This window comes from Ligilactobacillus sp. LYQ139 (genome assembly GCF_045033025.1).
Classification (GTDB): Bacteria; Bacillota; Bacilli; order Lactobacillales; family Lactobacillaceae; genus Ligilactobacillus.
This window is the reverse complement of sequence record NZ_JBJFZW010000004.1, coordinates 115,344-173,014: the sequence shown is the minus strand read 5'-3', so window position 1 is coordinate 173,014 and position 57,671 is coordinate 115,344. Positions and strand designations below refer to the sequence as shown.

At 46.8% G+C, this 57,671-nt stretch carries 54 protein-coding genes, 1 tRNA gene and 1 riboswitch (2 of these 56 cut by a window edge); of the genes, 24 read left to right on the top strand and 31 right to left on the bottom strand.

All coding sequences use genetic code 11. From position 1 onward, the window contains the following. The 5 genes from ACI3E1_RS05245 to ACI3E1_RS05225 form a co-directional block, all read right to left on the bottom strand. Positions 1-136, bottom strand: partial view of a PTS system mannose/fructose/sorbose family transporter subunit IID gene (locus tag ACI3E1_RS05245; protein ID WP_405024604.1) — the 5' end (the start) only. Its footprint begins 803 nt before the window's first position; 136 of the gene's 939 nt are visible here — the first part of the coding sequence; it begins with the start codon at positions 134-136; its stop codon lies off the left edge, out of view. A 19-nt stretch (positions 137-155) separates the two neighbouring features. Next, entirely contained in the window at positions 156-962 is an 807-nt protein-coding gene (locus ACI3E1_RS05240) for a PTS mannose/fructose/sorbose transporter subunit IIC (RefSeq protein WP_405024603.1), read from the bottom strand. 72 nt (positions 963-1,034) lie between these two features. After that, complete coding sequence (locus tag ACI3E1_RS05235) at positions 1,035-2,036, bottom strand: PTS sugar transporter subunit IIB (RefSeq protein WP_405024602.1); 1,002 nt, start codon at positions 2,034-2,036, stop codon at positions 1,035-1,037. A 68-nt stretch (positions 2,037-2,104) separates the two neighbouring features. Further along, the gene (locus ACI3E1_RS05230) at positions 2,105-2,596 is read right to left on the bottom strand and encodes a PTS system mannose/fructose/N-acetylgalactosamine-transporter subunit IIB (RefSeq protein WP_405024601.1); all 492 of its coding nucleotides are present in this window, start codon (positions 2,594-2,596) and stop codon (positions 2,105-2,107) included. 201 nt (positions 2,597-2,797) lie between these two features. Further along, positions 2,798-5,611 carry a sigma-54-dependent transcriptional regulator gene (locus tag ACI3E1_RS05225; RefSeq protein WP_405024600.1) on the bottom strand — a complete coding sequence of 938 codons (2,814 nt, stop codon included), beginning with the start codon at positions 5,609-5,611 and terminating at the stop codon, positions 2,798-2,800. Between the two features lie 119 nt (positions 5,612-5,730). Here ACI3E1_RS05225 and ACI3E1_RS05220 point away from each other — a divergent pair, with 119 nt between their 5' ends. Further along, complete coding sequence (locus ACI3E1_RS05220) at positions 5,731-7,479, top strand: ABC1 kinase family protein (RefSeq protein ID WP_405024599.1); 1,749 nt, start codon at positions 5,731-5,733, stop codon at positions 7,477-7,479. A 97-nt stretch (positions 7,480-7,576) separates the two neighbouring features. Beyond that, positions 7,577-8,008, top strand: coding sequence for an Hsp20/alpha crystallin family protein (locus tag ACI3E1_RS05215; RefSeq protein WP_283582378.1), 432 nt, complete (start codon positions 7,577-7,579; stop codon positions 8,006-8,008). A gap of 597 nt (positions 8,009-8,605) precedes the next feature. Here ACI3E1_RS05215 and ACI3E1_RS05210 read toward each other — a convergent pair. Together ACI3E1_RS05210 and ribB are read right to left on the bottom strand one after the other, a co-directional pair. Next, positions 8,606-9,937: an MATE family efflux transporter gene (locus ACI3E1_RS05210; protein ID WP_405024598.1), complete on the bottom strand. Its 1,332-nt coding sequence runs from the start codon at positions 9,935-9,937 to the stop codon at positions 8,606-8,608. A gap of 175 nt (positions 9,938-10,112) precedes the next feature. Further along, positions 10,113-10,766 carry a 3,4-dihydroxy-2-butanone-4-phosphate synthase gene (gene ribB, locus ACI3E1_RS05205; RefSeq protein WP_405024597.1) on the bottom strand — a complete coding sequence of 218 codons (654 nt, stop codon included), beginning with the start codon at positions 10,764-10,766 and terminating at the stop codon, positions 10,113-10,115. 267 nt (positions 10,767-11,033) lie between these two features. Between ribB and ACI3E1_RS05200 the strand changes: the two genes are divergently transcribed. Next, on the top strand, positions 11,034-11,225 hold the full coding sequence (locus ACI3E1_RS05200) for a DUF3955 domain-containing protein (protein WP_405024596.1): 192 nt from the start codon (positions 11,034-11,036) through the stop codon (positions 11,223-11,225). 50 nt (positions 11,226-11,275) lie between these two features. Here ACI3E1_RS05200 and ACI3E1_RS05195 read toward each other — a convergent pair whose 3' ends face one another. Genes ACI3E1_RS05195 through yycF form a run of 5 tightly spaced genes read right to left on the bottom strand, consistent with a single transcriptional unit; the run spans position 11,276 to position 16,551 of the window. Then, positions 11,276-11,839: a DJ-1 family glyoxalase III gene (locus ACI3E1_RS05195; protein WP_405024595.1), complete on the bottom strand. Its 564-nt coding sequence runs from the start codon at positions 11,837-11,839 to the stop codon at positions 11,276-11,278. Positions 11,840-11,853: 14 nt separating this feature from the next. Beyond that, positions 11,854-12,642, bottom strand: coding sequence for a two-component system regulatory protein YycI (locus tag ACI3E1_RS05190; protein ID WP_405024594.1), 789 nt, complete (start codon positions 12,640-12,642; stop codon positions 11,854-11,856). An 11-nt stretch (positions 12,643-12,653) separates the two neighbouring features. Next, positions 12,654-13,970: a two-component system activity regulator YycH gene (yycH, locus tag ACI3E1_RS05185; protein ID WP_405024593.1), complete on the bottom strand. Its 1,317-nt coding sequence runs from the start codon at positions 13,968-13,970 to the stop codon at positions 12,654-12,656. After that, complete coding sequence (gene walK, locus ACI3E1_RS05180; RefSeq protein ID WP_405024592.1) at positions 13,957-15,831, bottom strand: cell wall metabolism sensor histidine kinase WalK; 1,875 nt, start codon at positions 15,829-15,831, stop codon at positions 13,957-13,959. The genes yycH and walK overlap by 14 nt, the downstream gene beginning before the upstream one ends. Positions 15,832-15,840: 9 nt before the next feature. Further along, positions 15,841-16,551, bottom strand: coding sequence for a response regulator YycF (gene yycF / locus ACI3E1_RS05175; protein WP_405024591.1), 711 nt, complete (start codon positions 16,549-16,551; stop codon positions 15,841-15,843). A gap of 206 nt (positions 16,552-16,757) precedes the next feature. Between yycF and ACI3E1_RS05170 the strand changes: the two genes are divergently transcribed. Further along, a tRNA-Lys gene (locus ACI3E1_RS05170) sits at positions 16,758-16,830 on the top strand. 238 nt (positions 16,831-17,068) lie between these two features. Further along, on the top strand, positions 17,069-17,527 hold the full coding sequence (locus ACI3E1_RS05165; protein ID WP_405024590.1) for a MarR family winged helix-turn-helix transcriptional regulator: 459 nt from the start codon (positions 17,069-17,071) through the stop codon (positions 17,525-17,527). An 80-nt stretch (positions 17,528-17,607) separates the two neighbouring features. Here ACI3E1_RS05165 and ACI3E1_RS05160 read toward each other — a convergent pair whose 3' ends face one another. The 3 genes from ACI3E1_RS05160 to ACI3E1_RS05150 form a co-directional block, all read right to left on the bottom strand. Next, a complete protein-coding gene (locus ACI3E1_RS05160) occupies positions 17,608-18,834 on the bottom strand; it encodes a NupC/NupG family nucleoside CNT transporter (protein ID WP_405024589.1) in 1,227 nt (408 codons plus the stop codon). Positions 18,835-18,946: 112 nt separating this feature from the next. After that, the gene (thiT, locus tag ACI3E1_RS05155; protein ID WP_405024588.1) at positions 18,947-19,522 is read right to left on the bottom strand and encodes an energy-coupled thiamine transporter ThiT; all 576 of its coding nucleotides are present in this window, start codon (positions 19,520-19,522) and stop codon (positions 18,947-18,949) included. A gap of 38 nt (positions 19,523-19,560) precedes the next feature. Further along, positions 19,561-19,660, bottom strand: a riboswitch (TPP riboswitch). 316 nt (positions 19,661-19,976) lie between these two features. Further along, positions 19,977-21,560 carry an Nramp family divalent metal transporter gene (locus tag ACI3E1_RS05150; protein WP_405024587.1) on the bottom strand — a complete coding sequence of 528 codons (1,584 nt, stop codon included), beginning with the start codon at positions 21,558-21,560 and terminating at the stop codon, positions 19,977-19,979. Positions 21,561-21,721: 161 nt separating this feature from the next. Between ACI3E1_RS05150 and ACI3E1_RS05145 the strand changes: the two genes are divergently transcribed. From ACI3E1_RS05145 to ACI3E1_RS05135, 3 genes are all read left to right on the top strand, one after another. Next, a complete protein-coding gene (locus ACI3E1_RS05145) occupies positions 21,722-22,165 on the top strand; it encodes a universal stress protein (RefSeq protein ID WP_405024586.1) in 444 nt (147 codons plus the stop codon). A gap of 301 nt (positions 22,166-22,466) precedes the next feature. Next, entirely contained in the window at positions 22,467-23,159 is a 693-nt protein-coding gene (locus ACI3E1_RS05140) for a VIT family protein (protein WP_405024585.1), read from the top strand. 12 nt (positions 23,160-23,171) lie between these two features. Further along, on the top strand, positions 23,172-23,864 hold the full coding sequence (locus ACI3E1_RS05135) for a VIT family protein (RefSeq protein ID WP_405024584.1): 693 nt from the start codon (positions 23,172-23,174) through the stop codon (positions 23,862-23,864). Between the two features lie 53 nt (positions 23,865-23,917). Here ACI3E1_RS05135 and ACI3E1_RS05130 read toward each other — a convergent pair whose 3' ends face one another. From ACI3E1_RS05130 to dnaA, 13 genes are all read right to left on the bottom strand, one after another. Next, entirely contained in the window at positions 23,918-24,463 is a 546-nt protein-coding gene (locus ACI3E1_RS05130) for a biotin transporter BioY (protein ID WP_405024583.1), read from the bottom strand. Between the two features lie 92 nt (positions 24,464-24,555). Then, the gene (locus ACI3E1_RS05125; RefSeq protein WP_405024582.1) at positions 24,556-25,674 is read right to left on the bottom strand and encodes a glycosyltransferase; all 1,119 of its coding nucleotides are present in this window, start codon (positions 25,672-25,674) and stop codon (positions 24,556-24,558) included. After that, complete coding sequence (locus tag ACI3E1_RS05120) at positions 25,671-26,591, bottom strand: RluA family pseudouridine synthase (protein WP_405024581.1); 921 nt, start codon at positions 26,589-26,591, stop codon at positions 25,671-25,673. The genes ACI3E1_RS05125 and ACI3E1_RS05120 overlap by 4 nt, the downstream gene beginning before the upstream one ends. Further along, on the bottom strand, positions 26,591-26,821 hold the full coding sequence (locus ACI3E1_RS05115) for a hypothetical protein (protein WP_405024580.1): 231 nt from the start codon (positions 26,819-26,821) through the stop codon (positions 26,591-26,593). Before ACI3E1_RS05115 ends, ACI3E1_RS05120 begins: the two co-directional genes overlap by 1 nt. An 80-nt stretch (positions 26,822-26,901) precedes the next feature. Continuing rightward, positions 26,902-27,138, bottom strand: coding sequence for a 30S ribosomal protein S18 (gene rpsR / locus ACI3E1_RS05110; protein WP_405024579.1), 237 nt, complete (start codon positions 27,136-27,138; stop codon positions 26,902-26,904). 20 nt (positions 27,139-27,158) lie between these two features. After that, positions 27,159-27,719: a single-stranded DNA-binding protein gene (ssb, locus tag ACI3E1_RS05105; protein WP_405024578.1), complete on the bottom strand. Its 561-nt coding sequence runs from the start codon at positions 27,717-27,719 to the stop codon at positions 27,159-27,161. 34 nt (positions 27,720-27,753) lie between these two features. Next, entirely contained in the window at positions 27,754-28,044 is a 291-nt protein-coding gene (rpsF, locus tag ACI3E1_RS05100; RefSeq protein ID WP_405024577.1) for a 30S ribosomal protein S6, read from the bottom strand. 192 nt (positions 28,045-28,236) lie between these two features. Beyond that, the gene (gene gyrA, locus ACI3E1_RS05095) at positions 28,237-30,705 is read right to left on the bottom strand and encodes a DNA gyrase subunit A (RefSeq protein WP_405024576.1); all 2,469 of its coding nucleotides are present in this window, start codon (positions 30,703-30,705) and stop codon (positions 28,237-28,239) included. A 73-nt stretch (positions 30,706-30,778) separates the two neighbouring features. Next, complete coding sequence (gene gyrB / locus ACI3E1_RS05090; RefSeq protein ID WP_405024575.1) at positions 30,779-32,737, bottom strand: DNA topoisomerase (ATP-hydrolyzing) subunit B; 1,959 nt, start codon at positions 32,735-32,737, stop codon at positions 30,779-30,781. 26 nt (positions 32,738-32,763) lie between these two features. Further along, entirely contained in the window at positions 32,764-33,924 is a 1,161-nt protein-coding gene (gene recF, locus ACI3E1_RS05085) for a DNA replication/repair protein RecF (protein WP_405024574.1), read from the bottom strand. After that, positions 33,911-34,147, bottom strand: coding sequence for a S4 domain-containing protein YaaA (gene yaaA, locus ACI3E1_RS05080; RefSeq protein ID WP_405024573.1), 237 nt, complete (start codon positions 34,145-34,147; stop codon positions 33,911-33,913). The genes recF and yaaA overlap by 14 nt, the downstream gene beginning before the upstream one ends. Positions 34,148-34,396: 249 nt before the next feature. Further along, entirely contained in the window at positions 34,397-35,536 is a 1,140-nt protein-coding gene (gene dnaN / locus ACI3E1_RS05075; RefSeq protein WP_405024572.1) for a DNA polymerase III subunit beta, read from the bottom strand. Between the two features lie 164 nt (positions 35,537-35,700). Next, the gene (dnaA, locus tag ACI3E1_RS05070; protein WP_405024571.1) at positions 35,701-37,098 is read right to left on the bottom strand and encodes a chromosomal replication initiator protein DnaA; all 1,398 of its coding nucleotides are present in this window, start codon (positions 37,096-37,098) and stop codon (positions 35,701-35,703) included. A gap of 543 nt (positions 37,099-37,641) precedes the next feature. On the opposite strand from dnaA, the gene rpmH reads away from it, so the two are divergent. The 3 genes from rpmH to ACI3E1_RS05055 all read left to right on the top strand — a co-directional run bounded on the left by rpmH (position 37,642) and on the right by ACI3E1_RS05055 (position 39,052). Next, on the top strand, positions 37,642-37,776 hold the full coding sequence (gene rpmH / locus ACI3E1_RS05065; RefSeq protein WP_010581276.1) for a 50S ribosomal protein L34: 135 nt from the start codon (positions 37,642-37,644) through the stop codon (positions 37,774-37,776). 73 nt (positions 37,777-37,849) lie between these two features. After that, the gene (rnpA, locus tag ACI3E1_RS05060) at positions 37,850-38,194 is read left to right on the top strand and encodes a ribonuclease P protein component (RefSeq protein ID WP_405024570.1); all 345 of its coding nucleotides are present in this window, start codon (positions 37,850-37,852) and stop codon (positions 38,192-38,194) included. A 12-nt stretch (positions 38,195-38,206) separates the two neighbouring features. After that, complete coding sequence (locus ACI3E1_RS05055) at positions 38,207-39,052, top strand: membrane protein insertase YidC (protein WP_405024569.1); 846 nt, start codon at positions 38,207-38,209, stop codon at positions 39,050-39,052. A 225-nt stretch (positions 39,053-39,277) separates the two neighbouring features. On the opposite strand, the gene ACI3E1_RS05050 is transcribed toward ACI3E1_RS05055, so the two are convergent. Genes ACI3E1_RS05050 through nrdI form a run of 3 tightly spaced genes read right to left on the bottom strand, consistent with a single transcriptional unit; the run spans position 39,278 to position 41,140 of the window. Continuing rightward, a complete protein-coding gene (locus ACI3E1_RS05050; protein WP_405024568.1) occupies positions 39,278-39,658 on the bottom strand; it encodes a hypothetical protein in 381 nt (126 codons plus the stop codon). Positions 39,659-39,683: 25 nt separating this feature from the next. Then, entirely contained in the window at positions 39,684-40,664 is a 981-nt protein-coding gene (gene nrdF, locus ACI3E1_RS05045) for a class 1b ribonucleoside-diphosphate reductase subunit beta (RefSeq protein ID WP_405024567.1), read from the bottom strand. A 23-nt stretch (positions 40,665-40,687) separates the two neighbouring features. Further along, a complete protein-coding gene (gene nrdI / locus ACI3E1_RS05040; RefSeq protein WP_405024566.1) occupies positions 40,688-41,140 on the bottom strand; it encodes a class Ib ribonucleoside-diphosphate reductase assembly flavoprotein NrdI in 453 nt (150 codons plus the stop codon). 1,147 nt (positions 41,141-42,287) lie between these two features. Here nrdI and ACI3E1_RS05035 point away from each other — a divergent pair. The 13 genes from ACI3E1_RS05035 to ACI3E1_RS04975 form a co-directional block, all read left to right on the top strand. Beyond that, positions 42,288-44,330 (top strand): DHH family phosphoesterase, encoded by a 2,043-nt coding sequence (locus ACI3E1_RS05035; protein WP_405024565.1) that lies wholly within the window; start codon positions 42,288-42,290, stop codon positions 44,328-44,330. A gap of 11 nt (positions 44,331-44,341) precedes the next feature. Then, positions 44,342-44,791: a 50S ribosomal protein L9 gene (gene rplI, locus ACI3E1_RS05030; RefSeq protein ID WP_405024564.1), complete on the top strand. Its 450-nt coding sequence runs from the start codon at positions 44,342-44,344 to the stop codon at positions 44,789-44,791. Positions 44,792-44,946: 155 nt separating this feature from the next. Then, positions 44,947-46,347 carry a replicative DNA helicase gene (dnaB, locus tag ACI3E1_RS05025; RefSeq protein ID WP_405024563.1) on the top strand — a complete coding sequence of 467 codons (1,401 nt, stop codon included), beginning with the start codon at positions 44,947-44,949 and terminating at the stop codon, positions 46,345-46,347. Positions 46,348-46,544: 197 nt separating this feature from the next. Continuing rightward, positions 46,545-47,999, top strand: coding sequence for an amino acid permease (locus ACI3E1_RS05020; RefSeq protein ID WP_405024562.1), 1,455 nt, complete (start codon positions 46,545-46,547; stop codon positions 47,997-47,999). Between the two features lie 258 nt (positions 48,000-48,257). Continuing rightward, complete coding sequence (locus tag ACI3E1_RS05015) at positions 48,258-49,679, top strand: DASS family sodium-coupled anion symporter (RefSeq protein WP_405024561.1); 1,422 nt, start codon at positions 48,258-48,260, stop codon at positions 49,677-49,679. 150 nt (positions 49,680-49,829) lie between these two features. Then, positions 49,830-50,771 (top strand): DMT family transporter, encoded by a 942-nt coding sequence (locus ACI3E1_RS05010; protein WP_405024560.1) that lies wholly within the window; start codon positions 49,830-49,832, stop codon positions 50,769-50,771. A 386-nt stretch (positions 50,772-51,157) separates the two neighbouring features. Beyond that, complete coding sequence (gene citC, locus ACI3E1_RS05005) at positions 51,158-52,210, top strand: [citrate (pro-3S)-lyase] ligase (protein WP_405024559.1); 1,053 nt, start codon at positions 51,158-51,160, stop codon at positions 52,208-52,210. Beyond that, positions 52,200-52,490 (top strand): citrate lyase acyl carrier protein, encoded by a 291-nt coding sequence (gene citD / locus ACI3E1_RS05000; RefSeq protein ID WP_405024558.1) that lies wholly within the window; start codon positions 52,200-52,202, stop codon positions 52,488-52,490. The genes citC and citD overlap by 11 nt, the downstream gene beginning before the upstream one ends. A 2-nt stretch (positions 52,491-52,492) precedes the next feature. After that, positions 52,493-53,398, top strand: coding sequence for a citrate (pro-3S)-lyase subunit beta (gene citE / locus ACI3E1_RS04995; protein WP_405024557.1), 906 nt, complete (start codon positions 52,493-52,495; stop codon positions 53,396-53,398). Beyond that, positions 53,388-54,923, top strand: coding sequence for a citrate lyase subunit alpha (gene citF, locus ACI3E1_RS04990; RefSeq protein ID WP_405024556.1), 1,536 nt, complete (start codon positions 53,388-53,390; stop codon positions 54,921-54,923). Before citE ends, citF begins: the two co-directional genes overlap by 11 nt. A 93-nt stretch (positions 54,924-55,016) precedes the next feature. Beyond that, positions 55,017-56,447: a citrate lyase holo-[acyl-carrier protein] synthase gene (citX, locus tag ACI3E1_RS04985; protein ID WP_405024555.1), complete on the top strand. Its 1,431-nt coding sequence runs from the start codon at positions 55,017-55,019 to the stop codon at positions 56,445-56,447. Continuing rightward, positions 56,428-57,207 (top strand): alpha/beta fold hydrolase, encoded by a 780-nt coding sequence (locus ACI3E1_RS04980; RefSeq protein ID WP_405024612.1) that lies wholly within the window; start codon positions 56,428-56,430, stop codon positions 57,205-57,207. Before citX ends, ACI3E1_RS04980 begins: the two co-directional genes overlap by 20 nt. Positions 57,208-57,355: 148 nt before the next feature. After that, positions 57,356-57,671, top strand: the 5' end (the start) of a protein-coding gene (locus ACI3E1_RS04975) for an adenylosuccinate synthase (RefSeq protein WP_405024554.1). The gene runs 980 nt beyond the window's last position; 316 of the gene's 1,296 nt are visible here — the first part of the coding sequence; its start codon is at positions 57,356-57,358; the stop codon falls past the right edge of the window.

Genomic DNA, 57,671 nt, shown 5'->3' with positions numbered 1-57,671 from the left:
TGGCGTAGCAGTAACCACCATTTTGCATCCGTTCGTAGTTCCACGAACCCTGCAGGAACGTTGACCGCCACCAAACCCTTAACCGGTCTGCTTTTGATAACTTTTTACTTTCTGCTGCAAATGTATTTTCCGCCATCGTTGCTCAATCCTCCATTCTAGTAATCATCCAGGATATCGCCGAGCGGGTCACCAGTATTACTGTTCCCGCCATTGCTACCATTGCTGCTTCCACTGTTAGCTAGATTCAGGTAGATTAGTGTCAGTGCTAACCCAATTAACCCAATGGCAAGTAACGTTAACTTACTGAAGACGGCAATCACAAACCCAAGGATAAAGAACGGCCATACTTCCTTATTAGCCATCATGTTAATAACCATGGCGTACCCAACGGCTACCACCATGCCACCACCGATAGTCATTCCAGCTGATAACCAGCCCGGAATCACGTGAAGGGCAGCCCGCACACCACTGACCGGAATAACCAGTAACAGAGCAGCTGGAACCAAAATCCGGATCCCCTGCAGACAGGTTGCAACCCACTGCCAGAAGCCAATCATCCGGAAGTTGCCAGCGTTAGCCGCAGCATCCATCAAATGAGAAATAGCCACACAAATGGTCCGCACAATCATGTTCAGGAATAAACCAGCAACGGCCAACGGAACGGCAATCGCAACGGCCGTGCCCACACCGTGAATTCCTTGACCACCCTGAACCAGGATAATCGTAGAAGCAACGGATGCTAACGCAATATCAGGCGCAACGGCCGCCCCGATATTTGCCCAACCAAGAACCATCATCTGGAGCGTTCCGCCAAGAACCAGACCAGCAGTTAAGTTCCCGGTAACCAGTCCGATCAACGTACATACAACGATTGGTTGGTAAAATTCAAACTCGTCCAAAATCCCATCCATTCCGGCCAGGAACGCGATGATCAGGACCAGGATCTTTGCAATCAATGTCATGATCTGTTTTCCTCCTTAAAATATAAAATCAAATAAGTGCTTCTCTAGCATACTCCCCCTAATTGAGTATGATTATTTCTTTTCCAGTTCTTCGCGCGCCTTGTTGACCAAGCTCATCATGTTTTCCGGATTATCTCCCGGAACTTTCCGAACATCAAACTGGATCCCCATTTCCTTCAACTTGTCGTACGTCTTAACGTCTTCCATGTTAAGGGATAAAACCTTGTTGACGGCGACTTTCCCTTCGGAGTGTGCCATGGACCCAATGTTTAATGTCTTGATGTCGACACCACCTTCGATTGCCTTGAGCGCATCTTCCGGCGTTTCAAATAGTAACAAAGCCTTAGTATTCCCAAACCGCGGATCCTTGGCAACCTCAATCATCTTCTTGATCGGAATAACGTGAGCTTTAATTCCAGCTGGGGCAGCTTGCTGAATCATAGTCTTCCGCAGTTCGTCGTGAGAAACATTATCCGATACAACGATAATCCGGTCCGGGTTAATCGCCTTGGACCAAGCCGTTGCCACCTGTCCGTGAAGGAGCCGGGAGTCAATCCGGGCTAACCCAATCTTAATGTGGCCATCACCGAGAACGGTGCCTTCAGGAATTGCGCCAGTTGGCTGCTTGTGCTGCCGCTCATCCTGAGCAACAGCGCTGGCTGGCATCAAGTTTTCTGGCATGGTCTTTACGCCGTCCTTAGCAACCCCCACGATATGGGTGGCGATTTCCTTAGCGGTCGCGTCCTGCATGGTCATCCGGGCGGTGTACGCTTCGATAACCATCGGCAGGTTCATACCAGTAACGATCGCCCAATCCTTATCCTCATTTTCACCCAGGAGAATGTTTGCCTGGTTAAACGGCGTCCCACTCCAGAGGTCGATCAGGAATAAGACGTGGTCGGGATCGTCAAACGAGTTAATGGCGGCTTCCATCTTAGTGCGCACATTATCAGGGCCTTCGTTTGGCATGAGAGTGCAGGCCTTGACGTTTTGCTGATCACCAAAAATCATTGCGCCTGATTGGAAGATTCCATCAGCAAAGCCGCCATGACTGGCAAGGATAATTCCTACCATGTGTACTACCTCCTAAAAATATTATGTACCTAGCGGTACGTGAGCCACTCAAAGGAAACAATCAGACGTTAAACGAGGTGCTTTTCACTTAAGATCCGCCACAAATCCCGGGACGAATCCCGCACAACCTGTCGCAAATCCAGTTGAATTCCCCGGGCATGCATCCACCGAAAGGCCACAATGTCATTTGCATCTACGGCAACGGCGTTTGTTACCATCCGACGTCCCGCGCTGAAACTTAGTGAGCCGACATTAACGCTCCTAACGGTTATTCCTGCCTCGATCAAAAACCGGGCACTTTCAGGCGTTGCGGTGATGATCATCACCCTTACTGAAGCTAGTCGGGGATCACCGATTAGCCGTTGTGCTTGATTAACCGTTAGAACATTCACGGAAATCCCAACTGGCGCCGCCTGCTGCAGCAAAACCTGTCGAAGCGAATCATGGGCAGCCGCATCATCAACTACAAGAATTCGATCGAGCCGAAATGCTTTTGCCCAACTGGTTGTCACCTGTCCGTGAAGTAACCGACTATCAATTCGTAATAATTGAACCTGCATTGCTTTGCGGACTGGTAATCGCTTCCCGTCCCGTTAAATCTCCTTTGTAATGGCTTCCAAGGATTATCATACACCCGTTTTGGGTAAAATAGTGTATCACGCTAAGTGTATCGCTGAAAACCCTGCATTTTCCGGTAAAATAAAATAAAAAAAGCCTTGACACATATTTTATTTGTGTATCAAGGTTGTGTATTGTTTCGCCTAAGACTGTTTAATTAACAACTGAACAATATAGTACTCCTCTGCCGATGCCAAACGGACATTAATTTTATCCGCTAACCAGGCTGTTGCCCGATGAACCTGCTTCCAAGTAGCAGCTTGAACCTTCTGAGATGCTGCTAATGTCGCCGGGTCAACCGCCAACGGACTCGTCGTCAATGTTCGTTCGAGCGCTCCCGCAAGATGCATAATAATGCTCATTCGTTGAGTATTATCCAACACAATTGGCTCTGTGTACTGCTGACAATACTCCCACAAAACCGGCGTTAATTTATCAGCATTAATAAACGTAAAGTACTTCGTTAAGTACTCCTGCAATACCTCCATCGTCAACTTGGGTGATTGGTTAATAGCCGTATGCTGAGCGGAAAGCTGGCAATCGTCCTGCGTTACTTGCGCAATAAACTGCGCAGCATCCCCCTGGAGAAGGTTTTCTAAACTGATGAACGGTCGGTCCAGCGGCGGTTTCACTACCCCAGTTGCCCCAATCACGTTATACTTCGCTGTAATCGTTGCCAGCTTAGCTTGTAATCCAACTACCGATACAGGAAGAACATCAACGTCTTGTACTCCTTGGTTGGCGAGCTGTTCTTCCAATAGACGCCTGATTTTCTGGGCAGTGCCTTCTCCACTTGAGCAAATCGATAAAAGTGCCCGCGGCCGGGTATCCGTCGCATCTACAACGGCCTGCATTTTCTTAATTAACGGGCGGCCGGCCTCGTCGTTTCCCCGAAAATACCCGCGGAACTCCCGCAGCTCGCCATAGATCGTGTTCAGATCAGTGCCTACAAGAGCCGTTTTCCGTGCTGCTTCCAGCACCATTGCCGTTGTTACCATGTTAATGGTGCGCACTTCGATGCCCGTTTCGGTTGTTAATTTTCTGCTAAACGTTGCAAGGGAACCCATGTCGACTAAAAGAAGTACTCCATTCCCCTGATCCACCCGTTGCACTGCGCGGGTAATTCCCGTAAATGCGGCTGCCGGACTCATATCAAGTCCCATATCAAAAGCGACCACGTTATTCACGTCTAATAATTGCTGAACCACCTGAACCATCGAACTAGCCGTACTGCTTCCATGTGCAGCAACCACCACCCCAACGGTTCCCGTGCGTGAATCCTCTTTCAGGGAAATCAACAATGCCGCTAAGTAATACACTTCAGACCGCGGAACAGGAAAATGGAAATGTTTTTCAAGAAGTTGTTTTATCTGCCGAGCAAGTTGAAGTTCCCGCCGATTTTCCTTCACCATTGTAATTAGGTTAGAAGAAACCGTCCGCAACGATTTTCCCGTCTGTACCCGCTTAGCAAACAAACTAAGGTGCAGGCTCATCGCGTATACAAAATTATTTCCCAGGGAATAATCAACCTGCGGCTCAAGATGCTGCTTAATTTCCCTGGTAAGATCAATAAATTCTTGGTCAACCAAATCCTGCAAGGAACGGTCACTTCGTTGTTCCAAATCAGCTTCCCGGTAATACGTTTTCATGTGAACATTAATGTCCGTTTTAATAAAGTTATTAATCGCCTCCTGGTCAAGCCCCTCCTCCTTCAAAACGGCCGCCTTATGCCCGATAATCTCGTAAAGGTTATACGGTAACTCGTAGGAATCTTGACTTTCAGCTCCTGTTGTTCCATCAGGGTGAACTACCATGGTCGCATCAACAAGTCTGGTTAATTCGGTTAACGCATTCCGGTTATTTGCGATCCGCGACACTCCTGCTTGAATCTCCTGGGGAAGCTTATCAAAGGTAATAGCAATCTCATCCCCTTGCTTATCCATCCCGTCCAAGAAAGCCCGGGCACACACTAATTGAACCGCTGACTTTAACTGGGCTATATTTCCGAATGAAATTCCGCCAATTAGCGCCTTTACTACATCCTCATCCACCTGAATGTTGCGGTCAATCCGATTGGCTTCAATCGTAAGAAGGGTTTGAAGAAGTTGGAGACGTTCCCGCATTGTTCGCTGACTAAATCCCGGAATCTGGATGGTAATCGGAATGCGCCGAACAAACTCCTGCAACTGGGTACTTTCGGGTGATTCGGTCGTTGCACAAACAATCCGGACGGTCGCTTGTCGCTTCCGCTGTTGTTCACCAATCCGGCTATAAGTCCCGTGCTCCATGAAATAAAACAGCATTTCCTGCGCCGCTGGAGGAAGCCGGTGAACCTCATTCAGCAAAAGCATCCCCCCATCAGCGGTCTGTAAAAGCCCCGCTTCTTGCCCGTCAGCACTCCCAAACAACCGACGCATTACGCCTTCTGGGGTGTGTGCATAATCAGCACAATTAAGGATGGTAAGTTGAGAAGTTGTAATTAACTGATTGGCAACCGCAAACTGGTTCATTGCCGTTGCAAAGAATGTTTTCCCTGCCCCCGTTGGCCCGGTTAGCAAAACATTCAGCCCGTGGGGGGGGTAAAGCAAGGCTGCCTTCGCTTGTTCAATTTGGTTCTTTAAACTTGTATCCCGGCCAATCATCCGATTAAACCCACCAAGTGGATCCCGCTGATCCTTTTGGTGCTTGGTCAGGATTGTCCCCGCATTATTATCCTGAACCTGCACAACGTCCTGATGATCTGCTCGGTGGGCCACCTGAGCAGCAGTCATATAACGTACGGGACGGGTCCGGGTTTTAGCGAGTTTCCCGGTTCGAACCAAGTCGTTCAATTCTTTACTAACGTTAGGCCGCGCAATTCCAAGGGCATCCGCGATTGTAATGGTAGTAATTCCATCCGGATATTTCCCCAGGTGTTCCGTAACATATTGCCACACCCGTTCCCTTCTAGTTGGCATTGGCCGTTCCCTCCATCATAGTGTATTCATTGTGTATCATACCATGCCAGTCCCCCGAACGAAACATTCATCAATCTATGCTAGAATAGGCGTAAACTATCCGGAACGGAGGGGTTTTTATGCCTAATTCACCCATTACCAGGCGCGAAAAACGTGCCCGGCTCTTTACCATCATTCGGGTTCTTAAAAAGTACGATGCCGCCCGCAACTTCATTCACCAACAAAATCCCGCAGCTGTCCGGCGAGCCCTTGAAGAACTTGGCCCCACCTTCATCAAAGCAGGGCAAATTCTTTCGACCCGTCCGGACCTCGTTTCCCCCGCCTACATTGCCGAATTCCGGAAACTCCAAGATAATGTTCCGGCCGACGCTTTCTCAACGGTACAGCAAACGTTTACCACCCAGACAGGAAAAACCATTGATGCTGTTTTTGCTTCCTTTGAGCATCACCCATTTGCCTCGGCTTCAATCGGACAAACCCACCACGCCACCCTCAAGGACGGTACCCCCGTTGTTGTTAAGGTACAACACCCCAATGTCCGACGCCTGGTTCGTACGGACCTAGCCCTCTTCCAAATTGCTGTCCGGATGCTCCGGTTAACTCCTGAAATTGGCGCGATTAATCCCGCTGAAGTTCTCAGCCAAATTCGATCGTCGCTGATCACCGAAATCAACACCGCCATTGAAATCAAAAACGGTGTTCGGTTCTATCAGCTTAACAATAACGATGGCGTTATCCGGGTTCCGCGGGTTTACACGGAGTATTCGACCCAAAAAATCCTCGTAACAACGGCTATGCCCGGAAAAAGCATTAAGGACTACGTTGCCCAATCGCTGAGTACCACTCCCCACCTTGCCGCCCAACAACAGGCTGAGCGTCGGGCTGTAGCCCAGGTTCTTGTTCAAAACTTTATTAAACAAGTATTTCACGATAATTTCTTTCACGCCGATCCCCATCCGGGAAACATCCTCTTTTACCGCGTTACTACTAAGGATAAAACACAACATACCGTTACCCCGAAAACACTCACCCAGCGCCTAGCGGGGGATTCTACGATTACGGTTCAAAAGAGCACTCCTCTTCCCGATTACCGGCTTGTTTACCTGGATTTTGGGATGATGGGAACGCTCACCCCCGATTTGGTGGACGGAATGGCCAACGTAATTATTGCCCTCACAACCGGCGACACCCACGAAATTGGGAAGGCCATCCTCGCCGTCTGCAACCGCACCGGCGCCGTGGACGAAGAGGAGTTTTACGGCGAATTAGGATCCTTCTTGGCCCCGTACCTTAAGCTCGGCTTAGGCCAAATCGATTTTCCGGTAATGCTGTATAACATCATCGCCCTATGCCGCAAAAATAACCTCCAAGTTCGGGCCGAGATTACCCTCCTAGTAAAGGCGTTTGGCTCCCTTGAAGGAATTGTTGCCCAGTTGGATCCCCACCTTTCCCTCATGGACGTGGCCCGGCCATTTGCCCGTGAATACCTTAGGAATCACTTTAGTCTCCGCCGGGAAACGGAGGCGGGAATGCTCACCCTTCTCCAAACCCTGCACACGCTCCCTCAACTTCCCACCCAGTTAACGCGTGCCCTTACCACGTTCAACCAGGGACAAGCGCGCCTAATTATTAAATATAAAGGTCAAGAACGCCTCGTCGATCGTTTGGAACGGATCGCGTCTCGTTTAAGTGTCACCATTATCCTTGCCGCCATCATCCTCGGCTCCTCCCTTCTTGTGGCGGGCAGTCCACACTCCGGCGTTGCCCGCCTTGGGGTATGCGGGTACGTCGTTGCCCTCCTCGTCATTGGAGGAATGGCTGGTGCCCACCTTCGTCGGTGGTACCACCGGTGGCGGCACCGGAAGTGACTAGTGGTCTAAATAGTTGTAATTACTATTTAAAGCGATATACTGAAGATGTAAGGAAGTTCATTTCCGATAAATCATTTGAAAGGAAGTTTTGACTATGGCAAATGAATTAAACAACCGGTTAAATGATCTAATGCAGCGGCGGGATGACCTCTTCAACAATTTTGGCCAGTCATTGTTTAATTTTGGTTCTACCAATGAAGAAATGAAGACCGATATCTCCGAAACTGACAAAGATTACAAGGTCGTCGTCGATCTTCCTGGCGTTGATAAGAAAGACATCAGCGTTGATTTTAAGAATAACCAGTTAACAATTTCAGCTAAACGGGATTCGTTCTCTGATGAAAGCGATGCAAACGGCAACGTCATCTCAAGCGAACGGAGTTATGGTCGGTTTACCCGGTCATACAGGTTCCCGAATGTTGATCAGGACAAGATTAGTGCCAAATACGAAGCAGGAGTCCTCAAAGTTGTTCTCCCAAAGACGGCGGAGGAAATTTCAAACACTAAGCGGATTCAGATCGATTAGTTGTAATTTATACTATTAACCACTAAGGGCTGGGAAATGATTCCCAGTCCTTTTTGCATTCAAAAACAAAATTTCTTTAATGATAGCGCTTGCAAAAATAAATACATAGTGGTATAAAGGAGATGTAAGGAGTCAGTGGATTCCCACCAAGGACGGGAAATCATCCGATCGCACTTGAACCAACAATGTTACTTATTCAGGGGGAGCGACGGGGTTTCAACCGTCCACTTACGGAATTACCGGATATACATTCCGGAGCGAATCAATTAAGAAAAGGACGTGGGGATAATTAAGATTCCTTTCATCAACTTAACCAGCTGCGTTTCCTAGTAGGCGATTTGAATGCGGGGGAGAACCATTTGCACCTCCACGCGGTTATAATCAGTATGCCACTAGCAAACGGAGCTTTTATTTTGCGCCCATTTATTGGAAATTTTTAATTATAAGTAGTAAAACGAAAAACGGAGGTTGTGACTAACAGCGCAACCTCCTTATTACTTCCGCATAATCCGGTGTCAAGGTAACCAGGCTACGTATTACTTTACTGCGCCTTCTTTGTTTTGACACTTTCCCATTATTGTTTCACGTGAAACTAATTCATTCAGTCCGATGAAACACCCGAATGACCCGCCAATATAACAATCCGCCGACAATTCCGGTCAGCACATCCGCCACTGGTTGAGCCCATAAAACTCCCAGATAGCCGATAAGCGGAATCAACGTGGCCAAAGCCGCGACATAGAAAAGTCCCTGCCGAGCAATTGCCATAATAAACGCACTTCCCGCCTTCCCCGCTGACTGAAAGACGGTCGTAAAGACCATTACCGCGCCGATAAATGGCGTCGTTGAGAGGAAAATTCGCATCATCACTGTCCCGGTGCGAATAATCACCGGATCATTCATAAAGAGGCGGATTAAAAACGGAGCCGCCACCATTAAGGCCACCGTCCCAATCGTGGCGTAACCCACTTCAACTAACAAATCAAAGCCAACTACGGCAGTAAACCGCTTTTTATTCCGGGCCCCATAATTATATCCCACTAATGGCTGAGCCCCAAAAGCAAATCCCACCAGAATTAAAATAACAACCATATCAATCTTCATTACGATTCCCGCCGCGGCAATTTTGGTTGTCCCGTAAGGAACCAGGCATTCGTTTAGTATCATCAACCCCAAACTTTGCATGAGGTTCGTCAGAGATGCCGGAATTCCAATCACAATGACTTCTTTTACCCACTGCCAGGTTATCCGCAACTGCCGCGGATCAACGGTGATTACCTGACACCGGCGAATTACGTAGTACAGGTACAGAAGGTCGGTCACAACATATCCTAAAACAGTTGCAGCGGCGGCCCCGGCAGCACCCATGTGAAACCCAAAGATAAATAGTGGGTCACAACAAATTGTCACGATTGTTCCGCCTACTGATCCAATCATTGCTTCGGTAGCTAACCCCTCCGTGCGGAGTAAGTTTGTCGGTACCAGTGAAAAAATAATAATAACTGCCCCGACCGCCATGATCTGGTAAAACCGGCGGGCTTCATCCCACGTTGCGCTCGTTGCCCCTAATAACCGAAGCAAAGGATGTTCTAAGCCAAACATTCCTACCGTAACAAGCGCTCCCAAAACAACCGCCCCGAACGTACAGAAACTACTAATACGGGTACACGTCGTCCGTTTTCCCTCGCCAAGATAACGGGAGATGAGCGCTGCCCCACCCAGGCCAAACATATCCCCCATTGCCAGCATAAACGAAAAAAGCGGGGTACAAATCGTCACCGCTGCTACCATTGCCGGCTGGTGAGTCTGAGCAATAAAAAAAGTATCAATTAAGTTATAGGCCATATTAACGACCATACTCAACACCACCGGTAAAGCGAGCTTAAAATACGCTTTAGGAACTGGCATCTGCGCAAATAACTCATCCATAACCGTAAAATCACTCCGTTATCATTAATCTACAAACCACCGTAGCATAAATTACCAACACGCGTAAGCATCATTTCCTAGGAAATATAAACGCCAAAAGGACAACAAAAAAGACTAGGAATATGTCCTAGCCTCCTTGTTTTTAACAATCAGGTTCTAAACCAGCTTCCATTCCCTACTTTGCAAGTTGCGCAGCGTACTTAATTCCGTGATCATCCAGATAATCCTTAATCTGCGGAATCGTAATAAACGGGACGTGCTGTTCTGCCGCCAACTGCGTTAATTCCGGCCGCCGAGCCATATGTCCGTCCGGTTTCAACACTTCAATAATCACTGCTACCGGAGCTTTTCCTGCTAGGTAAGCCAAGTCAACTGCCGCTTCAGTATGACCCGTCCGTACCCGGACTCCCTGTTCTTCAGCAATCAATGGTTGAATGTGGCCAGGATGATTAAACTGGCTAGGTGTTGCCTGCGCATCCGCAATCAAGTTAATAGTGGCTGCCCGGTCAAAGGCTGACACTCCGGTTGTAACCCCCGCTGCATCAAAACTTGCATCGGTTGTCACCATAAACGGCGTTCCGTTCGGATCAGTACTGTGTTTAACCATCATCCTAAACCCAAGCTTATCTGCAATCCCCGCACTAACCGGAACACACATTAATCCGTTCGCCAACTTCAACATCTGATAAACGGTTTGGGGAGTAATGTTTTGTCCCAACGCAACGAGGTCACCCTCGTTTTCCCGGGATTCATCATCCGCTAAAATGATGAATTTCCCCGCCTGCAGTGCAGTAATTGCTTCGTCAACAGTATTAAAATGCTCTGTCATTTGATCGGCTCCTTTATTTTCCTTGACCACGATTCCATGCGACACCCTTATACTATCACGAACAAAATACAATTCAAGACTTTTAATGTACGCTATTATCTGTATAATTAATGCATATTAGGATCATCAAAACCAATAATGTTAATTATGCCGAACTATATCCTTTAAAAAAATATTTATTATCCACTCGCCTTCTGCATTACGCTCCTTTATTCGGAATTTCCCCGTTCGCTGACTGTTCTGCCAGAGAAATGCTATAATGAAGGCATGCGAAAATATACACTACCAATGGTCCTACTTATCCTTAGCATCATCATTCCATGGACCGTTAACATGTTTACAACGATCGGTGTGAACGGCACAATTAACAAGCCCCACTGGATTTCTTGGACAGCCAGCGCGCTTTTAATTCTAGCGGCAATTATCACCGCGGTGATGATCCATAAACATAACAAGTAGAACTCCTAACCAAAAAGAGGTCCGCTGTAAAACGGACCTCTTTTATATTACTAAATATTATCCTTAAGATAATCGTACAGCATTGCATGCCGAACGTCCTGCGTATCAATACCTAATACACCAAGAATCCGATAAGCAAACGCCAACGCTGTCGCCGGCCCCCGGCTCGTAATGATCTTACCGTCTTGGTCGACAACCGTAATTTCTTCCGTAAAGTGCCCATCCTGCGCGTGGGTTTCAATTCCCGGATAAGAAGTATACGTTCGTCCATCAAGCAACCCGTAGCGGCCAAATGCCATCGGTGCCGCACACATTGCCGCGTTCCATTTCCCGTTAGCATGCCGTTGCTTTATTAGGGCCATTAACTGGTCACTGTCACGAAGGGCCGTCGCTCCCCCCATTCCCCCGGGGAAGATTACAATATCGTAATCCAGTAGATGTTCCCCCAAAGCCGCGTCACACGTTACCGTAATTCCGTGGCCGCCTGTAACCACCCGGTCCTCTAGACCTACCATGGTGACCTGAACGCCAGCTCGGCGCAGCACGTCAACCTGCGTTAAGCCTTCAATTTCCTCAAATCCCGGGGCAAACATTACTGCTGCTGTCTTTGTCATTCCAAATTCCTCCTTTAATCCTTGTTCATTACCGCTCCGGTAAACGCGTTAATTTGCCGGTACGTTACGTTTCCTGTTGCCTTACTCCGAATGCTGAAGACCCACGTTGGAACGTAAATTACGTGCTGGTTAGCCGCCAACAATTTCGTATAGCCCAGCCGAACCCATTGAACCGTCGAGCTACCGTTAATCTTATTGTATTGATACAACGCAATTAACGCCCGCTTAGCACTAATCATTCGTTGTTTTCTAGGTAACCGGTGGGGTTCTTTCAAGTAACCTTGCGTGTACCCCGTTACGATTCCATTACGTACGTTAAACCGCACCTGTCCGGCCTGAGTTAATGCAGGAATTCCCTTAAGGGTCTGCGTATAAACAACTTGAGTTGCCGTTGATAAGTGCCGGTCATACCGATACTGCTTTCCGTTTATCACCCGGGTACGAATTACAGAATTCAGTACCCGGGTTGGGTGCTTCACATTAACATGAATCGCCGTAGCAAACGTTGCCGTTAATTCCTGATTATTATCCGTCCAACTCTCATCATGTAACCGGGCGGGTTTATTTCGGAAAATATCCGTTTCCGGGCTAACCACGTAGTATCCCCACTGACGCTTATCGGAGAGTTTCCCGTACGTAATTTGATCCTCCTTAATATTCCGGAGAACTAGTGCCGTTGAACTTGTCGGGCTAGTGTTAGTCACACTTAACAAGCGGGCCTGCTGGGTGAATGAGCCCACCAGAAAAATATCGAGTGCAATAAACGCAATTAAAAAGATCCATTCAATCCGTTTGAAATCCATCTCAATTCCTCCTAGTGGTGAGCAATAATCTGCTGATAATCCTGCCACTGACCGTTTATCCGAACAAAGTAAGTTGGCGTAAGGTCAGCAACTTCACCCGAAGCTTTATTTGCACGCCACCGGTATCCCACCATAATTCCCGTTACTTTATCCGCTGGAATTCCCACAGCCATAAGTTGGTTAAATACCTCCGCCGTAGCTGGGAGGTGAACCTGATGCGTCCCCGCTTCTGACGGAATTGCCACCTGAAGGCCGTACTGGGACAACGTCACTGACAAAGTCGCCGTGGTTGTCTGCCGGATAGTATACATTCCCCGACTAACCGGCGAAATAACTGGAAATCCGTGTACGTAACTACAATAAGTTACCGCATGATACTGCTGCGAATAACCTAAAAAATGAACAGCGGTCAATCCTATGTCCAGGTTATTTAATTGCTTAACGTTGTTGGTTAGGATCGTTGTCGCATTACCTCGTTGTCCCCGATGCCGGTACTGGTCGTATGCGATTACACCTTTCCTTTGGTTAACGGTTAACCGTTGGTTACTATCAGTATATGTTGTTGTATTCGCTTGTTGCCGCGAATCGATAGTATATGAACTATTTGCCCCCATTAACCGGGTAACTAGCTGGTTAACCGGCTGCTTATTCACAAGATAACTTACCTGCGGCATGCTCAATCCAGCCGGATATGTTACTGTCATCCGCCCAGCAATTTGACGAAACGCAACGGGAATCCGTCGCCCCGCTAACGTAACCAGGAGGTGCGCTAGCTGGCGAACCGCCGCCCCTCGAACTGGTACCACGTATTCTTGACGATGAGCATCATCTAGCAAATACAGCCGGTCGGGGTTTTTTGTAGAAATCATTACGTGGTTTACCTGAAACGAATCCCCACTTCCCCCACGATGAAGAAGTTTTTTAAATAACCCCCCTGGAATGGTATCCGGGTAACTAAGGATAACCATATCAGCCCGGTGAAACTCCCCCTGATAATCATGGGCAGTAAGGGCAACCGGCGTTATCCGGCCAGCATTAGTTGCTGCTAACCCCCGCTGAATTACGCGAACGATTTTATTCATTTTCGCCTGTACTTGTTCTTGCTTTCCGCCCGAATGATTAACCACCACCGTTGTTGGAACGTACAGATCACTCACCTTCCGGGTAACTGCCTGTGTTGTTGGTTGTCGAAGAGTCGGCGTCCGCTTACTGTGCGGCCGTTGGAAGGGATTTGCCCATATCAAAAACGAAAACGTAACACTAATAATCAAGGCCAAGAGAAGCGCGATGTGCAACCAGTTTTCCCGAAACCATCTAAGCATTCTCATCCCACAGATCTCCTTCCTCGTATTCTTCCGACGGTAGGGAAATAAAGAACGTTGAGCCCTTTCCTTCCGTACTAGTCACCCAAATCTTACCGTGAAGAAGTTCAATTACTTCCTTAGAAATGGCTAATCCCAAACCAGTGCCTCCCTGAGCCCGCGAACGTGCTTTGTCAACCCGGAAAAAGCGATCAAAAATATGATCAAGGTCCTTTTTTGGAATCCCCAGTCCCTGGTCAGCCACACTTAAAACAACATTATTCCCCTGCTGTTGCAAGCGGCACGTAATCGTTCCGCCATCCGGCGAATACTTCACCGCATTAGTCATAATATTATCAATCACCTGCGTAAACTTATCCTGGTCAACTTCTGCCCACAAACTCGTTGTTGTAAAGTCTCGTTTAATGGTGAGTTGCGGTTCCCTTGCTTCTTTATTTTTAGCAAGCATCATGTCAAATCGATCAAGAATGTAGCTAAATAGTTCGTTAATATTCACGAGTTCCAGTTCAAGCTTAACTGTTCCAGAATCCATCCGGGAAAGGTTTAACAGGTCGTTAATCATCCGGATCATCCGGTCGGTCTCATCCTGCGTTACCCGTAAAAATTCCGGAGCAACTTCCGGGTCCTTCCACGCTCCTTCGTTAAGAGCTTCAATGTAGCTTCGGACACTTGTCAACGGTGTCCGGAGTTCATGCGAAACGTTGGATACAAACTGCCGCCGCTCCCGGTCGACACGTTGTTGTTCGGTAACATCATGGAGCACACAAACCAAGCCCGCCGTGTACCCTGTCTGCTGCTGAATTAGGGAGAAAAACGCCTTCAAAATTTGCTCATGACCATCATCAGACAGGTTAATCTTAATTTCATCTTGCTTTTCAAGAAGATCACGGAAAGCGTACTGACCACGAATCCCTAAAACGTCTAAGATTGATTTCCCAATCACGTCATGTTCCGCCACCCCCAGTAGTGCACATGCCTTATCGTTAATAATGGTAATCAGCCCCCGGCGGTCAGTCGCTAACACACCATCAGACATGTGGGTCAGCACGCTATCCAGCCGCCGCCGTTCCGCTTCTGTTGAAGCCTGGGCATTCTCCACCCGAACCGAAAGGTCGTTAACCGCCGTTGCCAGTTCGCCTAATTCGTCATTGCCATACACCTTTACCCGTCCCGAGTAATCCCCCCGGGCAATTCGGGTGGTTTGCCGCTTCATTTCTTCAATTGGTTGGGTAATCGTTCTGGCAATTAGTAGTGCCAACAACAATCCGACCACCGTTGCAATCAGTGATGCCGTTGCAAAAATCATCGTTACGTTATTTACAGCGTTATATACGGCGTCAAGGCTTGCTCGGATATAAACGGCCCCCACAACCGTGTTCGTGTTCCCCGTCGTACTTAACAACGGGGTAATTGTGACGTAATACCGGTGGTTATCTGAGCGGTTAACCAGCATCTTTGTATCCGTTTTGCCGTCATACAAGACCCGCTTAATATCATTATCCGTTGTCTTTTGACCAACCAGGTTACGCCCGTCAGTGTTGCTAACTCCCCGAATAACCCCCTTAGGATCAACCACTTGAATCGTCATGATGTTATCGTTGTTAATCCCCGCGATCACCTTATGAATCCGGGCATCCATATCCTTCGTGGGATGACTCATCACCGAAACCAATGTATTTTCAACGTACGATGAAAGCTCCGTCCGCTGCTTAAACGTCTTCAGGTTATCCGTTTTAAGTTGCTGAACAAAAATAATGCCCACGATTTGAAAAATCAATAGTAATAACAACACAAACGAGAAGGCAATCTTAACGTAGATTGATCGTAGCGGGTTAGTCCGCTGTTTAATCCGTTCTTTCCAGCTCATGGAATTAGCCTACTCTTCTTCTGGGTTCCGCAGGTAATAGCCTACTCCCCGCCTGGTTACAAGCCAGACCGGTCGACTCGGAGTATCCTCAATTTTTTCCCGTAGCCGACGTACCGTTACGTCGACCGTCCGAACATCCCCGAAGTAATCATACCCCCAAACCGTTTGTAATAGGTGTTCCCGGGTCATTACTTGGCCTAAATGCTGAGCTAAATAACTTAATAACTCAAACTCCCGGTGGGTTAATTCAATTTTTTCCCCGTTTTTTGCCACCGTATACGACTTTGGGTAAATCACGAGGGAGCCCACCTCAATGTTTTGGTCCTCCGCAGCCTCTTCCTGAGCGCTCGTGACGTTTGCTTCCTGACGCCGCAGGTTGGCCTTTACCCGAGCTACCAGTTCCCGGTTGGAAAATGGCTTGGTTACGTAATCATCCGCCCCCATTTCAAGTCCAAGAACCTTGTCAATCTCTGCATCCTTGGCTGTTACCATAATAATTGGCATGTTATATTCCTTCCGAACTTCCCGGGCAACTTCAAGGCCGTCAATCTTTGGAAGCATGAGATCCAAAACGATCAGGTCAGGGACAATCTCTTTAACCTTCGTGAGAGCTTCCTCCCCATCGTAGGCGGTATGCACTTCATACCCCTCCTTTGAGAGGTTAAACTTGATAATATCAGAAATTGGTTTTTCGTCGTCAACAACCAGAATTTTTTTCATCTTGTTGTCCTCCTTTTTTGGGGATAAATTCTCTACTAACTCGGCCTAATTATACATCATTCCCGAATAGCGCTAAAACCCTTGTCATTTTGCTAATCCTCTTCATCATGAATTTTTTGAAAAAGAGGGTTGCAATCATCATGATTAGCTGGTAGTATATATATCGTCGTTGGAACGGAAGTTGTTCTTACGGTAATTAAAAATATGGGTGGTTAGCTCAGCTGGCAGAGCAACGGACTCTTAATCCGTGGGTCCAGGGTTCGATCCCCTGACCACCCATCAGAGATTTACCCAAGTCTTCGTTTTTAGAGCGGGGGCTTTTTGTTTTCGTACGTTAGTCAGAAATACCCCTCATCTACTGATATTTTACAACTGACACTATGTTCTTTAGGTTAGGCTAATACATTTAGTTCTTTACGATTTTCTTTCATTCACTGGGAATACTAGCCAAGAACTTTTTACCCGTGATACAATCGTCATGGTTCGATAGTAATAAATTATGAAAACGAGGTGCACCATGGCAAACGAAGGCATTACAAAGCAACAATCAAACACGATTAACGACCTGTTATTCCGGCTGTACGACCGGGTTCGGTACGTAGAAGACAGTGAATTAAAAAAGAGTCCGTTCAGCGATATCACTGCTCGGGAACTTCACCTGATTCACGTCGTTTCTCTCCATGACAAAAAACCGATTTCTCGGATTGCCCGGCAATTGAACCTAACAAAGGGGACCCTGACAAAGAGCATTGATCAGTTAGAACGGAAGGGTTATGTGGAGCGGATTCGTAGTAAAAAGGACCGGCGGGTCATTAACATTGGCCTTACTAAGAAAGGACGCGTTTTGTACCGGGCCCACAATAAGCTTCACCAGCGGGCGATGAGCTCCTTGTTAAGCGGAATGGACAAGAACGAAGTTGAAGCACTAATCAACGCCCTTCAGCAAATGAGCGACTATTTCGAAACGTTTAAATAGTATAAAAATACCCTGGTGGTTATTAGAACCACCAGGGCTTTTTTTATACTACCAGTAAGATTGGCAACTTTATCCTTCTTTTACCATACAAACAGCCCAACCATTGCGGCTGATAGCAGCGATACCAGAACTCCAGAAAGAAGCATGTAACCTACGTTTGCCGAAATGACATCGTTCTTTTCACGGTTAACAATTCCCTTAAAGCACCCGATAATCATCCCAATCGTTGATAGGTTAGCAAATGACGTCAGGAAGACCGTCAAAACCGCCTTAAAGTGCGGTGCAAAGTGGCCGACCTGGTGCATAACTTTTAACATTACCACAAACTCGTTCGTTACCAACTTTGTTCCCATGTACTGGCCCATCTGAAGCGCCGTATGCGGATCTAACCCTAATAACCACGCAAACGGGAACATAACATAACCCAAAATCTTTTCAACTGTCCAAATGTGGCATAACTCTAATATCTTGTCTAGTAAAGCAATCAGGGCTACAAAGGCGATAACGTTAGCTGCAATGATCAGAACCAACCGGCCAGCACCTAAGATTGAGTCCCCCAAGAAGGAAAAGAATGGCTCCCGCTTACCATCTGCTTCAACGTCACCGGATGCCTCGGCTGCTGCTCCGGTAATCGTTGCCACGGTATCCTCTTCCTTGTCAATATGAACCGGGTTCAGCATTGACGTAACAATTAGCGCGTTTACCACGTTTAGCGGCACAGCCGTAAGAATAAACTGTCCAGGCATCATCTGCATGTATGATCCCAGAATCGACGCCGTCACACAACTCATTGACATCATAGCAAGCGTTAGGTTCCGCTTGGCCTTCATTTGCTTTAACTGGAGTTGTGATACGGCCAGTGCCTCTGTATTCCCGAGGAACATCATTTCAACGGCAAAGAATGACTCAAATTTCGGCTGCCGTGTAATGAATGCCAAAATCTTTCCGACCCACTTAATAATGAACGGGAGCACCCCGATGTATGTCAAGATGTCAAACAGCGGCACGATCATTAAGATTGGTAGCAATGAACTAACAAAAAAGTCCATCTGCTTAACATGCACCATGCTTGGAATTGCAAATGCAATCCCAACGTAGGCTTCCTTTACCAACGTATCAAACGCACCAGCCGCCCACTTAATCATATCCTGACCCCAACTAAAACTGGTCATAAACCATGCTAAGAACAGGTTCAGCACAACCATCACAATGATTCCGTACCAGTTAATATGCTTGCGATCCTTGGAAAAAATCCACCCAACCGCAAGGAAGATGATGAGCCCAAGAATGTTAATTGCTAACTCCACAACTTCTCCTCCTCAAAAATAAAAAACAATTGCACAACACAAAACATAAACGCTCATATTGTACCTGTTTTTTCAAAAAATGTAAATTATTTCGCCGATCTTTCAGCCTTTTTCATCTGCGATTGTTCGTTTTATCGGGAATACTACCTCCTAAGTGGGGAAGGTGCCGCAACAAAATTTCCAACACCGTTGTGCTAATTACCATGTTAAGAACAAAGCTTGATCCGTTTACAACGGCGGAATACGCCACCGGACCAAGCCCCCACTGAACGTACGCGCCCCAAAAAACAATACCTGCATAAAAATGAATGAGATACTTCACCCCAACCCCAGTTAAACACGCTACCATAATCCAGTGAAACACCGGCCGGTTAGCACGAAGGGCAGCATGAAATCGGGATGCCCATATTCCAGCCAACCCTACACTCATGCTTGCCACCGGGTATTCTAAAATCCCCTGCCAGACCGTCAAAATTTCTGCCCGTCCAAATAAAACAGGAAGAATCCCCCAAAGAAGGCCCGCATATACGCCGATCTTCCACCCCCGCCGCAAACTAACCAGGACAATCGGAATAATTCCCAAAGACAGGTCAATCCATTCAACGGTGGGCACCGTCATTGTGAGGGCCGCCGCTAGGGCCGCCATCAACGTTCCTTCAATTACTGCTTGCAGTGTCTGCTTTGCCATAAAAAAACCTCCCTGCGTTCTTCCAACACAGCGAAGGTTACTTCAATACCACACAATTCCTACGCTCGTACTAACGAACAGGTTCAAAGGGTCAGGAACAAATCCACTCTCAGCCAATTGGCTCCCCCTGTGTTGGTTAAACGTTTTCAAATTATCTTTATTCTAGTACACCGCTTTCCCCCATGCAACTATTTATCATTGGGACACCGCCGTTCCCAATCAACCCTAATTTCGTCCAAAGCGATATCAGCTCTCATCACTAATTCTCCATCATTGTAATTCTGTGCATCATAACGTCCCCCGCGACGTACACCCTTCCAAAGGGCGACCGGATCTGTAAGTCTACTTCCGTTCCAATTATGCCCCAGTTTACCATTAATTCCCCCTTACAAGACGCTTTACTTATAAGAGCAACAAATCCGGCCCACCCTCAACTAGGGGACCGGAAAACTAATTATTTATTTTTCTTTGTCGTTGGCGTTCGCCCTTGCTGAGTGGCAAGCTGCTGCTTATAGCGTTCATTCCCCCGCCTTAGTTCAACGACCGTCCAAACCAATAAAGCGATAATGAACACGTCAAGGATGTACGCAACCATTGCGCCGAGGTGCTGCTCAGCCGGCGTTGGGTTACTACTAAAGAAGGCAGTCATCTGATCAGGCAGTCCCTGTATGTTAAGGAACGTCAGGGTAATAACCGAAATCCATCCCAGAACCTTAACCCACCAGGTATTCTTGTACTGTCCCATTTCTAACTCACTATCCGTCATCATCAAAAGCGGCAACATCGAAAATGGAAGCGCTAGGGCCAGGAAAACCTGCGAGTTATTCATCAGGTTATTGATGGCAATATGTTGCCGAATTTCCGATTCACCCGCCGTTGTCAGAACACACAAGAGTACAGGGATAACAGAAAGCAGTCGGGTAACTAACCGCCGGGCCCACAGTGGCATCTTCATATGAATAAATCCTTCCATGATGACCTGTCCGGTCAATGTCCCGGTAATCGTTGAGTTTTGTCCGGAAGCCAACAGGGCGACCGCAAAAAGAGTTGAGAGAATCCCGGATCGGGCAACCGTCGCTAGCATCCCGTTACTTACAGTGTTGGGATTGTGGAGTGCCTGATATAACCCAAAAAACGAGGGGTCCTTAATAGCGCCCGTTTTAAAGACAGCAACTCCCATGATTAATAGCAAGGCGTTCACAAAGAATGCCGCTGTCAACTGGATGTTTGAGTCCCACGTTGTAAAACGCACCGTTTGCTTTACGCTTTCCTCATCATCATAATTAATCTTCCGCGTTTGTGAAATTGCCGAGTGGAGGTATAGGTTATGAGGCATTACTGTCGCCCCGATAATCCCAAGCGCTCCACTTAACGGGGTGGTTCCGTTAACCACCGGATGACTTGCCATCACCTTTGCGCTTGGAATAAAGCCCGCAATTACAGCGCCCCACCTTGGATTAGACAACGCAACCTGGTAAATAAACACTCCAAGAATTACGAGAATCAGACAAACGACCAACGCTTCAATCTTCCGGAACCCAATCTTTGTTAGTAAAAGCAGCACCATTACGTCCGCAACCGTAATGAAAACCGCAATAATTAAAGGAATATGAAAGAGAAGATTTAACGCAATTGCGGCTCCTATTACCTCCGCGATATCCGTTGCCATAATGGCAAGTTCCGTCAGAATCCACAAAACAATTCCAAGTGCTTTACTCGTCCGCGCCCGAATTGCCTGCGCCAGGTCCATTTGCGTGACAATACCAAGTTTAGCTGCCATGTACTGTAAGAGCATCGCAATCAAGCTTGATATCAGGATTACTGACATTAAGAGGTAACCGAAGTCTTGGCCCCCCGTGATTGACGTTGACCAGTTTCCGGGATCCATGTATCCCACTGCAACCAGCGCCCCTGGGCCGGAATACGCAAGAAGTGTGCGCCAGAATCCCTTTCCCCTTGGGACTTCAACGGTCCCGTTAATTTCCTCAAGCGACTTTCCGTTTGCGTATTCCAGCAAACGGTGTTTCTTTTCAGCCATTGAAAATTTCCTCCCCAATAAAAATTCCACTATTAATATAGCACACGCATTTAGTAAATGACAGATATTTTTTTTGGGGTACCAAAAGTTTTGCTGGTGTTATCAAACAACTTACGTTAGAATAGCGGTGAACATATGTAACCATTAGAAAGGAAGATTAGATGGATACTGAAAGTGTTAAAAACATCAAAAAGATTCTTGTCGGTGTTGACGATTCGGCTGATGCCCAACTTGCATTCCGGGTTGCCATGCGCCGCGCAATTGACCTTAATGCCACCCTTTATATCGTGTCAGTCTTAGAAAAGGATGAAATGAACGTCTTTCAAGTCCTGGATGACGATTACGTTCATGGCGAACGAGAAGAACTCAAAAAACACCTTCTCCGTTACCAAAAAATTGCCGAGGAAGCTGGGGTCATCGACGTTCGCATTGTAATTGCCGAGGGAGATCCTGGCGAAACAATTGTCAAGGAAGTTATCCCAAGCATTAGTCCTGATCTTCTTATTATTGGGGCCCTTTCAAAACAGGGGATTCGCAAGTACTTTGGTTCGCAAGCTGCATATATGGCAAAATATGCTCCATGCTCCGTCTTCGTTGTTCGGTAAAATCCATCCTTTATCATGAAATGATAAAAAAGGTTGAGACTGCTTGTCCCAACCTTCTTATTATTTTCAACTGATTCAATGCTGAAGTGAGCAACCATGGTACAGTTTTACAAACCATCATCCTTACTACATAGTTCGGTCAGTTTGCTATTATCCCACCATGATTATTTTCTTCGTTCTGTCACATTTTTCTTTTATTTCCCGGGAAATTAACACAAACAAATTTAATATTGTGTTTCCCTGAAGGAATGGTAAAATGTAACCGATGATTTTAAAATTTCTAAATTAGGAAGTGAACGGTATGCATAAACCAAAAAAACGCCGTACGCCTTCCCTTGCTAACCGGATTAACCTTATTCGGGCAGCAGTTATGGGCGCAAACGATGGCATTCTTTCGATTGCCGGAATTGTTCTGGGTGTCGCGGGGGCGGCGGTTAGCCCCCATAACATTCTATTATCTGGTCTTTCGGGAATGCTGGCCGGAACCGTCTCCATGGCGATGGGTGAATTTGTATCTGTCAGCTCCCAACGGGATACCGAAAAACAAGCCATTACGGACGAAACAATGGCTCTTGATGAACATTATGATGAAGAATTCAACTTCATTAAGAATAAGTACGTACGAACGGGCATTTCGCCTGCTCTGGCAGCCCAAGCAACGAAGGAAATGCTCGCTGGTGATAGGCTGACCGTGGCAGTGCGGGAACGTTACGGGTTTGACCCAGCTGATAAGACAAGTGCGGTTGGGGCGGCAATTGCTTCAATGATTTCATTTCCAACTGGCTCACTTCTTCCGCTTCTTGCAATCACCCTTTTCCCGGCATCAATTCGGATTGGGGCAACGATTATTGCAGTTGCGCTTGCCCTTGCAATCACGGGGTATGCAGCCGCCGTTTTAGGAAACGCGCAACGGGGAAAAGCCTTAAGGCGAAACGTTCTCTTTGGGTTACTTACAATGATTGTAACCTATGTAATCGGGACCCTTTTCGCGTAAGGAGGAGCACTCATGACAACAAAAGCTAGTAAAAAAGAACACCAGACCCTAGCCGAACGGGCAAATACATTACGCGCAGGAGTCCTTGGGGCCAACGACGGAATTTTAACAGTTGTGGGCGTGCTATTTAGTATGGCGGTCGCGACAACTAACCACTTCGCTATCTTCATGGCCGGACTTTCTGACTTATTAGCATGTGCGTTTTCCATGGCATCAGGGGAGTATACTTCCGTTAGTTCCCAAAAGGACACCGAAAAAGCCGTGGTCGCAGATGAAAAACGCCATCTGGGTGAACGTCGGGAAGAAAACCTTGCAACTGTTACCCGGTATTACCAAGAGCGGGGCGTCTCTGCCCAAACAGCTCGAGAAATCGCAGCGGAACTCATGGATAAGGACCCCCTTGGAACAATTGTCCGAATCAAGCACGGCCTTACCTTAGGTCATTACCTCAACCCATGGCATGCTGCCTTTTCATCTCTTGTATCAGCAGCCTCAGGGGGAATCTTCCCCCTCGTTGCCATGACGTTTCTTCCAACTGCAATTCAATGGTCCGGAACCATCATTGCAGTAATCCTCTCGGTTGCTCTTACCGGTTTTTTAAGTGCTAAACTTGGCAATGGCACTATCCGAGTGGCAATGATCCGGAACGTTATTATTGGAATTATCACGATGTTCATTCACTACTACGTGGGATTACTTCTTTAATTTTTCAATTCAATTACTAAAGAACCGGGCTTCTCGTACGAAGCCCGGTTTTCTTATCGAAAAAGTTCCTGGAGGTGCTGTGTCCGGTAGCAGATTTGTGTAATAACCACCGTTCCAAGGGCCTTAAGTGTATCACCCGGCAAAAACACCAAGTTCGCCACAACCGCCTTTCCGAGAGCCATATGGCTAATATGCGCTAACCATAACGTCCCTAATCCATCAATTAGAAGAACCCCACAAAGCATTACGAGAAGCCACTGCCGCCAAAAAGTCGTCATTACCCCAAAATGGTGCACGGTTGCCCCAATCAGCAACGCTGCTAGGGGATACGCCATTACGTATCCGCCCGTTGGACTAACAAGAACCGTCAACGGTGAAACACCACCAGGAATCCCGCAAATTCCCAGAAGCATCACAACCAAAACGGCCAGTAACCCGCGCCGACCGCCCAACAGGGTCCCTGCCAGCATAATTCCCATGTTTTGCAAAATAATTGGGACCGGAATAAACCCAACCGGAATCGGAGGTAATAGTCCCATTACACAAATAATTACCGCCATCATTGCAATTTGAAGCAGGTGCCGTAGTCTAAGTTGCACAAAAAAACCTCCCTCTTTATTTACGTTAACTTAAATTTGGTATTAGTTAACACAAATGATTATACTAGAAAGGTTTCAAAACGCAAGCTTTTTTATTCATACAGGGCTGCGAGTTGTTGCACCGTCGCCGTCAACGTATAGCCCGCATTTACAAAGGCCACTGCATTAGCAACACTATAAGTCAACTTATCAGGATGGCCATGCGCCGCAGCCGCTACCAGTTCATCCACCCACTGTTGCTCATCAAGGGGACAAACTCGTACCTGCCCCACCTGATGGGCCTCTGGTGATTGGTTAGGTGAAATGAGTGCGGGGGTACCATTTGCGATATTTTCCTGCAAGGAAAGAGAAAGCCCCTCATAAAGTGATGGCAAGGCAAATAAATCAAAGGTGTTCATCACCAAACGTGGGTTACGCAAAAAACCAGTAAACGTAACGTTTGCCGTAATTCCAAGTCGAGCAGCTAACTCCCGGGTAGCTGCCAGTTGTTTCCCGTCGCCCACTAAAACAAGGTGGGTTGCCTGATTTTGCTGGTGAACCCGCGCAAAAGTCCGTAATAAAAATTGTTGATTTTTCTGGGGAAGAAACCGGCCCAAGTGGCCAATTACAAACTTATCCGGAGCAATTCCTAAACGTTGCCGTGTTATTCGTGCCTGGTGGGCATCAAACCGATACTTTTCAGGAGCCACACCGTTTACAATCACCTTAAAGGTGGCTCGCTGTTGCACTGCCGGTGGATAAAAATAATCAGCCGCAAACTGGGAACACGCAATGAAATCCGTTGCCTTATGTGCCGCCACAATCATTCCAAGTCGGTGAAGTCGATCCCGTTCCCACCGATCTTGTCCCCGCCGGTCAGCATGAGCGTGGATAATAATCCGTTGAAACCCTTCTTCTCGTGCTAATAAAATAGGGGCAAAGTTCACAAGTGTATCCAGATGCAGATGAATTATTGAACTTGTTTGTCGCGCAACCTGTAATTCCCGGCGTACTGTTCGTAAATGCTTCATTAGTTGATCTGGACGCTTCCCAAAGGGAGCTGCCGTCCGGTATTTTCCTAACTGACGTAACCCTTCATCCGGATGTTCCCGCGCAATGTTAATTACCCGAAAACGAAATCCCTGCGAACAAAGTTGCGTATAATTATTCCGAACAAAAGCGGTTATTCCGTTATCCTGATTAAAAGGTCCTAAAAGTGTAATTGTCTTCATTCATCTTCCTCCGTTATCATTTCCCGGAGTGCATGAGGCCACTCTGACGGATACGGCGCCGTAATTACCCGGTGCTCGTTAGTAAATGGAACCACAATCCGCTGCTGAATTCCATGAAGCATCAATCCCTGCTGGGAAGTATTTCCTGGGAAATATAAAGGATCACCAATAATTGGATGGCCGTTAGCCGCACAATGTACCCGTAACTGGTGGGTCCGCCCCGTTTCAAGCGTCAATGCCAGTAGCGTTGCGGTATATGTTCGGCGGAGTACCTGGTAATGGGTAACCGCTGACTTGGCTGCCATTCCCTCAACCTTCCGTTTCCGCCGGTCCTGCGGATCCCGCCCAATTGGCTGGGTCCACGTTCCGGATAACTGTGAAACCTGACCCTGAACAACCGCCACATACCGCCGCTTTATTCTTCCTAAACTAATATTCCGGTCAAGAATCGGAACGACGACCGGATTTTTAGCAATAATCATCGCCCCGCTTGTTTGTTGATCAAGCCGGTGAACCATATACGGAGCTTCCTGGGAATGACCTGCAAGGTACCCAGCAGCCGCATTCATCATGGTTTGCTTTTCTGTTTGCCAGTTTGGATGACTTTTTAGTCCTCGAGGTTTATTAACGACCATTAAATCACGATTTTCATACAACACCGTACATGGTAAAGTCTCGTTAACAACATAATGCGATTCTGGGGTACGAAACTCCTCACCGTTAAAGACCATATGCACCTGCATACCACGTTTAACCCACGTATTCATTGCTTGATATTTGCCGTCTACGGTAACTGCCCGGTTAACCCGCAAATAATGAACAATCCGGCGGGGAAGAAGCCATGTTCGTTGAAGTAACTCACGAAGAGATTGTTCTCCCTGGGTTAACCCAACCTCTTGTGTAATTTCCCAATACATCAGTTTTCCTCGGGATGATGCTGGGCAATTAGCCGACACTGCTCACAATATGGGTGTTGAATAAAATCCCGCCAAAACTGTGCGTTAATTTCCTCTACGTGGCCACACCGGTGACACCGGACAACATAGTTATTGCCAACCGTCAACATATTACGGCCCATCGCCGGAATCTTAACTAGCTCTAATGTCTTAGTTAGCATCTCCGCCATTTGGATCACCTCAGTTTCCATTATACCGCATCACGTTAACCACTTTTTGCCGCAAAAAAAAAGCCGGATTCCAAAATCCAGGCTTCTTTTTGAATTACTGATTAATCTTCGGCCACAAATGGTAACAGACCCATAATCCGCGCCCGCTTAATTGCGACCGTCAACTTCCGCTGGTTCTTAGCGCTTGTTCCGGTTACCCGACGTGGTAAAATCTTTCCCCGCTCTGAAACGAACCGCTTCAGCAAATCTGTATCCTTGTAATCAATGTATTCAATGTGGTTTGCGGCGATGTAATCAATCTTCCGCCGCCGCCGGCCACCACGACGCTGTTGTGCCATGAAAATCCCTCCTTCGCTCGCTAGAACGGCAGGTCGTTTTCAGAAATCGTTGTGGTATCCCCAGTCCCATTATCTGCAAACGGATCGTTGCCGTCCTGCTGGCCATTTGCTGGTGCTGAATCCGCCGGACCTTGTTCCGGAGTAGAAGTGCCCCCCGCTGGCATCCCAAAGTCCTGATTATCACTAAACGTATTCTGCACCGCACCATTACTTTGAGGTGCACCCTGATTACCATTCTGCTGCCGGTACCGGTCTGAATCTGCCTTTGATTCCAAGAACGAGAAGTTATCAGCAACAACCTCTGTCCGGTAAACCCGGTTCCCGTTCTGATCATCATATGACCGGGTTTGAATCCGCCCCTCAACGGCAATTAAAGCCCCTTTATGGGTGTAGTTTGCCAACGTTTCGGCTGACTTTCGCCAAATTACGCAGTTAATGAAATCAGCTTCCCGTTCGCCATTTTGGTTCTTAAACTGGCGGTCAACGGCCAACGTAAAGTTCGCCACGGCAACCCCTGACGGTGTGTACCGTAAGTCCGGATCACGCGTTAACCGCCCAACAAGAACAGCCCGGTTAATCATGGTGCATTCCTCCTTTAAAGTCAGTTATTTAAAACTAATCTTCCCGCTTAACGATCATGTGACGAAGAATCCCGTCGTTGATCTTAGCAAGCCGGTCAAATTCGTTGATTGCGTCTGCATTCTCTTCCTTAACGTTTACAATGTGGTACATTCCCTCACTGTAGCCGTTAATTTCGTATGCGAAACGCCGCTTTGACCAGTCCTTTGAATCAATCACCTCAGCACCGTTATCAGCTAATACTTTATCAAACCGGCTAACCAGTTCGTTCTTAGCTGCCTCATCCAGTGATGGGTTAATGATGTACGTAATTTCGTACTTTGTCATGACTGTGTCACCTCCTTATGGACTATTGGTTCTTAAATGATAAGAACAAGGAGTAACCTATCGTAAGGTACTCACGGTTAATTATTGTATCATTCCTCCAAACTAAAAACAACGAAGAGTTACAACCCGTAGCTATTTATAACTACGTCAAAAAGGGCCTCTTCGTCGTTTTTTTTTGTACTATTTTTCGTCTTACTTTCCCGAAGCACCTTCATCTGGCGAAACGGTTTCTTCTGGCACTACTTTTGCCATCGTAGAAACATGAGAATCATCCGTTAAGTTAATTAAATGAACCCCCATCGTTGCCCGACCAGTCGATGAGACACTCGCCGCAGCGAAGCGGATAATAACCCCCTTATCGGTAATCACCATGATATCCTCGTCACCCGTAACGGTAGTTAACCCAACTAGTGGGCCATTCTTAGCGGTAATGTTAGCCGTTTTAATTCCCTTGCCGCCCCGGCCTTTAACGGGGTACTCGCTCACTGGTGTTTGTTTTCCGTAACCATTAGCAGAAATAACTAGCACCTGTGCTCCTGGAATTAACAAATCAGAACCAATCACATAGTCATCATCCCGCAGCCGAATTCCCCGAACTCCCGTGGCTGACCGCCCCATTGATCGAACCTGGTCCTCCCGGAAACTTGCCGCATAGCCGCTATGGGTTCCAATAATAATATTTTGATTACCATCCGTTACGGCAACGTTAATCAGTTCATCATCGTCTTTCAGGTTAATCGCTTTTAACCCGTTACTCCGAATATTCTCAAATTCAGCTACCGCCGTACGCTTAACAACGCCCTTAACGGTAGTAAAGAAGAAATAGTGGTTTCCATCGCGGGCATCCTTAGACAGGTTAATCACGGTTTGAATCCGCTCATCCCCTGCGATATTAAGGAGATTAATTATTGGAATCCCCTTTGCAGCCCGGCCGTATTCTGGGATTTCGTATCCCTTCATCCGGTAAACCTTTCCCTTATTCGTAAAGAAGAGAAGTTCTTCATGGGTTGACGTTGTTAAGAGATGTTCGATGAAATCATCATCATGAACGCCCATTCCTTGAACACCCCGGCCGCCCCGATTTTGGGACTTAAAGTCCTTCGTTGGAAGGCGCTTAATGTAACCGTTATGCGTGAGGGTTACCACGACGTTTTCTTCTTCGATTAGGTCTTCATCTTCAATACTCAGAACTTCACCAACCATGAGTTCTGTCCGCCGTTTGTCACCAAACTTCTCCTGAATGGCAAGAAGTTCGTTGTAAATAATCTCCTTAATTCGTTCTTCGTGAGCCAGGATGTCCTCGTAATCAGCGATGGCCGCCATCGTCTTCTTGTACTCGTTATCGACCTTTTCACGTTCCAATCCGGTTAATCGAACAAGGCGCATATCCAGGATAGCTTGCGCCTGCTTATCACTCAGCTGGTAGTTATCCATCAACTGGTTCTTCGCAATCTCAGCTGTCTGCGAATTTCGGATAATACTAATAATTTCATCAATGTGATCCAGCGCAATTCGTAATCCCTCAAGAATATGGGCCCGCGCCTTCGCCTTCTTCAGGTCAAACTGTGTCCGCCGCCGAATAACACTTTCTTGGTGATCCAGGTAGTACTGTAAAATTTCTTTTAGGCTAAGCAGCTTCGGCGTACCGTTCACAATTGCAAGCATGTTAAACGTGTACGACGTCTGCATCAACGTTAGCTTGTAAAGGTTATTAAGCACTACCGATGCGCTCGCATCACGCCGGACATCAATCGTTATCCGAAGCCCATCCCGGTCAGATTCGTCCTGGATATTAGTAATCCCGTCAATCTTCTTTTCCCGCGTTAACTCAGCAATCCGCTCAATTAACTTGGCTTTATTAACCATATATGGAATCTCATGGACAATAATTTGTTCCTTGCCGTTCGGTTGCTCCTCAATATCAACCTTTGCCCGCAAGGTTACCGTTCCGTGTCCCGTTTCGTATGCCTTCCGGATTCCGGATTTACCAATAACAACCCCACCAGTTGGGAAATCAGGTCCTGGGATTGCCTCCATTAAGTCTGTCGTTGTCGCATCTGGATTTTCCATCAGAACATGCAGCCCCGAAATTACTTCCGCCATGTTGTGCGGCGGAATATTGGTTGTCATCCCAACCGCGATTCCAGTTGCCCCATTAACCAGGAGGTTGGGGAACCGAGCCGGAAGCACTTCTGGTTCCCGTTCTGTTCCATCGTAGTTGTCCTGAAAATCAATTGTGTCCTTGTTAATATCCCGGAGCATTTCCAGCGTAATCTTACTCATCCGGGCTTCGGTGTACCGCATTGCGGCCGCACCATCACCATCAACCGAACCAAAGTTTCCATGCCCGTCAACTAACAGATACCGGTAACTAAAGTCCTGCGCCATCCGAACCATTGACTCGTAAATTGCCGCATCCCCGTGTGGATGGAACTTCCCCATTACGTCCCCAACAATTCTGGCCGACTTCTTATACGGCTTATCAGGAGTAACCCCAAGCTCGTTCATCCCATATAAAATCCGCCGGTGAACGGGTTTAAGGCCATCCCGCACATCTGGTAACGCCCGGGCAACGATTACACTCATTGCGTAGTCCAGGAACGATTCCCGCATGACCTTTGATAGGTCAACATCCTTTATGCGGTCTGGTAATTCAACCACTTGTCACATCCTCCTTACGTTATTGTTTCACATGAAACATTCTGTTCCACCATTTGAGCAACAGCAAAATTCTTTAAATATCCAGGTTTTCAACAAATGTTGCGTTGTCTTCAATAAATTGCCGACGCGGACCAACATGATCTCCCATCAACATTTCGAAGATCCCGTTTGCTTCCTCTGCATCAGATAAATCTACTCGTAGAAGCCGTCGGTTTGCCGGATCCATTGTAGTTTCCCACAATTGCTCGGCGTCCATTTCACCAAGCCCCTTATACCGTTGGATAACCGGTTTCGGACTTGGCGGAAGTTGCCCAAGTACTTCCTCAAGTTCTTCATCCGAATCAATGTACTTAATCATCTTTCCCTGCCGAACCTGATATAGTGGTGGCTGAGCAATGTAAACGTAACCCTTTTCAACCATTGGCCGCATAAACCGGTAAAATAACGTTAAGAGCAACGTCCGAATATGCGCCCCATCAACATCAGCATCCGTCATAATAATCAGTTTATGGTAGTTCGCTTTATCAACATCAAAGTCATCCCCAAAACCCGTTCCTAAGGCAGTAAATAAGGAGCGAATTTCATCGTTTGCTAAAATCCGGTCTAAGCTTGCTTTTTCAACGTTTAAAATCTTTCCCCGAATTGGAAGAATTGCCTGTGTTAACCGCGACCGCCCCTGTTTAGCGGAGCCGCCAGCAGAGTCCCCCTCAACGATGAATAACTCTGAAATCTCAGGATCCTTGCTGGTATTATCTGCCAATTTCCCAGGGAGATTACTAATTTCTAATCCGTTCTTCTTCCGCGTTACCTCGCGCGCACGCTTAGCGGCAACCCGCGCCTTAGCGGCTAACATTCCCTTTTCAACAATCTGCTTTGCAACCGTTGGATTTTCCAGCATAAACTTTGAAAAGGTGGCGGTAAAAAGTTTATCCGTGGCGTGCCGGGCATCAGAATTTCCCAGCTTCGTTTTCGTCTGTCCCTCAAACTGCGGGTCCGGATGCTTAACCGACACCACGGCTGTTAATCCTTCCCGAACATCCTCCCCAGAAAGGTTGGGATCGTTATCCTTTAAGATTCCATTCTTCCGCGCGTAGTCGTTGATTACCCGCGTTAATGCAGTCTTAAATCCGGCTTCGTGCGTCCCCCCTTCATACGTATGAATGTTATTCGTAAACGTTAGTAGATTTGAATGGAAGTCATCCGTGTATTGCAACGCAACTTCAACGGTAATCCCATTTTCCTCACCTTCAACGTAAATCGGTTCCGGAAAAAGCTTCTTCTTCCCTTCATTTAGGTAATCAACGTAGTGTTTAATTCCTCCCGCATAATGGAAATCCGCGTGGATCGGTTCTTCCGACCGCTTATCATCAATCGTGATCCGCAGTCCCTTGTTTAGAAAAGCAAGTTCGCGAATCCGGGTCGTCAATACGTTAATATCATACACCGTTGTTTCCCGGAAAATATCAGCGTCAGGTTTAAAGTGCACCATCGTTCCGTGCGTGGCAGTATCACAATGACCGATTACTTCCATCGCGTGAACAACTTTCCCGCGCTTAAAATCCATCCCGTAGATGTTTGTATCACCAGCCCGCATTACCTGAACATCCAATTCAGTTGCCAAAGCATTTACGACGGAAGCTCCCACCCCGTGAAGACCACCAGACACCTTGTATCCGCCACCGCCAAATTTTCCACCGGCATGCAGAACAGTAAAGACGGTCTCAAGAGCAGGCCGTCCAGTCTTGGGTTGAATATCAACCGGAATTCCCCGCCCGTTATCCCGAACGGTAATGCTATTATCCTCCTCAACGGTTACGTTAATCTCCGTTGCAAAGCCTGCAAGGGCCTCATCAATCCCATTATCAATAATTTCCCACACAAGGTGGTGCAGCCCCTGAGAACTAGTCGAACCAATGTACATTCCTGGGCGTTTACGGACAGCTTCTAGTCCTTCCAACACCTGGATTTGACTGGCGTCATATTCCTTCGCCGCAGCCTGTTTAGCCGCCGTTGTTTTTTCTTCTTCAGTCAAGGTGATTCCTTCCTTCCTAATTAACATCAATCGGTGGTAGATTTACTGTCTGTTATTTCCGGGGAAATATCCTTAGTTGGCATTACCGTTCCCGCACTAACCGTAAAAATTCGGGGAGCGTTTATTAATTGGCGGGCAACATCACTTAACGCCGGAGATGTTAAAAATGTTTGCACCCGATTCTGGATTGCCCGAAGAAGGTGCGTCTGCCGCATTCCGTCCAACTCAGACAAGACATCGTCAAGTAAAAGAATCGGCGCTTCTCCCGTTGCCCCCTGCATCAAGCCAATCTCGGCCAGTTTAACCGCTAACGCTGTGGTCCGCTGCTGTCCTTGCGAGCCATACGACTGAACATTCTTCCCGTTAAGGTAGAAGTAAACATCGTCCCGGTGCGGTCCCGCTAACGTCGTTCCTTTTTCTACCTCGGTTACCCGAATTTCCTGATACTTTGCAGTTAACTGCTCCCCAACTTCTTCAGCGGTTGCCCCAATCTCCTTCAAAAGGCGAGCGTGGTAACGAATTGTTAGCCTTTCATCTCCCTGAGTAATCCCACGTTGAAACTCCTGGGCGTACTCTTCTAACTGTGCAAGGTACCCAACCCGCTTGGCAATAATCGTTCCACCTAATTCAGCTAACTGAGCAGATAACACATCAAGATACACCTCATCATGCGTTTGGTTAAGTTGGAGCTGCTTAAGATATTGGTTCCGCTGGCGAAGAACTGTCCGGTACTGACTAAGAGCGGCCAGATACCGCGCATCAATCTGACCAAACTCCATGTCAATAAACCGCCGGCGAATAGCTGGAGCTCCCTTTACTAAAGCAAGATCCTCAGGCGCAAATAAAATGACGTTCATCTGCCCAATATATTGAGACAACTTAGCCTGTTCTAACTGATTAACCCGAACTCGTTTTCCGTTCACACCAAGGGAAACACTCAACCGTAATGGTCCCAGTTCCCGGATTACCACTCCGTCAACGTGAGCGGTTTTCTGACCAAACCGGATAAGTTGCCGGTCATTCGCCGTTCGATGACTTCGCGTCATTGCTAAGAGGTAAATTGCCTCTAATAGGTTTGTTTTCCCCTGTGCATTCTGCCCGAGTAACACGTTCGTCTGGGGTGAAAACTCAACTGTGAGGTCCGCATAATTCCGAAAATTCTTGAGGTGTAAACTATCGAGGTGCACGGGGACCCATCGCTTTCAGTGTAACTACCTGCTTGTCGGGAAACGTTACCGTATCACCAGCGCGGAGCTTCTTTCCCCGCCGCTTTTCGGGCTCACCGTTAACCAAGATTTCGTTGGTTGCTAGGTACCACTTAGCCTGTCCCCCCGAAGAAATCAAATCTATACTCTTAAGTAACTGCCCCAAGGTAATTACCGGTTTTCGCAGCTGAAATTCATTTCTCACACAGCATCCCTCACTTTCGTGTCCGTTTCTAATTATAGCTTTTTTGCCCCCTAAAAACAATCAGAAGCGCATAACAGCCGGTTTCAGCTCATTTATAATGATTGAATGGTTTTCTACGTACCCCGAGCGTAATCCCTGTAAACGTCCTTAAAATCGCTTATAGCCCCTAAGCTAAATTTAAATAAAAAAAGAAGGCATGTTTTTAACAACGCCTTCTTCTTTTACTCTTTTCGTTTTTACTATACCGGTTTAAACCGTCCGGACCGGGGTAATCAACTGGATAAAATCACCCTGATCATCACTTGGAACAAGTGTAAACGGCCGGAGTGGCTGGGTAAAGGTCAGCTTAATGGTCGCTTGTCCGAATGACCGCAAAGCATCCTTCATGTAATCCGGATTAAACGAAATCGCAATTCCTTCGCCGGAAAGGGAATTAAACTGCAGTTCTTCTTCGACGTTTCCGACCTCTGGCGAATTTCCAGAGAGGGTTGCCCGCTGAGCATTAGTATCAAGCTCCAGCTTAACAACGTTATTTTGGCCAGCATGCGACAGTAATGACGCCCGTTCAATTGCTTGGAATAAAACACCCGCATTAAATTCCACTTGGGTGCTTGAATCTTGGGGAATTAACCGGGATGTTTCCGGGTACATTCCATCAAGCAACCGAGAATAAAATGCCGTTGTCCCCCACGTAAACAAAATTTGATTTTCAGCAACTCGGAGATGGAGCTGTGCATCATCATCACTAAGCATCCGGGATAGTTCCCGCAGCGCATCTCCAGGAACAATGATGTCATAATCGACTTTAGGGGCGGTTGCTAACGTAATTTTTCGTTGGCTTAGCCGGTGAGAATCCGTTGCAACTGCTAGCAATTCACCGTTATGAATTGTTACGTGAATACCGGTTAACATTGGCCGGCTTTCTTGCTTGGATACGGCAATAACGGTCTGACTAATAATTTGCTTTAAAACGTCACCCGCAATTGTTAGTTGCTCCGCCGTATCAATTTCCGGTAAATGAGGATAATTAACAGCATCTAACCCATTAATTGTAAAGGAAGCTGAACCTGACGTAATGGTCGCTTGGTAATGATCATTAACCGTTACCTTCATTGTTTTTTCAGGAAGTTTTTTAACGATTTCACTGAAAAATCGAGCAGGAAGTACAATGGAGCCCGTTGAATCAATGATTAAATCAGCGTTTGGTGCGGTTACTGGAAGTTGCGTTTGAATGGTGATATCAGCGTTACTTCCTGTTAACGTTAATCCTTCATCAGTTAAATCTAATTTTAATCCCGTTAAAATCTCAATTGCGGTTTTAGTTGAAATAGCTCGTTGAACTGCATTGAGTTCTGTTAAAAAAGCATTTCGGTTTACAGAGAATTCCATGGATGTCCCTCCTGGTTATTAATAATTAATTATAAAGAATAACAGTAATAGTATTAGGGGCTGTTTATTTTGTGGATAACCCCGAAAATAGAGAAAAAGCACGAAACTAGCTTGTTAACAACTTGTGGATAACCACTGGGGATTACCCCGTTATTATGCACAGGTTATTTCTGTAAAGCAGCTTTAATATCGGCAACTGCTTGCCGTAAAGTTGCGTCCTCTTTAAGGGCAGCATCAATTTTGTCGTAGGCGTGAATCACCGTTGTGTGGTCCTTTCCACCGAACTCATTTCCAATCCGGGGAAGGGAGGCATCCGTCATTGTCCGTGAAAGATACATTGCAATTTGACGGGGAACAACGATTGTTTTAACCCGCTTTCGGCCCTTCAAATCGGCAACGGTCACGTGAAAATGGGCAGCAACCTTTTCTTGAATAAGAGCAATTGACAGTTCCGGCCTGATTACTTGTGTGTTGTAGTTTTGGAGCGCTTGGGCGGCTAGATCTGTTGTAATTGGTTTGTTGTTTAGCCGAGAATAGGCAATTACCCGGTTGAGCGCTCCCTGAAGGTCACGCACACTTTTATCTGCCTGGTTATTAGCGATGTATTTAAGGGCATCATCGGTTGCACTTACGTGGTTATCGTCAGCCTTATTCCGGAGGATTGCAATCCGGGTTTCAAGATCAGGAGGAGTGATGTCAACGGAAAGTCCCATTTTAAAGCGGGAAACGAGGCGGTCTTCCAGGTTAGGAATTTGTTCCGGCTGGCGATCAGAGGTAAAGACAATTTGCTTATTCTTTTCAAATAAATCCTCAAATGTATGGAAGAATTCTTCCTTGGTAGAATCCTTATCCGCAAAAAATTGAATATCGTCAATTAAAAGGAGATCAACGTTCCGGTATGCATCACGGAACTCAGATTGGCGATTATTCCGGATTGAATCAATAAAGTCATTCGTGAATGTTTCGCTGGAAACAAACCGGATGGTGTAATTGGGGTTAATTTCAAGCATACGGTGCCCAATGGCCTGCATCAAGTGGGTTTTTCCCAAACCAACGCCACCATAAATTAATAGTGGATTATACATTGACCCCGGTTGTTCGGCGACTGATAGGGCTGCTGCTTGGGCCATCCGGTTACCTTCACCCACAACGAAGTTTTCAAAGGTGTAGTGATCGTTGAGGGATGAGGGTTTCATGTATGCTGGAACCTGATCGAAGTCGTTGTTAATCCCATTTTGAGCTGCAGATTTTGGGGATTGACCGGTATCGTGAGTCACCGTTTGGGATAACGGGTTTGCGTCTTCTGGCACCTGCGCCAGGATTGTAATGGTGTCCTTTGTTGATTTTTTTAATAGGGCACTTACCTTTTCTGCAAGCGTATCACGCCAAAAGTCGGCGTGAAACTGGGTTGGAACGGTAATTGTTAACACGTTATCCGTAAATGATTCAGGAGTTGCCGTTTCGACCCAGGTTGCAAATGAAGTTGGAGAAAGATCCTGACGGAGGGTGTCGCTAATGAATTGCCAGATGGTCGCTAAACTTGGTTGACTTTGATTCGCCACGACAAATTCCTCCTTACTTAACTTAGAATTACGCACCTAGTCTACCATAATGGTTTCCTTTTTTTCCACAACTGTTTTGTTTTTATGGGATTAATTCACAGATTGCGAGTAAAAATATCCCCTAAACACACAAAGAAGGAATAATTTGTCCACAGGAAATGTGAATTGTGGGGATATTTCAAAAAAGTTACGAACAAATCACAGAAGTTTTACACCATGTAAACCCCTAAAAAATAAAGCACATTAAAGCTTATCCACAAAATCCACAAAGCTGTGCACACCCTTATCCAAGGGGCGTGAATTTGCGTATAATTTTGCAAAATGTGGGGATTAAGTGCGAATAATGTTTGATTTTATCCACACTATCCACAACAATGTCCACTGTTTTTGTGGATATTCATAAAGGAGTGCTCGGATTTTCCGGGAAAAACTTCTTTTCATTTATGAGGCGGTATGGTAGGCTTATAGGGTAAGTCTTAGCCTAGCAGTTGATTCGGGAAGCCGGTCAATCTTGTTAGGAAATTGAATAGGAGGTGCAGCAGCATGAAGCGAACATACCAACCAAAGAAGCGGCACCGGCAACGGGTTCATGGTTTCCGGAAGCGGATGAGCACGAGCAATGGCCGGAAGGTGCTTGCACGGCGTCGTCGGAAGGGCAGAAAAGTATTGTCTGCATAGGCCACTGGACCGTCAGTGGTCTTTTTCTTTTACGGTTATAAGGAAAAAAGCCACGGATTTTTGGAGATGGATTATGAGAAAATCATATCGCGTCAAAAAAGAAGCGGAGTTTCAGCGGGTCTTCACGACCGGTAAATCGTATGCTAACCGCCAGTTTGTTGTGTACGTTTTAGAAAAGCCAAATCAGCCTCATTTTCGGGTAGGGATCTCAGTGGGGAAAAAGATTGGTAATTCTGTGGCGCGGAACTGGGTTAAGCGGCGGATTCGGCAGAGCCTAACGGAACTTAAGCCCCAATTAAAGCAGGATTGCGATTTTTTGGTAATTGCGCGGCCGACCGTTTCTGGAATGGCAATGAGGGACGTTAAGCGTCACCTAGTGCACGTTCTGCGACTCGCGAAGATTTTACCAGCTGAATAAGAGGAATTACGCATGAAGAAAAAACACAGGCGCGGACTTGTTATTCTAAGTGTGATGGTGCTGCCGTTACTATTAGCGGGGTGCGGAACGAGTAACGTTACTGCTCATAGTACAGGGATTTGGGACCATTACGTAATTTGGAACTTTATCCGGGCAATTGAATGGCTTAGTCACTTATTTGGTAACAATTACGGGTGGGGAATTATTGTTTTCACCGTAATTGTGCGGATTATTATTCTCCCGCTGATGTTCTATCAAAATAAGTCAATGCGGAAGACAACCGAACTACAGCCGCAATTTAAGGCGTTGCAGGCGAAGTACCCTGATGCCCGGACTGACCCGGACCAGGCGCGGGCAATGCAAGAAGAGCAGCAAAAGTTATATGCGGATGCCGGAATTTCGCCGGTTGCCGGGTGTTTGCCGATGTTGGTTCAGATGCCCGTGTTGATTGCCCTGTATCAGGCAATTTTTCGGTCACCAGTTCTTAAATCTGGCCACTTTTTCTGGATGGAATTGGGGGACAAAGATCCGTACTACATCATGCCAATTTTGGCGGCGTTGTTTACGTTCTTAACGTCATATCTAAGTATGATGTCCCAGCCAGAACAAAATGGAATGACGAAGGTCATGACGTATGGAATGTCAATTATGACACTTATCATGGCTATTAATTTCCCGGCCGCATTGTCGCTGTACTGGATGATTACCAATGCCTTTTCTGTTGGACAAATCTTGTTAATTTCAAATCCGTTTAAGATTCGACGTGAACGGGAGGAACAGGAACGGCAAGCGAAAGAAGCGCAGCGAAGGAAACAAAAGGCGCGGCAAAAGGCGCTGAAAAACCGAAAAAAGGGTTAGCATTGTGATTAAGGCTTTAGCATGGTGTCATCATTGTAGTGAGGTGGATACACCATGTTTTTTATGGTAACGAAACAAGGAGGCTGTACTTTACGTCACAGCCTCCTTGTTTTGTCATAATCTAATATTATAAAACAAACGAGTGGAGTGCGAATCAACCGCGGAATTCATCCTCCGTACTTTGTTCCCAACGCCACCCGTCTTTTAACTTTTTTACGTGTTTAGCTAATCGGCAGCGATTGGTTCGCGGATTAGCTTCATACTTACATGATCCGTAATGCGCAGCCACTTCGTTTCGTTTGTAGTGGTTGGATCGGCATTTTCCGTTAGCTCACGGTTAACAACCATGGTGTCTAACGTGTGTAACCAATTAGCAATTTTTTGGTAGTTTGCCAAAATAGCTTCCCGAACATCCCGGTCATCATTGAACTGGAAATAAACCCCCGTGTACCATGTTTGGCCGTTAAGAATCTGCTTAGCAAGATTTTTAAGAAAAACGCGTTTATGATCAACAGCACTAAAATCTAGCATGATATTGTCAACCGTAATTACTCCGGTTGAGAGGTTTTTGCGTATAAATGCAGTGATGTTTCGTACTTGTTCCATTTTGTCCCCCGTAATAGTATGCTAGTTACTTATCTGTGTTTGACCACTTGTTGTAGTCGTCATCGTTCATGGCCTCAACCTGACCAAGACGATAGCCATTACCGACCTGCGAGAAGAAATCGTGGTTTGACGTAGTGGTCGAGATTCCGTTAATAACAATCGGTTCAACGTCGTCAGCGGTGTCCGGGAAAATTGGATCCATTCCAAGGTTCATCAGTGCCTTATTGGCATTATACCGAACGAATGTGAGAACTTTATCTGTCCACCCAACTTCATCATAAAGAAGCTTCGTGTATTTTTCTTCGTTGTCATAGAGCTGGTATAAGAAGTCATATAGCCAGTCCTTCACGGCATCTTGTTCGTTTTGGCTCCGTTCCTTTAGACCAAGTTGGAATTTGTATCCGATATACGTACCGTGAACCGATTCATCCCGTAAAATTAGCTTGATAATTTCAGCCGTATTAGCAAGCTGATTATGGCCAAGATAGTACAGTGGGGTGTAAAACCCGGAGTAAAAGAGGCATGTTTCAAGGAAAACATTGGCGACCTTTTGTTTGAGCGGGTCAGCGGACGTGTCTTTGTAAATGTCGGCAATCCAGTTTGCCTTATTTTGGAGGTATTCTTCCGAATCACTCCACTCAAAGATTTCATTGATTTCTTCTGGTGTATTTAATGTTGAGAAGATCGTGGAGTAACTTTTAGCGTGGACGGATTCCATGAACTGAATGTTGTTAAGGACTGCCGTTTCATGCTGTGTCCGGACGTGTCGTCTGAGGGAGGCCATTCCGTCTTGGGATTGAACAGTATCTAATAAGGTTAATCCGCCAAAGACGTGGCCGACTAGGTACTTGTGCTTATCATCGAGCTTCCGCCAATCAGGAAGGTCGTTAGAAACCGGAACCCGAGTATCAAGCCAGAATTGTTCGGTAAGTTTTTCCCAGGTTGCCTTGTCAATTTCATCGTTGATCTGGTTCCAGTTAATTGATTTGTAACTTTTATCTACCATAGTGAATAACCCCTCCGCTTTAATTAATTGTTTTCAACAAGTGTGGTGTAAATGCGAGCAACGTCACTGGTTGTTCCCCGCAGTTCGTAATCGTCAAGGAACGGAGCGTTGAACTGCTCCGCATATCGCCGCGCAGTTAAGCAATACTGTTGATTAAAGTTCCGGTTCCCTGAACCAATAACACCGCGACAATGAGCACTGTTATCATTATACTCAATGTATTCGCCGAGGGAATTAGTCATTAACTCCTTGACCCCATTATCAATGCCATTCCCTCCGTCCAGATACGTCGGGACGAAAACAAAGAAATCAGCGGTTTCATCTGTAAATGGCGTTACGTCGCTGATCTCCTTAGCGTTGATTAGCGGTGCCTGGTCATCCTTGGCGTGCTGTTGTTCAGCGTAGTCCGTTAATTTTTGAATAAACGTGCGCGTGTTCCCTTCAATGGAAATAAACAAAATATTAATCATCCTCACAGCCTCCCCGGTAATTTGATGTTCACGGTGCACTATTCCACATCAAACCACAATATATTGTGGTTAACGCTTGTTAGCTTACAAGATATTCCGTTCACTTGCAAGGGGTGATTTCCTAACTAGGGAACTTTTATATAATTATTTCGCCATAGTTTGTTAATTTTTATGCATATTATTATTACGTTCGTTTAATTTATGCAGTGGGTCCGGTAATAATAGGGGCCGGGCTAATTATTTATGAATACGATAGTAGACTTAGGTGGTGGTGAAATAACATGTAGAAACAACAAAAATTGGGATCTAGGAATTGTTCTTATGTTAGTAGTAATTTATGGGTTAAGAATGCAATTATTTTTACAGGGGAGTAGTTCGGCTTCTCTTTGGCCCCGCCGGAAAGACGTTTTTAGGACGCGATTGAGCCGGGGGCATTTACTGCGGTTGCAATTATCACGTATCGCTACGCAAATGTGCATCTTAACGCGGAGTTGCGGATGCAAGAAGAGGATGATGACTAAACTAAACGCGCCGCCTATGGGTAATTCAGGAGACGATGGGTGAGCACCACGTGAACGGGAGGATCGTTGTTGGGACTTCAAGAAGGCTAACGGTAGCGTACATTCCGTGAGCGACATTAGCAAGGATGGGTGGAAGTGTTAGTGTGAACGTATGTTTGTAAAAATGAATTGAAGACGCGGCATAAAGCGTCACAATTATTCCCTAAAATAAAACCATAACCTCTTATAACAAGCTGCTAATTTAAATACTTCTCAGGTTAGTGGCGCCCGAAAACAAAGTTCTCCTGGCCGTTAGCCGTGGTTAGCGGTCCTCCTTTTTCATGATATATCCATTTTCGGGTTGAGAAAATTTAGGTGATTTATTAAATTTTTCTCCATCAACTGGGAAGCCGAGACGTGTTTTTCTATCCCATTAACGGCTCAAATGAGCTAAGTTGCACGTTTCAAACGGGACGTTTTCATTACGAAAGCGGCCCGTTTTTTGCGTCGGATCCAGTAAAAAACATAAAAGTGTAATAAAAGAACAGGGAAGATGCGCTAAAATATAAAATGGAGGGGAGGCTAAAAGCAGGAATAAAGCCTCTTGGGTGAACTTATTTAGTAATTGTTTTTTAAGGATGGATTTAAACAGAATGAAACGAATTTTTACACGGGAGTTTTGGAAATTGCCTGACTTTTGGCATAACCGGCGGTTAAGGTTAATTGCGGTTCTTTTGACATTAATCGTGGTTTTGTGTGCCGGAATGGCCTGCTGGGCAAACTGGATCGTGGGTATAATTGTGCTTATTTTAGGGAGCGGAATGCTCGGGATGGTGTATGGCGTTTTGCGGCAGATTACCCACGATACTAATAACTACATTGCGAACCTATCACACCGGATTGATCAAGGGGAGCAAGAAGCGCTGATTAGGATGCCAATCGGGGTACTGTTTTATAACGGTGATAATGTCGTTGAATGGCTGAACCCGTACATGCAACAGTACTTTGGCAAGGAAGATGTTCTTGGTAAGTCATTGGGTGAAAGTGCCCCACAATTAATGCAATTGATTACGAAACATCAGGATGCCAAGAAGCCGGTGGAGGTGACCTGGCAGGGGAACACTTTCCGGATGATGATTCAGCGGGAAATTAATGCGGTTTACCTGATGGATATTACGCACTATGCCGAGATTCAGCAGGAATATGACGATTCGCGGGTTGTTATTGGACAAATCTTTCTGGATAACTACGATGAAGTGACGGAATCGATGTCGGATAAGCGGGTCTCAAATCTAAGTAACTTTATCACCAATGAATTATCAGACTGGGCGCGCCAGTTTGGCCTGTTTTTAAAGCGGATTGATGAGGATCACTTTTTCTTAGTGGGGTATACCAAGATGTTGGCGGCACTGGAAAAGGATAAATTTCAAATTCTTGATCTAATTCGCGAGCGGACGGCCAAGACAAACTTCCCGGTAACCCTTAGTATGGGAATTGCGTTCGGAAGTGCGGACCTTGCTTCCTTATCCGGTCAGGCGCAACGGAATCTTGATCTTGCTCTTGGTCGGGGCGGCGATCAGGTGGTTGTTCGGGGCGAAACCGGTGATGCCCGGTTCTATGGGGGAAAGACGAATCCGATGGAGAAGCGAACCCGGGTGCGGGCGCGGATGATTTCTCAAGCACTCCAAGAATTAATTTCTCAGGCGAGTCAGGTACTTGTCATGGGGCACCAACAACCGGATATGGATGCACTAGGAGCAAGCCTTGGGATTCGGCGAATTGCTGCGATGAACGGGAAGGAGTGTCAGGTGGTTGTAAACCCCGAAAAGGTGCACACGGATGTTGAGCGCCTTTTAGCTGAAACGGCGAAGTATCCTGAATTAGATCAGGTAATTGTTACCCCCAAAGAAGCGCTGGCAATGGCAACGGACGATACGTTGCTAATCATGGTAGATCATTCCCGGCCGTCAATTACCATTAGTCCGGAATTGTATGAGCGATTAAAGGGTCGGGTAGTAGTAATTGATCATCATCGGCGAAGCGAAGAGTTCCCTGAAAACCCACAGTTGGTTTATATTGAACCGTATGCTAGTTCTACGTGTGAACTGGTGACGGAAATGTTTGAGTACCAGTCCCGGGATAGTGAGCCAATTAATCGTTTGGAAGCAACGGCAATGTTAGCCGGAATCGTGGTGGATACCCAGTCATTTGCCAACCACACCGGAACGCGAACGTTTGATGCGGCTAGTTTCCTACGATCAGCAGGGGCGGATGCCCAAATGGTACGACACTTTATGCGGGAAAGCATGCATAACTTTATGCAGCGGAACCACCTAATTGACCGGGCTGAATTTATTGATGATAATGTAATTGTGATGGGTGAAGAAGACTGCCAGTATGACCCGGTAACCGCCGCACAGGCAGCGGATGCATTACTTGATGTAAGTGGCGTTGAAGCCTCATTTGTGATCACCCGGCGGGATAAGGAAACCGTGGGAATTTCAGCTCGGAGTATTGGGAAGACAAACGTCCAGTTGATAATGGAAAAATTTGGCGGCGGCGGGCACCTAACTAATGCTGCTGCGCAGCTAACGGACGTGACGGTTGCTGATACTAAGCAACGATTATTGGAAATTTTGAATGGCACTGCTGGTGAGGAACCGGCAGAAGAGATTGACCAGCCAAATGATGATTAGGAGTGATAAGAATGAAGGTTATTTTTACCCAGGATGTCCGTGGTAAGGGAAGCCGTGGTGAAGTTAAGGAAGTTCCCGATGGCTATGCTAACTTTCTAATCAAGAATAGTAAGGCGAAACTAGCAAGTGCGCAGGCAATGAGCCAACTTCGCGGGCAGCAACGAGCAGAGGCCAAAAAGGAAGCGGCTGCACTAGCGGAAGCGAAGGAGTTGAAAGCGAAGCTCGAGTCCGGGGACTACGTTGTTGAAATGCGGGCTAAGGCGGGAACGGATGGACGCCTTTTCGGGTCGATTACGACGAAGCAAATTGCCCAGGAATTAACGAAGCAATACGGGCTCCACGTCGATAAGCGTAAGATGAAGTTGACTGCGCCAATCCGGTCGATGGGTTATGTGAACGTCCCGGCGAAATTGCACAACGATGTTACGGCGACGATTCGCGTGCATATTGCAGAGAAATAGAAGGGGCACAAAAATGGAAAAAACGAGCGTGGTGGAAATAATCCCTGAACGGAGCGTGCCAAATTGGAAAGGGCGTGTTTTTCCGCTTAGCTCGTTTGTTTTATATAAGAGAGGCTGATAACCTCTTTATCAATTAGCTAACGGGGAATTAACCAATGGATAATAGTGAGATTTTAGGAAACGTCCCACCCCAGGACTTAGAAGCAGAGCAAGCGGTTTTGGGGTCGGTATTAATTAGTGGGGTTGCAGGCGATACGTTGGCGGCGGCTCATGAATTCGTCGAGCCAGACGACTTTTATCACAAGGCAAACCAGTTGATTTTCAAGGCAATGCTGACGGTAGATGATAACGGTGACGAAATTGATATGGTCACCTTACAGGCGGAACTAAGCGGAAATAATGAATTGGACGATATTGGCGGCCTTGATTACCTGGCCGAATTGGTTGATGCCAGTCCATCAGCCGCTAATGTGGCGTACTATGCGCAATTGGTACGAAATAGCGCAATCCGGCGGCGGTTAATTACCGTGGCAAACGGAATGATTGCGGATGCCCAGCGAAATGATGATGTTACGGGGCTTTTAGATAACGCCGAGCAAGCCATCATGAACGTTGCGGATGAACGTTCCGGCGAGGGCTTCCGCCGGGTGCGGGATGTTATTGCCGCTGAGTTAGATCATATTAGTGAATTAGCGGACAATAATGAAGAGATTACTGGGTTGCCGACCGGATACCGGGAGTTTGATCTTAAAACATCGGGGTTACAGCCGGATAACCTGATTATTTTAGCTGCCCGGCCAGCCGTAGGGAAAACGGCGTTAGCTCTTAATATTGCGCAGAATGTCGCCGTTAGTGATCAAAGCAAAACGGTAGCGATTTTTTCCTTGGAAATGAGTGCAGAATCATTGGTTAGCCGGATGTTGTGTGCTGAGGGAACGATTAAGGCGGATAATCTTCGGAGTGGTAATCTGTCTGCCGATGAATGGGAAAGCTTAATGATGGCGGCAAGTGCCTTAAGTGGGGCGTCGATTTACATTGACGACACACCGGGAATCAAAATGAGTGAAATCAGAGCAAAGGCCCGCCGGCTTGCTAAGGAGCAGAACGGGTTAGATCTGATTGTTGTTGATTACCTCCAGCTGATTGAAGGCTCGACCAAGGAAAGCCGGCAGCAGGAAGTATCGGAGATTTCCCGACAACTTAAAAAGCTTGCTAAAGAGCTAAATGTTCCAATTATCGCCCTGTCCCAGTTATCCCGGGGGGTTGAGCAACGGCAGGATAAACGGCCAGTGTTGTCTGATATTCGGGAATCTGGGTCAATTGAACAGGATGCTGATATTGTTACTTTTTTATACCGGGAGGATTACTATGACCGGGATAATGGTAATGATGAGGAGGACCAGCAAGAGCAAGCAAACGACTCCAACGATTCAGATGCCGGTGATGTGGAATTAATCATTGAAAAAAACCGGGCGGGATCCCGGGGAACGGTGCACCTAATGTTCATGAAGGCGTACAACAAATTTGCTAACCTTGCATATCAAGATGAACCGTAGATTTTATCTTGTTTTTTGGTAAAAATACCGGTAAAATGCAACTATTAATTAATTTATGATAAGGGATGATGTCATGGGATTTGAAATTAAGAATGAAACCAAGCAATACGTGGTTGAACTACATGCCCACCGACATCAGGTGCTTCTTCGGAAAAATGATCGGGATAACAATCGTTAACAAGGAGAAGTGACCATTAATGAAAAAACAGAATAATAGTAAGCAGCAGAGCGAACGGCTTGGTGTAATTGGGTTAAGTGCCATTGTTTTGAGCGCGATGCTTGGGGGGGGGATTTTTGATTTACCCAAAAACATGGCAGTGTGTGCTGGCCCGCTCGGAACCATTTTGGCGTGGGGCATTGCCGGGATTGGAATGTGGTTTGTAACGGCAATGTTCCTTAAGTTGGCGGAGCTAAAACCTAATCTTACAACTGGGTTGTATAAATACGGCGAAGCTGGTTTCGGGAAATTTGCTGGCTTCTTTGTATCGTGGGGCTACTGGGTATGCGAAAGTTTCTCCAACGTTGCTTATGCCATTTTATTAATGAGTACGCTTAACTATTTCTTTCCGGGGGACTTTACAGGAGGAAATAATTGGGCGGCAGTTATTGGCGGCAGTATTGTTCTTTGGGGAATGTCGTTAATTATCTTATTCGGTGTTCGCCAGGCAAGCTGGGTGAACCTGGTAGGAACGATTGTCCGGTTGGCAGCAGTTGCTATTTTCATTATTGCGGTTGCAGCGCAGTTTCGCTGGATTCGGTTTAGCGCTAACTTTACGGCAACACGGTCATTTACCGCGGCCATGCCCGCAATGGGGCACCTAGGGAAACAAGTAGTTCTTGCCCTTCCGGCAACGTTATGGGCGTTTGGCGGAATCGAGGGCGCTGTTGTGTTATCGGACCGGGCGAAATCTCAGCAAGCTGTTCGCCAGGCAACGGCTATCGGTTTCTTCGGGTGCTTAGCGCTTTATATGCTGGTATCCTTATTACCAATGGGAATGAAACCGTATGGCATAATCGCTAAGTTAGGGTCACCGTCAACGGCTGGTCTTTTAACAATGGCACTGCATAGTCCGGCTGGCCGGGTAATTATGGCTGGTGGTTTGCTGGTGTCCGTCTTTTCATGCTGGTTGACGTGGACAATGATGCTGATGGAAATGCCGTATGCTGCTGCTAAGGATGGAGCCTTTCCACTCATTTTTGCCCGGGAAAGTAAGAACCACGTTCCAGTAATTTCGCTTTTCGCGGCAACGTTTTTAATGCAGGTAGTCTTATTAGTAGCCCATTTTGCTAATAATGCGTTTCAGTTGGCGTACACCGTCGTGGCAACAATGACGGTTCCGCCGTATATGATTAGTGCCCTTTATCTGGTAAAACTGGCGTTTCGGGCAGATAATTACCCGGGAAATAAGGGACGAATCAGTGCCTTAATTACCGGAATTTTAGCAGTGATTTATACCGTGATGATGGGGTTAGTATCTGGTGTTAAGTATGTAATGATTGCCTTTGTTGTGTACGCACTGGGGATTCCATTATTCATCAAGGCCCGGCACGAACAATCTCCTGGTGAGCCTGTTTTTACCCGCGGGGAGCGTTGGTTTGTTGTAGCGATTATTATTATTGCTGTGGGGGCTATCCTAGTGTATTACTGTTAAGAGCGAGAGTAAGTAGTGAGAATATGATGAAATAATGTTCCTCCAAGTCTTAGCTAAAGAGTGCTGCGGCTTGGGGGATTGTTGTGTTGATGGAGGAGGGGACGCTTAAGGAAGCGTTATTTACATAATGGGATGAATTTTCTTTTTTAAATTGTGAAAAACGATACTTATTTTGGCAAAAAGTAACAATTTGTGAAAAAATATGTTATATTGTGCTTGTGCTATTGTTGATAAAAACCTTCAGGGGGAGTGATACTTATGGGACTTGAGAAAGTCAAATATAAAGGATTTATTTTTCCGATTGTGATTGGATTAATTATCTGGTTTACGGCACCGGTGCGGCCAGCGGGTGTTTCGGTCGTTGCCTGGCACATGCTGGCATTATTTATTGCTACGATTGTAGGCTGTATCACCCAGCCGATTTCAATTGCTGGGGTTACCTTGATTGGATTTACGCTGATGATTTTCACTGGCCTTGTTCCAATGAAGCCAGCCCTGGCAGCCTTCAGTAACTCAGCGGCATGGCTAATTGCTATGGCCTTCCTGATTTCTCGGGGATTCATTAAGACCGGGCTTGGCCGTCGAATTGCCTTAAACTTCATTAAGTGGTTTGGAAAACGGTCATTGGGTTTAGGATATGCCGTTGCTGGGGTTGACCTGGTAACATCGGTTGCAACGCCAAGTAATACGGCTCGGGCTGGGGGTATCGTGTACCCAATCGTTGCTTCTTTGGCGGATACGTTTGATTCCCAGCCGGATAATGGGGCGTCAGCACGGAAGATCGGGTCATACCTGGTATTTACGGAATTCCACATTAACTTGATTACGAGTGCGATGTTTATGACGGCGATGGCACCAAACCTGGTTGTTGTGGCTCTTGCTAAGCAGCTTGGGGTACACATTACGTGGTTTGGCTGGTTTGTCGCCGGTGCTTTGCCGGGGGTTCTTTGTTTGTTACTGGTACCATTCTTGATTTATAAAATTTTCCCGCCGAAGGTTAAGGAAACGCCAAACGCAAAGGAATGGGCGCAGGATAAGTTGGCTGAAATGGGGCCGATGAAGATGTCCGAAAAAATTATGGGAATCGTCTTCATTTTAACGTTGGTTCTTTGGATGATTTCGAGTTTTATCGGGGTTGAAGCCTATGCCGTTGGGTTCTTAGCCATTGTTTTACTACTCGTTACGGGTGTTTTGAGCGTAAAGGATTTATTAAACGAAACTGGTGCTTGGAATGTTTTGATCTGGCTGTCAATCCTGGTCTTCATGGCAGCGCAGTTGACCAAAATGGGCTTTATTCCGTGGATGGTTAAGGCCTTTGGTGGCATGCTACACGGAATCAATTGGATTGTCGTGCTGGTAGCCTTAATGCTTTTCTACTTCTACAGTCACTATCTGTTTGCAAGTGCTACCGCCCATTCTACGGCGATGTACGGGGCTCTTTTGGGGGTAGCTTTGGCAGCTCACGTGCCAACAATGTTAGCTGCAATGATGCTGGCTTTTGTTACGGCGCTGATGGGCTCCACTACGCACTACGCAAATGGTCCGGCTTCTATCTTGGCAACGTCAGGGTACGTTAAGCAGTCAACGTGGTGGAAGTTAAACGTTGTGATGGGAATTGTTTACCTGCTAGTTTTCGGATTGGTTGGTCCGCTGTGGATGAAACTAATTGGAATGTGGTAGTTGTCATTTGAATAGCGTAAAAACTAAGGGGTTGGGACAGTTGTCCTAACCCCTTAGTTTTTAATGGATGATGCTTGCCTGTGTAAGATAATCTATCATATAATCTGATGGTAGTTAATTACTATAAGCATTAATTTAGTGAGGTAACCAATGAATTCTTCAGGAAAAAATGTTGTAAAGGGAATCTTTTTGGCCGCCCTTGCGTCCGCAATGTGGGGGATTTCAGGAACGGTTCTTCAGTTAATTTCGCATAATTTAAAGGTTCCAGAGGCTTGGCTTCTGTCAGCCCGGACGCTTAGTTCAGGGGTGCTTCTCCTAGTAATTAGCGCGTTAATTTATCGGCGTAAAATTTTTGATGTTTTCCGGTCATGGCGATCAGTGATGTGGTTGGTAGCATACGCCGCCCTTGGATTAATGGCTAACCTGTATACATTTTATTTGGCAATTCAGACGGGGAATTCACCAGCTGCTACAATTTTACAATACCTTGCGCCCCTCTTTATTGTTATTGGCGGCCTTTTCATTGGAAACCGGCCGTTAAAGACGGATATAATTGCGTTTATCCTTGCTCTTATTGGGGTAGTCCTTGCGCTTACGAAGGGGAACCTTGGGCAACTTTCCATTTCGGTGACGTCCCTGCTGTGGGGACTTGGTTCGGGATTAACGGCGGCGTTTTATGTGGCCCTTCCCCGGCCGTTGGTTAAGGACGGGAACCCACCAATTGTAATTCTTGGATGGGGGACAATGATTGCAGGAATCCTCTTTAACTTGTACCATCCATTTTGGGTTCAAGTGCCGCATCTCAGTTTAGCAGTAATCGGCTCGGTTGCCACAACGGTGATTGCGGGAACAATTTTGCCGTTCAGTTTGTTATTGTATGCGACAAAGTTTGCTAGTTCCGATGTTATTAGTATTATGGACGCCGTACAACCAACCGTGACGTCAATTTTGTGCTTCTTGTTTTTAGGAGTAAAGTTGAGTTTGATTGAAGTTAGTGGAATGGTGCTTGTTGTGATTGGAATTTACGTATTACAGCACGGTCGGCGGCAGTACGAGGAGAAGCAGATACAACAGGATGCGTTTGATGATTAACTGTGAGGTACGAAAGCCGATAAGGACCCGGAGCGCAAGGCGAAACCTCGCGAAGAGCGAATGAGAGCTTGTTTTAGGGAGAATATTGCCTAATAATCATGTGACAGAAGTATTTATAGTTTTAGGAATGTGGAGGCTGTGACGAAAGTTACAACCTCCTTGTTGTTTACGCATAATCCGCGATTAAAACAAACGGGTCGAATGGAATTATTTTCTAAACTTATATTTTGTGATTTATACGGCTTTAGTTTTCTGCGCTCATTTCCTTTGTTTTAATGTGCTCGCTTTTTTACGAAATAGAATCGTTTTTTCAAAATGAAAAAGAACAACCAAAAATTTGCAATTTGTCAAGTAAGCGTTACAATGATGACGAAGGAGGGGTTGGAATGGATTTGCGAACGATGAATATTCATCGACAGCGCGATTTTAAACGCTGGCAGCAGTTTCTTGAAGCAAACGGAATCCACGTTTTTAATGAACGGGAGGTGCGGCCGGTTGAGCAAACCTTTGGGTGGTTTGATGGTGATCAGTTGGTTGCAACGGGTTCCGTTGCGGGAAACGTCCTCAAATACATTGCGATTGCTTCGGACTATCAAGAAAACGGAGCAACCTTCAATATGGTGGTTAGTCAGCTTGTGTCCGCGGCAGCTCAGCAAGGGCAGTTCCACCTAATGGTGTTTACTAAGCCGCAGTACGTAAAGAGTTTTCAGTATGTTGGGTTTACGCTCCTAGCGCAAACGGAAATGGGTGCCGTTCTTGAAACCGGAATGCCAACGATTTCAACGTACTTAAAGGGGCTTCCTCGGGTAAAGAATCAACAGGATAAGCGGGTAGCCGGAATTGTAATGAACGCGAACCCGTTTACCAGGGGGCACCGGTTTTTAGTCGAGCAGGCAAGTCGTGAAAATGATGTGGTGTATGTTTTTGTAGTGAGCCAAGATGCATCGTTATTTACAACTGCAGAGCGGACAAAGTTAGTTCAGGCTGGGACGGCTGATTTAAAAAACGTTTTAGTTGTTCCGGGAAGGGAATACATGGTAAGCGGGGCAACGTTCCCGGCATACTTCCTAAAAGATGACCAAAACGTTGGGCGTTACCAGGCGGCACTTGATGCAACGTTGTTTAAGAAGCAGGTTGCACCGGCGTTGAACATTACAGCCCGTTACCTTGGAAGTGAGCCGTACTCGAAAACAACGGAGGTTTACAACGAAGAGTTGCACCGAATCCTTCCGCCAGAAATTACGGTGCGGATTATTAACCGGACGGCAATTGTGGATGGGACGATTGTAACGGCGACAAAGGTACGCGCCGCGCTGGCTGCAGATGATGCGGAGCAGGTTGCTCGGCTGGTTCCTTCAACTACGATGGCATACGTGAAAGAAAATTGGGACGAATTGCGTCAGCGGGCGCAGGAAAGGATGAGGCAGAATGGAGATTAAGCAGACTGCAATGGCGGGGACGCTTGAATCCTCGGATATTCAAATTACGATCAGTGCCGCTCCAGAATTAACGATTGATCTTGATTCATCAGTCGCTGATTTATACGGTGAACAAATCGAAAAGGTGATTAAGGAAACGCTAGCAGCGTACGGAATTGAAGGAGCCCACGTTAAGGCTGTTGATAAAGGTGCGCTGGATTGTGTAATCAAGGCGCGGACAATGGCTGCAGCACAGCGGGCCCTTGGAACAAGTGCAACGCCAGACTGGGAGGTGCTCTAATAATGGAAGAACGATTACGGCGGACGATGATGTTTGTCCCGGGAAATAACGCCGGGATGGTTCGGGATGCTGGAATTTACGGTGCAGATTCAATTATGTTTGACCTGGAAGATTCAGTATCCTTGGCAGAAAAGGATGCAGCCCGGATCTTAGTGTATGAAGCATTGAAAACCCAGGACTATGGTGATGCTGAGCTGGTCGTGCGGGTAAACGGGATCGACACGGAGTTCTTTAAGGCGGACGTTTATGCCATGGTTAAGGCGGGGGTCGACGTTATCCGGTTGCCAAAGGTTGAGTCCGGAAAAATGATGATCGACCTTGTTGCAACGGTTGAGGAAGCTGAGAAACACTTTGGGCGAAAGGTTGGTTCAACGAAGGTAATGGCTGCGATTGAAAGTGCCCGGGGCGTGATGAAGGCCTTTGAGATTGCTGAAAGTACCGACCGGATGATGGGAATGGCCCTTTCAGCTGAAGACTACACAACAGATATGAAGACGCACCGGTACCCGGATGGAGCAGAACTTGAATTTGCACGGAACATGATTATCCACGCTGCCCGGGCTGCTGGAATTGCAGCGTTTGACACCGTCTTTACTAATATGAATGATATTGCTGGGTTTAAGCGGGAGACGGAACATATCCATGAACTTGGATTTGACGGCAAATCCCTGATTAATCCACGGCAAATTGATATGGTCAATAAGGTTTACGAACCAACCCGTGCGGAAGTTGAAGACGCACTTGACGTTGAGGCGGCCATTAAAGAAGCGCATGCTAAGGGATCTGGGGTTATTTCCATGAACGGTCAAATGGTTGACCGCCCAGTTGTTCTTCGGGCGCAACGGGTATTACGGTTAGCACGGGCGTCACACTTACTTAACGAGGAGGGCGAGTACATTGAAGAATAGTCTTAACCGGGAATTATCAGCCGAACTGTTAAAGGAAAAGGACTACCAGCCATTCGAAAACGCGACGATTGGTAACCCTGAAATCCAGCGAACCGCACCAACCGTGCGTGTTTCAACCGGGGACGGAAAGCTGGTTGATTCCATTGCAGATGTGGTGAAGAAGACCCTGAAAGATGGAATGACAATTTCGTTCCACCATCATTTGCGGGAAGGAGATTTCATCTTTAACCAGGTAATGGATGAAATCATTAAGCAGGGCTTCAAGGACTTAACGTTGGCTCCGTCGTCGCTGACAAACGTGATGAATGATAAGGTGATTGAAGCGATTAAGGCGGGAGTTATTACTAATATTACTAGCTCTGGAATGCGGGGAAGTCTAGGAGAAGCAGTGTCCCATGGGTTATTGCAGAACCCCGTTATTTTCCGGTCTCACGGTGGCCGGGCTCGGGCCATTGAAAATGGTGATATCAAGATTGATGTGGCCTTTTTAGGGGTGCCAAATGCTGACCGGGTCGGAAATGCCAACGGGATGGAAGGTGATGCTGTCTTCGGTTCCCTTGGGTACGCCTTAATGGATGCAAATTATGCCGATAAGGTTGTTTTGTTGACGGATAACATCGTTGATTATCCGAATACACCTGCTTCAATTAAGCAAACGCAGGTTGACTACGTGGTTAAGGTTGATCAGGTGGGGGATCCTGACCGGATTGGAACCGGGGCAACACGGTTTACGAAGAATCCGAAGGACCTGAAGATCGCTAAGATGGTTAACGATGTAATTACCCATTCACCATACTTCAAACAGGGCTTCTCATTCCAGACGGGTTCTGGTGGGGCTGCGTTGGCCGTTGCCCGGTACTTGCGGGAATCAATGATTGATAAGAACATTACCGCTTCGTTTGCTTTAGGCGGGATCACGACCCCAATTGTTAAGTTGCTCGAAGAAGGTTTAGTTAACCGGGTAATGGACGTGCAGGATTTTGATAAGGGTGCGGCTGATTCAATGAAGAATAACCGGAACCAGCAGGAAATTGATGCTTCATGGTACGCTGATCCGGACAACAAGGGAGCCATGGTTGATCAGCTTGATGTCTGCATTTTATCCGCCCTTGAAATTGACACGGACTTTAACGTTAACGTAATGACGGGATCAAACGGGGTTATCCGGGGAGCCGTCGGGGGTCACCAGGATGCCGCAACGGCAAAGATGACAATTATTTCTGCCCCATTAACCCGGGGCCGGATTGCCACGGTTGTTCCGCACGTTGGAACGGTAGTTACACCGGGAGAATCCATTGATGTGTTGGTTACGGAAGTCGGAATTGCCGTTAACCCACGGCGGCAGGACCTTTTGGCAGCCTTTAAGCAGGTTCCAGGGCTTCCGTTAATGACAATTGAAGAGTTACAACAGAAGGCAGAGCAAATTGTTGGTAAGCCGAAGCCGCTTGAATACACTGACCGGGTTGTCGCTTTGATGGAATACCGGGACGGATCGATTATTGACGAAATTCATGAAATTAAGTAGGTAAAGCTTTGGTGAAATAACGGGGCTGTTCGGAAACGAACGGTCCCGTTGTTTTATCGGTTATAATGATGAGGAGTGAAGGGAGCGGGACGAATGGAAATAGTCGAAAGGGTTTTTGCTGGGGGGAGTCAACAGGATATCCCGGCAGTATTAGCTAACCGGGATCAGCGGGCGGCCCAGCAGCGCCAACTCGTGGAAACCTTTCCCGGCGCAACAGTGATTGCAGTTAAACTTAATATTCCTGGTCCGGTCAAGACAAGTCCGGTAATCCGGCGGTTCTTTCGGGAGGAGCTTACTTGTTTTGAAAAACAGTTAGCGGTAGCAGGGCGGTTAATTCTGCAGGTGGTAATAGAAGATAAGCGGCCAACGGGACCAGAACGATTTTACGTGGTTCGTTCAGCAGCTCAGGCAGTTAAGCACCTGACAGTTGCGTTTGAAACGGCAACCCCGGCCGCCCGGTTATTTGACATGGATGTTCTTGTCAAGGATAAGGGCGTCATTCGTCCAATCAGTCGGGAAGAAGTGGGGCTTTCTGCTCGCCGGTGCTTATTATGTGACCGTCTTGCTAAGGATTGCGGTCGGTCCCGGCGCCATTCGGTTTCTGCTCTTCAAGCGAAGGTGGCAGCGTTAGTCATGGCAGCTGTGAATGCAGCGAAAAGGGAACGGGTGGTGCAACGGTTGGCTACCTTGGCCGTTCGAGCGTTAATTAACGAGGCGGCAGCGTGGCCCAAACCGGGATTAGTTGATCCGGTTGAACATGGGGCACACCCAGATATGGATTATCCCCTCTTTGTACAAAGCGCGCTTGCATTGGAAGGATACTTTCGTCAGTGTGCGCGGATGGCGATTAATTATTCGGGAAAAGATTATCCGGCACTTTTTGATACGGTTCGGCAGTATGGGATTCAGGCCGAGCATACAATGATGCAAGCAACGGGGAACGTTAATACCCATAAGGGGGCCATATTTGCTCTGGGAATTCTGGTAACTGCAACGGCCAGTTGTTGGCAAACCGGGCAGGTGACTCTCAAAACGATTCAACACCGGGTGCAGGCGCTTCTCACTCACTTAACGGACGATTTTACCCGGATGAAGCGAGAAACTCCCCAGACAGCCGGGGAAGTGCAATATCATCTGACCGGACGGAAGGGTGCACGGGGCGAAGCGGAGGCTGGATTTCCCGTTATTTTTGAGGTTGGGTTACCAGTTTACAAACAAACCCAGGGAACCACAAACGACCGGATCATTACCGCTTTTTTAGCGCTTGCCCAGCATGTTCAGGATAGTACGTTATATAAACGGGCTGGGACAGATGCGATTGAACAGGAGAAACAACGGCAGGTGACCGCTATTATCGAGGCGGGAGGAATTGTAACGCCAGCGGGGCGTAAATTACTTGATGAAATGCAAGCAGAGTACAGTAACCGGCATCTTAGCCTCGGCGGTGTAGCGGATATGGTAAGCGGAACGCTGTTAATGGCAGAGATTGAGGAGGAATTTTGTGATGCAAGCACGAATGAATGATGGGGCGTTGCTTAGTTACAGCATGGTTGGTCACGGTCAACCAGTAATATTAATTCACGGGTTTGGTGGTTACCGGCAAATTTGGACCCGACAGGTGCCGTTTCTCGTTGCGCATGGTTACCAGGTAATTAGCTATGATCACCGGGGACACGGCGCATCAGCGCGGGAACCCCAACCAACGAGTATAAAACAATTAGTTGATGACTTAGTCACCCTAATTCATGTGTTACACGTGGAACAACCCGTATTGATTGGGCATTCAATGGGGGCCGCGGTGATTTATGGTCTATTTCATTATTATCCCGAAATTCCTGTTCGGGCAGCGGTTGCAATTGATCAATCGCCTAAGATGTTAAACGCACCGGACTGGGAGTACGGTTTTATGGATATTACCCGGGCTAATTACCGAACGAGACTTGCGGCATTTGGTCACGTTAAGGAGACTTTAAACGGGGTTGATGACCAGGTTTACCTGGCCCTTAAAGAGGCGAAGGCACAGTATCCGGTTGACCAAAAGATGCTGATGCCATTGATGTATGACCACGCGCGACGTGATTGGCGAGCGGCTTTGACAGCAACCACGGTTCCGACGTTACTGGTAACGGCCAACCAAAGTCCGTTCTTTAATGGCGTATTTGGCGACGTGATGGCGACTCAAAATCAGTTGATTACCCACCAACGAATTGATCAGACGGGGCATTGCGTGATGGCGGAGCAGCCAGCGGCATTTAACCGGTATGTTCAGAAATTCCTTGTCTGAATTAAAATTAGTTAAGGGAAAGTTCGTTTTTTGGTTAGTTTTTATCTTTTTTTAAAATATAAATTCGGAATAAATTGTTTATCGGTGCGTTTATTGATATAATCGTTGTGGCCGTGAGAAACATAACGATTTATTGAGGTGAAGTAAAATGACAGCGATTGTTGTTGTTGGAAGTCAGTGGGGCGACGAAGGTAAGGGTAAAATTACCGATTTTTTGAGTCGGCAAGCAGCAGTAATTGCCCGCTATCAGGGGGGCGATAATGCAGGTCATACAATTGTGGCGGCGGGAAAGACGCATAAGTTGCAACTCATTCCGTCAGGGATTTTATATTCTGATAAACAGTGTGTGATTGGTAACGGTGTTGTATTGAACCCGAAATCACTGGTAGCGGAGCTAACGGGTCTGCACCAGGCGGGAATTGATACAACAAATCTCCGTATTTCAAATCGGGCCCACGTCATTC

Excerpts from the sequence above, each read along its gene's own strand:
- ACI3E1_RS05115 (WP_405024580.1), bottom strand. The coding sequence starts at position 26,821 with ATGGAAACTGAGGTGATCCAAATGGCGGAGATGCTAACTAAGACATTA.
- ACI3E1_RS05225 (WP_405024600.1), bottom strand. The coding sequence starts at position 5,611 with ATGCCAACTAGAAGGGAACGGGTGTGGCAATATGTTACGGAACACCTG.
- ACI3E1_RS05015 (WP_405024561.1), top strand. The coding sequence starts at position 48,258 with ATGGGACTTGAGAAAGTCAAATATAAAGGATTTATTTTTCCGATTGTG.
- ACI3E1_RS05195 (WP_405024595.1), bottom strand. The coding sequence starts at position 11,839 with ATGACAAAGACAGCAGCAGTAATGTTTGCCCCGGGATTTGAGGAAATT.
- ACI3E1_RS05035 (WP_405024565.1), top strand. The coding sequence starts at position 42,288 with ATGAAACGAATTTTTACACGGGAGTTTTGGAAATTGCCTGACTTTTGG.
- citE (WP_405024557.1), top strand. The coding sequence starts at position 52,493 with ATGGAAGAACGATTACGGCGGACGATGATGTTTGTCCCGGGAAATAAC.
- thiT (WP_405024588.1), bottom strand. The coding sequence starts at position 19,522 with ATGGCAAAGCAGACACTGCAAGCAGTAATTGAAGGAACGTTGATGGCG.
- rplI (WP_405024564.1), top strand. The coding sequence starts at position 44,342 with ATGAAGGTTATTTTTACCCAGGATGTCCGTGGTAAGGGAAGCCGTGGT.
- ACI3E1_RS05020 (WP_405024562.1), top strand. The coding sequence starts at position 46,545 with ATGAAAAAACAGAATAATAGTAAGCAGCAGAGCGAACGGCTTGGTGTA.
- rpsR (WP_405024579.1), bottom strand. The coding sequence starts at position 27,138 with ATGGCACAACAGCGTCGTGGTGGCCGGCGGCGGCGGAAGATTGATTAC.
- ssb (WP_405024578.1), bottom strand. The coding sequence starts at position 27,719 with ATGATTAACCGGGCTGTTCTTGTTGGGCGGTTAACGCGTGATCCGGAC.
- ACI3E1_RS05200 (WP_405024596.1), top strand. The coding sequence starts at position 11,034 with ATGCGAAAATATACACTACCAATGGTCCTACTTATCCTTAGCATCATC.
- ACI3E1_RS05190 (WP_405024594.1), bottom strand. The coding sequence starts at position 12,642 with ATGGATTTCAAACGGATTGAATGGATCTTTTTAATTGCGTTTATTGCA.
- yycF (WP_405024591.1), bottom strand. The coding sequence starts at position 16,551 with ATGAAAAAAATTCTGGTTGTTGACGACGAAAAACCAATTTCTGATATT.
- ACI3E1_RS05120 (WP_405024581.1), bottom strand. The coding sequence starts at position 26,591 with ATGTATTGGGAAATTACACAAGAGGTTGGGTTAACCCAGGGAGAACAA.
- ACI3E1_RS05220 (WP_405024599.1), top strand. The coding sequence starts at position 5,731 with ATGCCTAATTCACCCATTACCAGGCGCGAAAAACGTGCCCGGCTCTTT.
- ACI3E1_RS05055 (WP_405024569.1), top strand. The coding sequence starts at position 38,207 with ATGAAGAAAAAACACAGGCGCGGACTTGTTATTCTAAGTGTGATGGTG.
- dnaB (WP_405024563.1), top strand. The coding sequence starts at position 44,947 with ATGGATAATAGTGAGATTTTAGGAAACGTCCCACCCCAGGACTTAGAA.
- ribB (WP_405024597.1), bottom strand. The coding sequence starts at position 10,766 with ATGACAGAGCATTTTAATACTGTTGACGAAGCAATTACTGCACTGCAG.
- ACI3E1_RS05010 (WP_405024560.1), top strand. The coding sequence starts at position 49,830 with ATGAATTCTTCAGGAAAAAATGTTGTAAAGGGAATCTTTTTGGCCGCC.
- ACI3E1_RS05125 (WP_405024582.1), bottom strand. The coding sequence starts at position 25,674 with ATGAAGACAATTACACTTTTAGGACCTTTTAATCAGGATAACGGAATA.
- rnpA (WP_405024570.1), top strand. The coding sequence starts at position 37,850 with ATGAGAAAATCATATCGCGTCAAAAAAGAAGCGGAGTTTCAGCGGGTC.
- dnaN (WP_405024572.1), bottom strand. The coding sequence starts at position 35,536 with ATGGAATTCTCTGTAAACCGAAATGCTTTTTTAACAGAACTCAATGCA.
- ACI3E1_RS05150 (WP_405024587.1), bottom strand. The coding sequence starts at position 21,560 with ATGGCTGAAAAGAAACACCGTTTGCTGGAATACGCAAACGGAAAGTCG.
- ACI3E1_RS05050 (WP_405024568.1), bottom strand. The coding sequence starts at position 39,658 with ATGGAACAAGTACGAAACATCACTGCATTTATACGCAAAAACCTCTCA.
- citD (WP_405024558.1), top strand. The coding sequence starts at position 52,200 with ATGGAGATTAAGCAGACTGCAATGGCGGGGACGCTTGAATCCTCGGAT.
- walK (WP_405024592.1), bottom strand. The coding sequence starts at position 15,831 with ATGAGCTGGAAAGAACGGATTAAACAGCGGACTAACCCGCTACGATCA.
- ACI3E1_RS05140 (WP_405024585.1), top strand. The coding sequence starts at position 22,467 with ATGCATAAACCAAAAAAACGCCGTACGCCTTCCCTTGCTAACCGGATT.
- ACI3E1_RS04980 (WP_405024612.1), top strand. The coding sequence starts at position 56,428 with ATGCAAGCACGAATGAATGATGGGGCGTTGCTTAGTTACAGCATGGTT.
- ACI3E1_RS05145 (WP_405024586.1), top strand. The coding sequence starts at position 21,722 with ATGGATACTGAAAGTGTTAAAAACATCAAAAAGATTCTTGTCGGTGTT.
- nrdF (WP_405024567.1), bottom strand. The coding sequence starts at position 40,664 with ATGGTAGATAAAAGTTACAAATCAATTAACTGGAACCAGATCAACGAT.
- citC (WP_405024559.1), top strand. The coding sequence starts at position 51,158 with ATGGATTTGCGAACGATGAATATTCATCGACAGCGCGATTTTAAACGC.
- rpsF (WP_405024577.1), bottom strand. The coding sequence starts at position 28,044 with ATGACAAAGTACGAAATTACGTACATCATTAACCCATCACTGGATGAG.
- ACI3E1_RS05135 (WP_405024584.1), top strand. The coding sequence starts at position 23,172 with ATGACAACAAAAGCTAGTAAAAAAGAACACCAGACCCTAGCCGAACGG.
- yycH (WP_405024593.1), bottom strand. The coding sequence starts at position 13,970 with ATGAGAATGCTTAGATGGTTTCGGGAAAACTGGTTGCACATCGCGCTT.
- ACI3E1_RS05235 (WP_405024602.1), bottom strand. The coding sequence starts at position 2,036 with ATGGTAGGAATTATCCTTGCCAGTCATGGCGGCTTTGCTGATGGAATC.
- ACI3E1_RS05165 (WP_405024590.1), top strand. The coding sequence starts at position 17,069 with ATGGCAAACGAAGGCATTACAAAGCAACAATCAAACACGATTAACGAC.
- ACI3E1_RS05215 (WP_283582378.1), top strand. The coding sequence starts at position 7,577 with ATGGCAAATGAATTAAACAACCGGTTAAATGATCTAATGCAGCGGCGG.
- citX (WP_405024555.1), top strand. The coding sequence starts at position 55,017 with ATGGAAATAGTCGAAAGGGTTTTTGCTGGGGGGAGTCAACAGGATATC.
- ACI3E1_RS05240 (WP_405024603.1), bottom strand. The coding sequence starts at position 962 with ATGACATTGATTGCAAAGATCCTGGTCCTGATCATCGCGTTCCTGGCC.
- ACI3E1_RS05210 (WP_405024598.1), bottom strand. The coding sequence starts at position 9,937 with ATGGATGAGTTATTTGCGCAGATGCCAGTTCCTAAAGCGTATTTTAAG.
- rpmH (WP_010581276.1), top strand. The coding sequence starts at position 37,642 with ATGAAGCGAACATACCAACCAAAGAAGCGGCACCGGCAACGGGTTCAT.
- ACI3E1_RS05230 (WP_405024601.1), bottom strand. The coding sequence starts at position 2,596 with ATGCAGGTTCAATTATTACGAATTGATAGTCGGTTACTTCACGGACAG.